Source organism: Cereibacter sp. Soil_C_27 (assembly GCF_057657095.1).
In genome coordinates this window covers 57,672-115,342 of sequence record NZ_JBDGJD010000003.1, presented here as the reverse complement: position 1 = coordinate 115,342, position 57,671 = coordinate 57,672, and the positions used below count along the sequence as shown (strand labels likewise).

Genomic DNA, 57,671 nt, shown 5'->3' with positions numbered 1-57,671 from the left:
GATCTTCTGCGCCACGCCCTGATAAAACTCGAGGTTCAGCGTCATCCGTTCCGCCGCGACCCAGAGCTCTGCCTCCTCGCCGCCCCAGCTGGCGAAGAGGATGCGCTTCCTCAGGTCCTTGCTGCGGAACTGCACGGCGCCAAGCGCGAGCGAGACCGACCCCGCTGGCTCCGGCTCGGCGGCGCCCAGCTGGAACAGGCCGCCGCCGGTGCTGGAGCCGTAGAGGTCGACAAGGGCGATGCGCCGGTCGCTGTCGGGCGCGCGCCCCAGTTCGGCAAGCAGCTTCTGCAGCGCCGCCAGCTTCGATCCCGCCACGAAGCTGGCGATGGCCTCCAGCGCGACGCTGTCGATCGAGACCGACAGCTTGTCGGACTGGTGCCGGCGGAACTGCGAGCCTTCGGTGATCCAGCCGGTGGCCCGCAGCGCCTGGGTATAGACGCCCCACCAGGCGATCCGGTCCGCCACCGGATCCGCCCGCGCATCCGCCGCCCGCTGCGCGAACTGCGTCGAATAGAGCACCGCCCGCCGCGCCTCATAGGTGAGCTCCGCCCCCAGACTGAGCAGGCTCGCGCCATTCACCGCCGCCTCTGCCGTCTCCAGATTGCCGGGCACCTCGGTGCCACTGCGCGCCCGGGGCAGATCGCGGATCGGGAAGGCGCGACTGGCCAGATCCTCCAGCGCGCTCTGCTCGAAGGTCGGAGTCAGCCCCGCCTTCGGCACCTTGTGGCCATTGCCGCCCCAGTCGGCATTGATCCCGCGGGTATCGACATGGGTGAAGCCGTCGTAGCGGCCGATGCCGCCCTGAAACAGCCCCTCGCCGCGCATCTCCACCAGCGTCTCCGCAACCAGCCGGGGCGGAATACCCTCCGCCGCAATGTCGAAGGCGATGAACTTCTTGTGCATCGAGTTCCGCTCGCCGCCGATGGCCCGATTGTAGGCGTCGTTGCGGTAGCCGCTCAAAATGCGGATCGGCGCGCCCAGACGGTCGCGCAGCGCGTCGAGCAGCCGTGCCGGGCGGATCACGTCGGTCCAGAGCTCTTCCGGCGGGAAGGAGTTGAGCCCGAAGCCGCCACTGCCCGGCGCATGGTGGCTGTTGCCGAGGAACAGAAGCTCGGCGGCGCTGAAATGCTTCAGGCCGAGCGGGCGGATCGCCTCCTCGAACCGCGCGATGGTCTCTGCACTGCTGCGGCTGCGGGGCGTGGTCGCCACGACCTCGCCGCTGCCCGCATCGTCCTCGTCGCCCTCGCCCAGCAGAAGCTGGGAGATCGGCCGGGTGTGCAGCGTGCCCGAGACAGCGGCCTGTCCGGGCGTGACAGGAGTGGGGGTCTTGCGGAGGCCCCCGACGAGGAAGGGCCGCTGCAGCGCGAAGCCCGGATCGACCGGTGGCAGCTTCAGGAGCCGTGGGGTCTGCCGCGACGGGCCCATCGCCTCGATGATGCGGCGCAGGAAGGCGCCGTGGTCGCCGTCGAACCTGCCGTCGTCCCAGGCGCGCAGCAGCGCCGCCGTGAAGGCGCCATGCTCCTCGCCGTCGAAGGCCACCTCCTCCACCTGACAGGCGGCAAGCTGGATCAGCGAGGCGCGCATCGTGCTCTGGATCGGCGACATGATCAGCCGCTCCTGCACATGGCGGAACTGGCCGGCCATGGTCTCGTAGGTCGCCCTGTTCTGCTCGAACACCTCGCGCGCCTTCTCCACGGGCATCGCCTTGGGCCGCGGCAGCGAGGCGCGCATCGACATCGCCTGCATCTCGGCCAGACTCGTCGCCTGCAGGAAGGTCGCGGAGGGCGGCGCAAGCCGGGCGAGACTGCCGGAATGGCAGCAATCCGCGACAAGGAAGAGGCGCACGCCCAATCTGAACCTGGTCCAGAGGTCGAACAGCTCGTCGTCGATGATCTGGCAGTCGTGCAGGCAAAGCGTGCTGTCGGGCTGCGGCACCCCCTCGAAGGCCGGCTCGTCGCTGTTCAGATCGGGCACCTGCCCGCCGTGGCTCGAGACAGTGAAGAGGAAATGATCCCCCGCCGACAGCTCGGCCGCAGCGCGCTTGATGCCCTCGACCACGGCCTCGCGGGTGGCCTGCGGGGTCAGCAGAAGCGTCGAGGCATAGCCCTGCGTCTCGGCCAGCGCCCGCATCGCCCTTGCATCATTCTCGCAACCCCTGAGCTCGCCGCTCCATCCGGCGTAATGCTGCGGATCGACCGCGTTCAGCCCGACATGCAGCGACATCGCCCGCGTCTCGGCCTTGACGACCGCGGGGCTTCCGAGATCCTCGCTTGGCGATACAGTGCGGCTGTCCGGCTGAGCCCCCGGCGTGGCGCTGCGGATGGCCGTGAGAATGCGGTTGGCGGCAGAGCGGTAGCCCGCATCCCGCGGGTGCAGCTCGTCATGCCAGCCGCCCGGGGCCACCGAACCGCGGCAATCGACATAGACCACCTTCGACAGCGATGCCGCCATCCGGCGCAGGGCCCGGTTGAACTGGTCCACCATCTCCGTGGCGATGGCGGTCTGGATCGCGGCATCGGTGATCCCGCGCTCCGCCATGGGCTTCCCCAGCCAGCGGCCCCGGTTCGGGATGGCATAGTCGTAGCCGTGACAGATGATCGTCACCTCGGGATGGTGCTGGCGCACGTCGCGGCAGATGCGCTCGTAATGGCCGATGGCATTGTCGATCAGCCCCTGATAGCTGCGACGCAGGTAGTCCGCAGGTTTCAGCCCCGGCGTGAACGCCTCCAGATGGGTGGCCAGCGCGCCTCCGGCGCAGAGGTCGTTGCCGCCAGCGGACAGCAGCAGCACCGAGGCCCCGCTTTCGCGGATTGCCATCAGATACTCGCGCTTGGCCGCCATATCCTCCAGAAGATCGCCCGCGGCGCTCGTGCAGAAGACCGGATAGTCCTCCGCCACCCAGTCGATGACGTCCTTCAGCAGCAGCGGATACTGAAACCAGCTGTCGCCCTCGGCGGCGATGCGCGGCCCGGTATAGCCCTCGCCGATCCGGCGGTAGAAGTTTGCCTTGCGCATGTTGCGGCTGTGGAAGTTGAGCGTGTTCAGCACCATCGCCGATCTGGTGCCGTCGTCGTCCATCTCGACGGTCTCGGGGTTGAAGCGGAGGACGGGGCTGAAGAGCCCCGAAGCCGCCTCGTCAACCATCAGGTAGCGCTGAGCCTCGTCAGAGGTCAGCTGCCCGGCTGCCAGCCGGTTCTGCAGTTCAAGAGCCGAAATCCTGGTCATGACGTCCGTCTCCACAGGGGTGAAAGAGCTTCGTGTCGGAAATCTTGCCTGCGCCGCGAGGAGGAGGGTCCGGATCGCGGCCTCCACCATGGGCGCCGCGTTCAACTGCGTAGGCTCGACGGCCCCTCCCGCAGGTATATCGGTCAGCAGGAACGGCGCTCCCGGCGCGTGCTCCTCAGCCGTCCGGGGCAGCGTCTGGGAGGCCAGCCCCATGACACCCGGCGCCGCCGCCATTCCCAGCATCACCGGCGGCAGGCCGTCTTCTTCCGGGTCGCTGAACGACTCCGAAATGAGATGCAGCATCGAGCGGCCATAGCCCTGCACCGAAAGCCGCGCCTCCAGCTCGGGCGTCGGCACGAGGATGGCGACGGAGCGCGCATCGGCCCCGAGCATGCGCGTAACAAGCGGCAGCAGGGTCTTCCTTGCCCGCAGGACAGAGAGCGCCGGGAAGGCCAGCGTGAGGCTCGCCAGCGACGGAAAGCCGGGACCGGCTTCGGCGGAATCCGCCCGTGCGACAAGAGCCTCGAGAACCAGCGCACCGGCCCCCTCGGTCACGATATGCAAGGGCTTGCCGGTTTCGGCACAGATCTTGGCGATGCGCGCGAAGACGGCCCAGAGGATGCCGCGGCTCGGGTCGGGCTTGCAGGCCGCCTGTTCCGCCGGACCGTCGCCTTCGGGGTCGCAGGGAAACACCGCGGCAAAGGCGTTGCGCTGGATCTCGCGCCAGAAAGCCCGCCCCGGCCCGCGGGCGGCCTCCTCGATCAACTGGTCGAAATGCTCCGCATCCGCGCCGCTCCGGCTGCGGCAGCGCTGCAGGATGTCGCGCAGGATGTCGCTCACCTCGGTGGCGAACTCCGCGCACCAGAAGCAGGTGAAGCCCAAGAGCCCCGCCGCCTCCAGCCGCCTCGTCTGGAGCACGGCCTGACCGAAGGCGGTTGCCAGCGGCTGCATGATCCCCGGCAACATCAGCACGACGCCACTGCAGGCAGGCTGCCGGATGCGGGCCTCGAGCTCGGCCAGCACCTCGGCCAGCGCGGCCTCGCTGCCGAAGGGCGTCGCGTAATTGCCCCGGTCCACGCAGCGCCCGTCCTCGAGGTTGAGGAACTGGCCGCGCAACTCGCGGTAGGGCACGGAATGCTTCGACCGGCCCCGGCTGAAGACCTCGGGTGGAAGTCCCCGCTCACCTGTATTGGCGGCAAAGGCGTCGCGCCCCGGCACCCCCAGCCGCAGCACCCAGGCGTCGCGGACGCCCTGCGCCCAGTCGGCATAGGTCCAGAGCGCGATGCCCGGCGCCGGCACCGCCGCCCCGTCCAGCGGCACCGGCAGACCGCCCCAGCCCTCGCCCCAGGAGTTCAGGACCAGAAAGCCCTGCCGGGTGTAGCCCAGCACGACGAAGGCATGCACGCCGTAGTCCTCCACCACCTCGGGCCGCTTGATCACGCCGGCCTCAGGCGCAAGCCAGCCCTGATGGATCTGCGCGGTGAGCAGCAGCGCGTGGGCCTCCTGCACCGCCGAGTGGTGATGGTTCAGCTGCGACGACAGCCGGTAATAGGCGCCGAGGGTGTATTCTTCGGCACGCTGCGCGAGCGCGGAGCTGGGCCAGAGCGGCTCCTTGAAATGCGCCTCGTCATCCGGCCAGAACGGGCCTTCGGGCCCGTCGGCGAGGCAGACCCCGTGATGGTAGAAGGCCTTCACCGCGGCCCGCAGCGTCCGGATCCCCTCTGCCTCGCCCCCGGGTGCTTGTCCGGTCACCTGCCCCGGCTTCCAGGCATCGTGATACCGCCCCATGTGGTAGAGCATATGCGCGCTCACCCGCACCGGCCGTTGCCCCGGCGGCGGTGGCGCCTGAAGACAGAGCTGGATGTCGATCACCGCCGCGAGCGCGTGGCCCACGCAGGTCGGGTTGCCCCCCTGATGCCGCACGCCGGTGATCAGCCGTCCCGGCTGCTCCCGGTCGAACAGCGCGGCATCCGGCCAGACCTCGGCCTTCAAAAGGCCCAGCGACGGAACATAGACCTGATCCCTCAGATCGACGAAATCCGGCCGCGCCCCGACCGGGGGCTTGCATTCGGCGGTATAGGGACTGTCGAATAAATTGGACAAAAGGACGTCCCCCCAAAGCAGGAAGTTCCTATCGGGCAAGAGCATTATGGATCTATGGGCGGGTGCCACGCGTGAAACCGGCGTGACCGCTGCGTTAAATCTGTCGGTTTCTGATCGGTTTCGGCTTCGGATAGGGAAGGATCATCACGCCAGAGCAATATCGCGGATGAGGCAGGTCCCGTCGCCGACGGCTTGAAATGAAGCAAGGGAGCCTGTGTTCAGAGCGTAGAATTTTAGGCGGACTTGGAAAGAGGTCAAGGACAAGAGAGGAGTGTCTCGCCTGGCAAGGCTACGCTTTTTGGCGGATGGCTTACGCCCATTGCCTTGCGGCTCCCGCTTCCCCGCGCCGAAGCCTCACTGAGGGCAGGCCTTTGGGACACATCCCTCTTAAAGTTCGTTTCATTGGAAGCCGCCCACCATCGAAGCGCAGGCTCCCAAAGCCCGCGATCATTGCCAACGGGAAAGAGGCCGCCCGCTCTCGCCGCACGCCAGCCTTCGACCGGAAATCGCCGGAAGAGACTTGCAAAGCGCGGCGCAAGCTGCCCTACAAAGCCGATTGAAATGCAGGCCTGGGCCGGAAGGCGAGCTGGGGACGGTCGATGGAACGGATGGACAGCGATCTCGAACGCGCGCGGGTGGCGTGGTATTACTTCGTCGGCGGGCTGACGCAGGGCGAGATCGCGACGCAGATGAATCTGACCCGGTTCAAGGTGAACCGGATCATCGGGCAGGTGCGTGACGAGGGGCTGGTGCAGATCAAGGTCTCGCTGCCGCTGATCGACTGCATCGCGCTGGCCGACGCGGTCCAGGCGCGATACGGGCTGGCCGATGCGGTCGTCGTCCCGGATGTCGCCGCCTATCTCGAGCAGAAGCGGGTCATCGGCGAGGCGGCTGGCGCGATGGCGGGCGCGCTGATCCATGACCGCGATCTGGGCATCGCCATCGCCTCGGGGCGGACCCTCAGCTTTGCCGCGCAGCGGCTGGAGGCAAGGCCCAAACCGGGCAGCTGGGTTGTCGGCCTGACCGGGGGCGTCACGCGGTCTTCGACCAACAACAGCTTCGAGGTCGCCACCAGCTTCGCGCGGATGCTGGATGTCGAGTGCCATTACCTTACCGCGCCGATCTATTGCGCCGGGCCGGAGAGCCGGGATGCGATCCTGCTCAATGACGAGCTGACCGACGTGCTGGCACGGACCGAGATCGCCGATTTCGGCATGGCCTCCTGCGGCGCGCTGACCGAGGACAGCGCGCTGACGCAGATCCGGGTGGTGAAGGATCATTTCGACGATGTGGTGCGGCAGGGCGCGGTGGGGGAGTTCATGGGCTGCTTTCTCGACGCGCAGGGCCGCCCGGTGGATCATTTCCTCAACGAGTCGATCATCGCCCTGCCGCCGGAAAAGCTGGCGCTGAAGCCGGTGTCGATCCTCGTGTCGGGCGGCACCGAGAAGATCCAGATCATCCGCGCGATCCTGCGCGCGGGTTACGTCAACCGGCTGGTGACCAACGAAGGCGTGGCCCGCGCGCTGCTGGCGGGGCCACGCTGATTTTCACGCGTGAAAATCCGGTCAAGTCTTTGTTTTAGTGCGACTTTCAGTTTCGCGTCAGGACAAACTTAACCATTGGGGGCCAGCGCCTTTTCCAGAGACGCCGCCATTGCCCGCAGCGTGACGAAGCTGGAGGCCGCGCCGGGGTCGATATGGCCGCGGGACCGCGCGCCGAGCTTGGCCGACCGTCCGCGCCGCGATTCAAGATCCGCCGTGGCCCGCATCCCGGCCTCGGCCCCGTCGCGCGCGGCCCGCAGCACGTCGAGCGTGCCCTGCCCGTCCGATGCCGCTTGCTGCGCCGCCTCGACGGCCGGAATCCACGCGTCAACCATGGTCTTGTCGCCCGGCTCCGCCCGCCCGCGATCACGGATGCCCTGCAAGGCCCCGGCAAGCCAGCGCGCCATCGCCGCGCCGTCGAGGTTCAGCCGGTCCCCGACCGCTGCCCCGGCCCGCAGGAAGGCGGTGGCATAGAGCGGCCCGGACGAGGCCCCCACCGCGTCGAGGAAGGATTTCGCCATGCGCTTGCAGGTGCCGTCGATGGTCTCCTCTGCCGGGGCGTCGGCGAGAGCGGCCTGCACGGCCCGCCAGCCGATCTCCATCGTCACGCCGTGGTCGCCGTCGCCGATCACCCCATCGAGCTCCGACAGCCAGTCCTTCTCGGCGATGATCTGTTCGCCGACATGCTGCATCATCTTGCGGAAGAGGACGGGCGTCACGTCGCCCGTCGCGATCAGCGGAGCGGCAGCCTCGCCCCGCGCCGCAGCCATCGGCGCCACCCGCGCCGTCTGGGCCGAGCGCACCCCCTGCGTCGACCCCGAAGGCATCGTGCCGACTGTCAGCGCGGCGGTGCGGCAGGGGTGATCCAGCAGCTTCGCCAGCTCGTCGTCCAGCTTCAGCAGCGTGACCGAGGCCCCCGCCATCTCCAGCGAGCTGGCGTATTCCCCGACCCATGAGGCGTGGATCGACACGCTCCGTTCGCCGAGAAGCTGCGCCACGCGGCGGAAGATGACGTAGAGCTCGATCAGCGAGGTGGCGCCCAGACCGTTCACCAGCACCGCGACGCGGTCGCCCTCGCCCAGTTCCATCTCGCCGAGGATCGTCTGCATCAGCTCTTCGGTGACGCTGTCGGCGCTGGCGAGCTTGTCGCGGCGGATGCCCGGCTCGCCATGCAGCCCCATGCCGATTTCCATCTCGTCGTCGCCGATCTCGAAATTCGGCTTGCCGGTCTGCGGCAGCGAGCAGGCGCCGAGCGCCACGCCCATCGACAGCGTGGCGGCATTCGCCTTCTGCGCCAGCGCCTCCACCCGGGCCAAGGGTTCGCCCAGATCGGCGGCGGCTCCGGCGATCTTGAAGACGAAGAAATCGCCCGCGATCCCGCGCCGTTCCGCCCGACGCTCCACCGGAGCCGAGGCCACGTCGTCGGCCACCTGAACCTGCCGGACCTGCACGCCGGTCGCGGCCAGCTCTTCGGCGGCCATGGTGAAGTTCATCACGTCGCCGGTGTAGTTGCCATAGAGGAACACCACGCCCGCGCCGCCGTTCGCCGCCCGCGCCGCATCCATGATCTGCTCGGGCGAGGGCGAGGCGAAGATGTTGCCCACCGCCGCCGCATCGGCGAGGCCGCGCCCGACATAGCCCGCGAAGGCGGGCTCATGCCCCGAGCCGCCGCCGACAACGATGCCGACCTTGCCGTCGCGCGGCCCGTCCACCGCCACGACCGCCCGGCCCGTGGCCCCCTCGACCCTGAGGAGGTCGGGATGGGCGGCGAGCATCCCCTCGATCAGCTCGCGGATGATGTCTTCGGGCGCGTTAATGAGTTTCTTGGTCTTGGTCATTCGATCGGTCCTTTGATCGGATCAGGCCGCATCGCGGCGGAAGTAGCGCCGCGACAGCGCGTCGAAGGAAATGGCGAGCACGACAATCACGCCCGAGACGACGCCTTGCCAATAGGGGGAAACGCCGAAGAGCACGATGATATTCTCGATGATGGCGATGATGCAGGCGCCGAAGATCGCCCCGAGCGGCGAGCCGACCCCGCCGGTGGTGGCGACGCCGCCGATCACGGCGGCGGCGATCGGTGCCAGCACCCATGTCTGACCGATGGAGGGCTGCGCCGTGCCGAGCCGGGCAACCATCAGGAGCCCCGCCAGCGCCGAAAGCATGCCGGCGAAGGTGAAGACCATGATGCGGATCCGGTCCACGCGGATGCCCAGCATCTTCGCCGCTGCCGGGTTGTTGCCGATGGCATACATGTAGCGGCCGATGGGGGTCTTGGCGGTGAGGAACAACGCGATGCCGAGGCAGACCAGCATGATGAGGAAGGGCACCGGCACGCCGAGCACGTCGCCGCGGCCGAGGAAGTGGATCTCGGCGGGAATGCCGGTGATCGCCACGCCTTTCGTCAGCACGAGGATCGCGCCGCCAAGGATGCCCGCCGTGCCGATGGTCAGCACGAGGGAATGCAGGCGCAGGGCCGTCACCAGAACGCCGTTCATGAAGCCGAGCGCCATGCCGAGCACGAGCGCCAGCAGGAGCGCCACCACCGGCGGCAACCCGGCCTGCACCATGAGCATGCCCGAGACCACGCCGCAGAGCCCGCCGATGGCGCCGAGCGAAAGGTCAAGCTCTCCCAGGATCATCAGCGAGGCCTGGGCGATGGTCACGAGACCGACGAAGGCGAGGCCGCGCGCGATGACCGACATGTTGTAGGCGGAGAGGAAATAGGGCGAGATCAGCGCCGAGATGACGAAGATCGCGATCAGCGCGACGAAGACGCCGGCAAGCGGGTTTCGCAACAGCAGGGTTGCAAAGCCCGGCGCAGTGGGGGCCGCCTTGGCGGGTCCATCGGTCATGGGGTGACCTCCGTTTGAGGTGTGGCCGCAGCTTGGGCCGGGGTGTCGGTTGCGAAGATGGCGCCGACCAGCGTCTCGCGGTCGGTGGTGGCGGCGTCGAAATCGCCGGTCACCCGCCCGCCGTGCATCGTGACGATGCGGCTGGCGCAGCGCCGCAGCTCTGTCATCTCGGAGGAGACCAGCAGGATGCCCACGCCGGTTTCGGCGAGGTCCTTCATGATGCGGTAGATCTCCGCCTTGGTGCCGATGTCGATGCCCTTGGTCGGCTCGTCGAAGATGAGGATGCGGGGCGTCGTGGCCATCGCGCGGCCGATGATGGCCTTTTGCTGGTTGCCGCCCGAGAGGTTCGAGATCCGCTGCTCCATCCCGGCAGCGCGGATGCCGTAGTCGCCGATGACGCGCTGGACGAGCGTGCGCTCCCTGCCCGCGTCGATCCCGAGGCTGCCGTTCGTCAGGGCGAGCACCGAGATGCCGATGTTCTCGCGCAGCGACAGGAGCGGCAGGATGCCGTGATGCTTGCGCTCTTCGGAGATGTAGATCATGCCGCCCTGCACCGAGGCGGCGGTGTCGTCGAGCCGCCAGGGCTTGCCCTCCACCGTCACGCGGCCGGCGCGGGCATTGCGGTAGCCGAAGATGGTCTGCATCACCTCCGACCGGCCGGCCCCGACGAGACCGGCGAAGCCCAGGATCTCGCCGCGACGCAGGGTGAAGGCCACGTCGGTGAAGCCGAAGCCGCTTAGGCCTTCCACGGTCATCAGGGTTTCGCCCGGCTCGATCTCGGGGCGGAAGTGGTCATCCACCGAGATGTCGCGCCCGGACATGGCGCGGATCAGCTGCGGCTCGTCGATCGCGTCGATCCGGCCCGCCTCCACCTTCTGCCCGCCGCGCAGCACGGTGTAGTCGTCGCCGATGTCGAAGACCTCCTCCATCTTGTGCGAGATGAAGACGATGGCGTGGTCGCGGTCGATGAAGCCGCGGATCACGCGGAACACCCGCTCCACCTCGCGCGCCGTCAGCGCCGAGGTCGGCTCGTCGAGGATCAGCACCTTCATCTCGGCATTGGTCGAGGCGCGGGCGATCTGCAGGAGCTGCTGGTCGGGCACGGAAATGTAGCGGACGAGATCGGACGGGCGGGCGTCGATGCCGAAGCGGTCGAGGTAGACCTGCGCCTCGCGCTGCATCTTCCGCCGGTCCACCAACCCGCCATGGCCCGTGCGCTCGAACGGCATGAACAGGTTTTCCGCCACCGTCATGTCCTGGAACAGCGACAGCTCCTGCGGGACATAGGCGATCTTGCGGTAGAGCTCGGGATGGGCGGCAGGGTCCTGCCCGTCGATCCGCACGCTGCCGCGACTGGGACGGTCGGCGCCGGTCAGGATCTTCACGAGGGTCGATTTCCCGGCCCCGTTCTCGCCCGCGAGGATATGCGTCCGCCCGAGTTCGATCGACAGATCGACATCGTTCAGCGCGGTCACGCCGGGAAAGTCGCGGCCGAGACCGCGGGCTTCAAGATAGGCCATGCGCCCTCCGGGAATGATGCGGCAACCGCCTGGGCGGGCCGGTGACGGCAATGCGGGTGCGGCGCGTGCCGCCGCACCCGTTCCGGTGGATCAGCCGTCCACGTTGTCCTTGGTCAGGAAGGCATTGCCCGTATCGAGGTAGCCCGGCACCGGCGCGCCGGTCGTTTGCGCCCAGAGCAGCATGACCGACCAGTAACCCTGCAGTTCCGGCTGCGAGGCCGAAGAGCTGTCGGCGACGCCATTGCGGATCATCTCGAGCATCTCGGGCAGGTTGTCGAGCCCGACCAGAGTGACCTCGCCTTCCTTGCCGGCCTCGACGATCGCCTGGCCGATGCCGATCGGCCCGGCCGCATCCGAAGCGACCCAGCCCTTGAGGTTGGGGTTCGCCTGCATGATCGCCGCGGCCTGCTGCTGGGCAATCTCGATGCTGTCATTGTCGATGCCTTCGGCCACGACCTTGATGCCGGGATGCTCGGCAAAGACCTCGCGGTGGCAATCGGCGCGGATCGAATGGTTCGGCGCGGTCGGCACGCCCATCATGATCGCCACTTCGCCTTCGCCGCCGAGAACCTCGACCAGACGACGCGAGGCGATCTTGGCCTGCTCGCAGAAGTCGGAGCCGATGTAGGGGATCGCCATGCCTTCGGGCGGCACGGAGTCGAAGATGACCAGCGGAATGTCCTGCCCCTGCGCGGCTTCGAGCGAGGCCCGGTTGCCCGAGGGGTCGAGCAGGTCGATGGCGATGCCGTCCGGGCGGGTGGAGATGGCGCTCTCCACGATCTGCACCTGCTGCACCACGTCCGCGGTCTGCGGCGCGGAATAGACGATCTCGATATCGGCGCCGGTCTGGGCTTCGAGCGCCGCAGCGGCCATCTGCGCGCCCTCGTTCACCTTGTCGAACCAGGGGTGCACGACCTTCGGCACGATGAGAAAGCGGTAGCTGTCCTTCTTGAGCGTTCCGGGCGCGTCCTGAGCGACGGCGCCGATCGGCAGCACAAAGAGGGCGCTGGCCAGCAATGCGGTGGTTGTCTTCATGTCGATCTCCTCCCCGAGATGGCGCGCCGGACTGGCGCGCAGGCCCGTCGCCCGGATTGACGAGGGACCCTGAGGAAGACGCTACAGTTGTAAATGCGTTTGCACAACAGTTGATATTGCATAGACCGCCCGGGACTCCCGCAGCGAGCGGACGCGGCGAAGGGCTTGGAATCGCGTGCTGATTTTCGGGCGGCGGCGAGGGGGCTGCCGTTTCGGCGCGAGGGATCGGGGCGCGGCGGTGGCAGCTCTTGCGTCGAATCGGTTCATCAAGAAGGGCCCCGGCGCGGTCTGAGCCAGCGCAGGCGCTGCGGTGTGCAGGCTTTGACCTGCGCGGAAGGCGGCGGTCGACATGGACGAAGAGGCAGGGCTGTCGCTGCAGGCCGAGCCCGGTGCAAATGCCCTTTCGAAAGACGCGTTTGCGCCTCCGCCGCCGGATTCGCCTCCTGATTGAACCCCAAACGCGGGTCCACGCGGAACACTTGGGCACGGCGACCGTTCTGCCCAGGTAATTTCTGAACAGGAGGTCCATAGCCATGATCACAAGGGAGGCGCCCGCCCTGGACTTCTCTGCATCCCCATCCGGGTATGTCAGGTTCGTTCACCCGCTCCACGCCGTGCTTCTGGCGTTCGTGTTTCCGCTGTTCCTCGGCACGCTGGTGGCCGACATCGCCTATTGGCGCAGCGCCGAGATCCAGTGGTCGAATTTCGCGCAATGGCTGAACGCCGGCGGGCTTCTGGTCGGGGGCTTTGCGCTGCTTGCCGCGCTGGTGAGTCTGGTGCGCCACCGCAAGTTCGCCATCCGCCGCCCTGCCGTGTATTTCGTGGTGCTTCTCGCCGCGTGGATCGTGGGCTTCGTCAACGCCCTCGTCCATTCGAAGGACGCATGGGCGATCATGCCCGAGGCTTTGTGGTGGTCCGGAGTGGCGGCCCTGCTCGCCCTCGTCGCCACATGGCTCGGCTATGCAGGATTTCCTGCCGAGGAGAAAAACTGATGAAAGCTTTGATCTTTGCCGGTGCCCTCGCGGCGCTGGTCCCCCCGATGGCCGAGGCTCAGTCGACCGGCGCCAGCCCGCAGCTTCCCGCGCCGAACCGTGGCCTGCTGCCCGACATGCAGATCCCGCGTCCCGCGCTCTGGGGTGATGCCCTGCCGACCGTGCCCGAGGGCTTCGAGATCACGGCCATCGCCACCGATCTGCAGATCCCGCGCCAGATGCTGATCCTGCCCAATGGCGACATCCTCGTGGCCGAAGGCAAGGGCGGCGGCGCTCCGGCGATGCGGCCGAAGGACATGATCGCCGGCGTCATCAAGAGCTGGGGCAAGAGCCCGGAGCCCGGCGGCAACCGGCTGACGCTGCTGCGGGACGCCGATGGCAATGGCGAATACGAGCTGCAGACGATCTTCGCCGAGAACCTGAACTCGCCCTACGGCCTCGCCTTCGTGAACGGGACGATCTACGTCGCCAATCAGGATGCGGTGGTCAGCTTCGCCTATGTCGACGGCCAGACCGAAGCCGCGGGCCCGCCCGAGGTGCTGACCCTGCTGCCCTCGGCGATCAACCACCACTGGACCAAGGCGATGACCGCCAGTGCGGATGGGCAGTTCCTCTATGTCGGCATCGGGTCGAACAGCAACATCACCGAGCGCGGCCTGAAGGTCGAGGAAAACCGGGCGATGATCTGGCAGATCGACGTGGCGACCGGCGCGCATCGCCCCTATGCCACCGGCATCCGCAACCCGACGGCGCTGACGATCCAGCCCGGCACGGACGCGCTCTGGGCCGTGGCGAACGAGCGGGACGAGATCGGCGCCGATCTGGTCCCCGACTATCTGACCTCGGTGCAGGATGGCGGCTTCTACGGCTGGCCCTACAGCTACTGGGGCCAGAACGTCGACGTCAGGGTGAAGCCGCAGGACCCCGACAAGGTCGCCTCGGCCATCGCGCCGGATTACGCGCTCGGCGCGCATGTCGCGGCGCTCGGGGTGGATTTCTCGACCGAAGCGATGGGGCCGCAGTTCACCGACGGCGCCTTCGTCGGCATGCACGGCAGCTGGAACCGGGACGAGCCGGTGGGCTACAAGGTGGTCTTCGTCCCCTTCGAGAACGGCGTCCCGGTGGGGGAGCCCATCGACTTCGTCACGGGCTTTCTGGTCGATGCCGACAACACGCGCGGCCGTCCCGTGGGGGTAACGGTCGATCCCGAGGGCGCGGTGATCGTCGCGGACGACCTGTCGAACACCATCTGGCGGATCGCCCCCAGCGGGCCGTGAGCGGTCTCGGCTTGGAGGTCGGCATGCGGCCTCGTTCCCGGTTCCAAGGGAGCCTCTGACGCCCCGGCGCCTGCAAACGCAGCAGGCGGCCGGGGTGGCTGGAACAGGGCGGCGGTCGGGACGGGATTTGCTTTCGGGCAGGATGTCCCTCTCGGATGCAACTGACCTCCAACGTTTCTTCTGCCAAATCGACGTTTGCGGACTGACAGCAGATCTGCGCCGGGATCGACACCCCGCCTGCCCGCGCAGGCGTGGTGAACCCTGCTCTTTAGAAGCAGCCGGGCGGCACGCGTGCATGTCGGTGGACTTGGCGGTCGCGCGTGATGCTCAACCTCCTCGGTCGAAGCCACCGAAAATTCGCGGGGTTCAAGCTCCCACAAGCTCAACCCTTTGTGACCTCGGGGGATTCTTCGTTCATTGCTGCATCCGTTCGTCTGCCTCAAGGTTCCTCAAGCATAAGGCCTGCGCAAGCCGATGCTCATCATGAGGAGAACCCCATGGATTCCAGCCAGGATGCATCCCGCCCTGCCCCATGTTCAGCCGCCGTGCCGCGGCTCGAGGGCTTGGGCGCGGCAGGGATCATGCTGACGCGCCGCCCTGCGCGACGCCTGCACGGTCGTCTTCCCGCCCTTGCCCTGATCGGTTGCATGGCGGCGACGCAGGCTGCGGCGCAGGCGGAGGCTCCTGTCGGCCCGGGCGGCACCGGGAGCGGTCTTCCGACTGCCGAGGAGATCTGGCGCCATCTGCCGGGCCGGGAAAGACAAGCTGATGATCCGCAACCCCACACCGACAGCGTCGCCACGCCGGATACAAGGCCTGCGGCGCCGGAGGCGAGGCCTGTGCCAACGGAATCGATGACGGCGCCCCAGACCGCGCTGTCACGGACCAGGGTCGTGATCCATCATGCCAGTTCCGAAGGCCCCGCAAGATCGCAGGAGCTTGCCCGCCGCCTCCGCGATGCCGGAGCTGGCGAGGTGGAGGTTCGCACTGTCGATTTCGGGATCGACAGGCAAAGCATCCGGTATTTCCACGAGGCGGATCGAGCTGTTTCGGAAGCTTTGGGAAAGGTGGTCCGTCGGGATCGCAGTGGCGGTGTAGATGATTTTACCCATTTCCGCCCCCTGCCGAGCAGAGGCACGGTCGAGATCTGGCTGCCCTGACCCGGTCACGGGAGGCTGGTGCATCCGCTGCAGACAAGGTTTCCCGGGCACTTGAACCGCATCTGCATGCGACGCCGGTCACTCCCGCGATACGGCTGCAAATCTGCCTGCAGGGGCGGTCTGACATCCGCTCGGTGGCTACAGCAGCAGCACCAGCACGAAGATGCTGGCGCAGATCAGCAGGATGCCAGCCCCCTCCTTGACGCTCAACCGTTCGCGGAACACCAGGAACGAGACCAGCACGGTGAAGACCATCTCGATCTGTCCGAGGGCGCGGACATAGGCGGCGTTCTGCAAGGCGAAGGCGAAGAACCAGAACAGCGAGCCCAGCATCCCGGTGACGCCGACCCAGATCGTCCGCCGCCAGGAGGCGAAGACGCGGGTCAGTTGCCCCGCCTCGAAAAGGCGCATCCAGAGGCCCATCGCGAGAGTCTGGGAGGTGGTGACGCAGGCCAGCGTGACGATGGCGCGCAGGAAGGCCGGGCCGTCGCCCAGCGTCAGCGTGGCGCCGCGGTAGCAGATCGCCGACAGTCCGAACAACCCTCCGGCCAGAAGACCGTAGACCGTGGCGCGCGACAGCAGTGGGCCGCCCTTGGCGCGGGTGGACATCATCAGCACGCCAAGAAAGCCGAGCGCGATGGCGAGCCACCCCTGCGGCGCGATCCGCTCGCCGAGCAGCACCACCGACCACAGCGCCACCTGCACGGTTTCGGTCTTGGTAAAGGCGATCCCCACGGCAAAGTTGCGCAGCGCCAGCAGCGCCACCGTCAGATGCGTGGCTACGATCTGCGCCAGCCCGCCGGCCAGGGCAAAAGCCCAGAACTCCACCCCGAGCTGCGGCATCCGCGCGCCGGTCACCGCCAGCACCCCCGCCGAGACGAGGATCGCCAGCGGCGCGCCGAAGACGAAGCGCGAGAAGGCGGCACCGCTGGTCGAGAGTCCCGCGGCCTTCAGCTGCTTCTGCAGCATGAACCGCAGGGTCTGCACCAGCGCAGCGGCAAGAGTGACGGGTATCCAGAGAGCCATGTCATCCGCAGTCAGAAAATCCGCCGCCTTGATGAGCCAGGACGCGGGGAGAGACAACAGCAAGACGACAGCGCGGGGCCTTCCCTTGCCACCGAAGGAACCCGGCCTGCCGCCTTGCATTTGCGGCTGGCCCAAAAGCGCAGGCTTCCGATAGGGCTGGGCGTCCTGGTGCGGTCTCGGAGATGCGGGCAGTCGCGGCGCGAAAGCGTTTGGCGAACCCGTTCGCCCTGGCCGGTCGCCCCTTGATCCTAGCGACCACCCCGCCGCCGTGCCACTGTGCTCCTGTTGCAGCACCGGCGTGGCGTCAGCGGAGGCGTTACGGTCGTGGGTTGCTCACTGCGGGGCCCGCAGCCAATCGGTGAAATCTTCGGCTTCCAGGGGACGTGCGAAGTGGTAGCCTTGTGCCTCCTCGCATCCCATGTCGCGCAGCAGGCGCGCGGTCGCTTCGGTCTCCACGCCTTCGGCGACGACGCTGTATCCCAGATCATGCGACAGGCCGATCATGGAGCGCACGAGCGTCCGGTCCCGCTCGCTCCGGTCCATGTCGATCACGAAGCTGCGGTCGATCTTCACGACATCGACCGGAAGCTTCTGGAGATAGGCGAGGCTGCTGTGGCCGGTGCCGAAATCGTCGATCGCCAGCCGGATACCCATGTCGGACAGCTCCTGCAGCCGGGTCAGAGCCTCGGCGGCGTTCTGCATGACGGCGCTCTCGGTCACCTCGAGCTCGAGCCGTCCGACCGGTATGTCGTGGCGCCTGAGTGCCTCCGCCACGGCGTCCACGAATCCGGGCTCCGTCAGGTTCGCCGCCGAGATGTTCACCGAGAGATGTGGCGCGAACCCCACGTGCTGCCAGAGGCGCAGCTGACCCAGGGCCAGACCCAGCACACGGGTCGTCAGCGCGGCCGCATGTATCGAGCGCTCGGCCATCGGGATGAAGTCATCGGGGGGGATGTTGCCGAACTCCGGGTGCTGCCATCTGAGCAGAGCCTCCGCGCCGAGGCATGCGCCGCTCCGCAGATCGATGCGGGGTTGGTAAACCAGCCGGAGTTGCCCCACGGCCTGCAGGGCGAGACCGAAGTCCTCCAGCAGATGATACCGGCGCCGGAAGATGGAGTCGGACTCGCGCGAGTAGAAGCCCATCAGCTCCGGCAGGTGTCGCGCATCCTGAGCCGCGCTGTGCATGGCCCGCAGCACATCGTGCGGCAGCATTCCGCGCCGCCCGATGCTGACGATCCCGACCGCGCAACTGCCCAGGGCAGCGTTCCTCGCGCTGGCGGCGTGGCGGCAGGCCTCGACCTCGGCGATGTGATCGTTCTGGTCGACCCCGGGTGCCGCGAGAAGGGCGAATTGCATGGGCCCGAGGTGGTAGATGAGACGATCCTGTCCAACGACCTGACGCAGGGCGAAAACCGCGACCCGCACGAGATCGTCGACATGGCCCGGCCCCATCACCCGGACATAGTCGCCGATCTGCTCCGCCGTGAGAAAATCGAGGAGCGCGGCGGTCTGCTCCGCCCCGCCTGGCTCGTTCGCAAGATCGGAAAGGTCTTCGAGGAACTGGTTCCGGTTCGGAAGGCCGCTCACCGGGTCCACGCGGCCGAAAGCGTGCTGCAGTTCGATCTGCGCCATCACCATCGCCGCCAGATCGGTCAGCGCAGTCACCTCGGCCTCGGTGACATCCCGTGGGTCGGGCCCGAGGACGCAGAGGGCGCCAAGGCCGAACCCTTCGCGGGTGACCAGCGGGGCGCCGGCGTAGAAGCGGGTTCCGTTGCGCCCCAGATGGCTGTCGGCATAATGCGCATCCTCCGCGAAGTCGCGGATCACAAGGAAATCCCTGGTCTCGGCCACCTGACCGCAGGGCGCCTTGTGCCGCGGGATCGACCGGTGATCGACCCCCACGCGGGACTTGAACCACTGCCGCTTGCTGTCGGTCAAAGAGATGGCCGCAATGGGCAACCCGAAGATCTGGGCGGCCATGCGCGCGATGCGATCGAAGCTCTCGCTTGATGGGGTGTCGAGGAGCCTGAGCTGGTGCAATGCAGCGAGGCGTAAGTCTTCCTGGTAGATCTCGACCATCGGCTCGCGACATCCTGCCTTCGTCATAAGTCTTGATATGCAGCGGCTTGCGGGGAATTCAACCGAAAGATGATACAGCCTTTGGCGGTGCTCCATCAACAGGACGTGTGAGCGGCCTGTTTCAACAGGTGCGGGGGGGTCATCCGGCGCGCAGAGGGCCACCGGCCATGATGCAGAGCCGGGCGCTGGCTGCTGGGCGATCTGAAGGAGCGGCTGGGGGCGTGACAGGAACGCTACCTTTAGGGCGGGTCTCGACCGCCACGCTTTGCGGGCGGTCGGACTTGCCGATGCTCGGGCGGCCCCGGGCCCGCCCGCAAGAGCGCCCGGCGGCGCGGTGGTCCGCCGCCGGGCGAAGTATCAGGCCGCTGCTTCGGCCTTCACCTTGGTGTCCTGCATCCGGTAGCGGAATTTCACATCGGTCAGGCCCGCCGCGTCGGACAGCTGCGCGGCGATCAGTTGCGGCGCGAGGATGTCCACGATGCCCTGCGCGATGAGATTGTCGCAGCGCGGCACCTGGATCACCGTCAGCAGCTCGCCATCCTGCACCGAGGCATCAGTGGTGACCAGCACGACCGGGCAGCCGATCCGCTCCACCTGCCTGGCCAGCTCGACCTCGCGCCCGTCGCCGATGATCAGGACTCCGGTCGTCGCGTCCATGGCTTCCAGCGGGCCGTGCAGGTAGTGCCGGGTGTCATACGCGGAGGCGGGCAGACGCGCCGCCTCGCGGATCAGGAGCGAGGCGCCGTCGGCCGTGCCGAGCGCCGCGCCCGCCCCGACGCAGTCGATAGCACGGCGGCTGGCAAAGAGGCTGCCGATGCGGTCCATCTTGCCGGCCGCACGGGTCAGCACATCGCTCACCACGGCGGGCAGATCGGCAAAGCTGTCGCCGCTGGCGCCCAAAAGGCGCTCGAAGAGCATTCCCATGCCCAGCAGGGTCGCGGTATAGCCGACGCTGGACGGGGTCGCGTCCTGCCCCTGCTGGATGGTCAGGTGGAAATCGGACACGCCGGCCAGCGGGCCGGAACCGTCCTTGCTGATGCCGATGCGGCGGGCCGAGGGCAGCTTTTCGAAGGCCATCACGGTCTCGATGCTGCGCCCGCCGGCGGAGAGGCCGACCAGCGTATCGGCAAGATCATGGCCCGCCGCAAGATCGCAGGCCCGGATCGCCACGCCGCGACGGCCCTTCGCCTGCAGCTCTGCCGCGCCGACGACGGCGGCGGCAAAGCTGGCTCCGATGCCGGTGACGCCGACCACCGACTGCAGCAGGCCCGACAGGTCAGCCGCGTCGAGCTGGCTGCGGACGGTGGCATGCGTGTCGGCCAGCGCCTCGGGCTGGCGGGCGATGGTGGATCTGTAACTCATGGCTGAGTTCCTTCTGCTTTCGGTTTGTCAGGAAAGGGCCGGCGTCACCAGATCGGCGGCGAGGCGGCAGGCCCCATCGACCGGATGGCCGTTGAAAAGATGCGGGGTGATCTGGCCCTCGCAGCGCCGGTCGACGGCGGCGACGAAGGCCTGCCACAGCGGCGGCTGCGACACGATCACGCTGCCCCCGGCCACGACATGCGATGCCGTGCTGCCCCGCACCTGCAGGTTCAGAACGAGGCCCGCCAGCGCCTCGGCCCCGGCGCGGATGACCGAGGCCGCCAGCGGCGAGCCCGCGCCACAGGCGGCGAAGACGGCGGGCGCATGCGCCCCGATGGCGGCCGCGGTGCCGAGGCCGGCCAGCGCGCTGCCGAGGCGCGGCACGTCGGGCTGGCCCAGCGAGGCATACATCAGCCGGATCAGCGGATCTTCGGTCGTGGCGCCGCCATCGAGCGCGAAGGCCACCGCGCGGGCCGCCTCGCGGACGAGGCCTGCGGCGCTGCCGTCGTCGCCGATCAGCCAGCCCCAGCCCCCGGCCGAGATCATGCGCCCCTCGGCATCGCGGCAGACGGCGATGGACCCGGTTCCCGCGACCAGCCCGATCTGGCCCACCCGGCCCATGGCCAGGGGCATCAGTTCGGCATCGTTCACCACCCGCAAGGGCAAGGAACTGCGCGCACGCAGGGCGGCGGCAAAGGCCTCGCATTCCGTGTCGTCGTCGCAGCCATGCGCGCCGATCCCGAGCGCTGCGACAGGGTCGTCCCCGACGAGCAGATGCACCTGCGCGAGAAGGCTCGCAGCATCCTCGGCCACATCCTTGCCGCGCCAGCTCTGGCTGGGCAGGACCGTCTCGCGCAGCTTGATCAGCCGGGATCCGTCCTGGCGTGCCAGACAGATCTCGGTCTTGGTGCCGCCGATATCGACGCCCACCACCGGGGCCCCTGCCCCGGAAGACGCTTGCAGCATCATTCCCGACCCCGCAGACGCGCACCGGCCTCGTCGAAGACAAGGACGCCGGCGGCGGGCGCGGCCACCCGGACCTCGTCCCCGAGATGGGCGGTGTGACGGCCCGTCCGCACCCCGATGCGGCTGTCGTCGGAGAGCTGCAGATGCAGGTAGGATTCCGCACCGAGATCCTCGATCAGCACGACACGGCCTGCAACCGCCACGGCATCTCCGGGCACTGCCTGCCCCGCCGCGACGACGGACAGCTGTTCGGGCCGGATGCCCAGGTCGATCCGGGCGCCAGGCACTGCACCGGCCGCGAGCGGCAAGGCGGCAGTGCCACCCGCGGCCAGATCGGCCTGCAGCCTGCCGGGCGCGGCGGCAGTGACGGTGGCCGACAGGAAGTTCATCTTCGGAGAGCCGACGAAGCCCGCCACGAACCTGTTGTCGGGATCGTCGTAGAGGTCGAGCGGGCGGCCGTATTGCTGGATCTTGCCGCCGCTCATCACCACCATCTTGTCGGCGAGGGTCATCGCCTCGACCTGGTCATGGGTGACATAGATCATCGTTGTGCCCAGCCGGTCGTGCAGCTCCAGGAGCTCGGCCCGCATCTGCACGCGCAGCTCCGCGTCGAGGTTGGACAGGGGCTCGTCGAACAGGAACACCCGCGGTTCGCGCACGATGGCACGGCCGATGGCCACCCGCTGCTTCTGCCCGCCGGAGAGCTGGCCCGGCTTGCGGTCCAGAAGCTTGTCCAGCCGCAGGATGGCGGCAGCCTTCTCCACCCGCTCCCTGATCAGCGCCTTGGGTTGATGCGCCATGCGCAGGCCGAAGGAGATGTTCTGGAACACCGACATATGCGGGTAGAGCGCATAGGACTGGAACACCATCGCCGTTCCGCGCTTTGCCGGATCGACGTCGTTGATCACCTCGTCCTCGATGGCGATGGTGCCCGACGTGGGCGTTTCCAGCCCCGTTATCATCCGCAGGAGCGTGGATTTCCCGCAGCCCGAAGGGCCGACGAAGACCACGAACTCCCCCTTCTCGATCGACAGGTCGATGTCCTTGAGGACCGGATAGGACTCGAAGCTCTTGCAGAGGGATTTGATTTCAAGAAAGGCCATGGGTTCGTCTAGCTCCGGGTCAGCCCTTGGTGCCCGACATCGCAATTCCCTCGACGATCTTCCGCTGGAAGATCAGGAAGAACAGCAGCGGCGGCACGGCGGCAAGAAGGTTGGCGGTCATCACGACATCGACCGTCTGGTGCGAGAGGGGGGCGTTGAACATGCCCACGACCTGCCCGACGGTGTACATCTCGGGCGAGGTGGTCACGATCAGCGGCCACATGTAATTGCCCCAGGTCTGCATGAAGGTCAGGATGGCCAGCGTCACGAGCGCGTTGCGGCACAGGGGCAGGGCGACATGCCAGTAGATCTGGAAATGCCCGGCCCCGTCGAGGCGCGCCGCCTCGATCATGTCCTTGGGGATGGCGCGCATGAACTGCACCAGCATGAACAGGCCGAAGGCCGAGGCAAGGCCGGGCACGACCAGCCCCTGAAGGGAGTTCAGCCAGCCCAGCTCCGATGTCAGCAGATAGGTGGGGATGATGGTCACCGCCGTGGGCACCATCAGCGACAGCATCACGATGCCGAAGATCGGGCCCTTGGCCGGAAAGTCGAACAGCGCGAATTCGAAGGCGGCCAGTGATCCGAAGAACAGCACGCCGAGGATCGTCAGCAGCGCATAGGCTAGAGAGATCCCATAGGCCCGCAGATAGCCGGTCTGGGTGAAGATCATCTCGATCTTGCCGAGGCCTGCCGACAGCGAGGTGGGCCAGAGCCGCGGGTTGATGGCGACGGGCTCACCCGGCAGGGAGAAGACGACATTGATCATCCACCAGATCGGAAAGATCGTGATGACCGCGATCATGATGGCGACGGTCCATTTCAGGATGGTCCAGACCGAAAGGCGCGCGGAGGGTGTGAAGGTCGTCATCGACGGCTGCTCCATTTGCGGACCGCGAAGAGGATGGCGGTGACGGTGATGATGGCGATGGTCAGCAGGAAGCCGTAGGCGGAGGCGAGGCCGAACTGCACGCCGCCGAAGGCGCGGCCCATCATGTCCATCACCGGAAAGAGCAGCGCGCCACGGCGCCCGCCGTATTCCGAGAAGGAGGATCCGGTCAGGAGCCAGGGCGTGTCGAAGACCTGCATGGCCGAGATGACCGCGTAGGTCAGCACGAAGAACAGCACCGGGGCCAGCATCGGAATGGTGATGTGGATCACCTGCTGCAGCTTGCTGGCACCGTCGAGCCGGGCGGCCTCGTAGAGATCGGCGGGAATGTTCTTCAGCCCGGCGAGGATGATGACCATGTTGAACCCGGCCGAAACCCAGATGTCCACGGCGATCAGCGCGTAGAGCATGGTGCCGGTGTCGTTCAGGAAGCTGACGGGTTCTGCCCCGACCCAGCCCAGCATCATGTTCAGCAGGCCGAAGTTCGGCGCATAGATCCAGCGCCAGATGGTCGCCGCCAGAAAGGCGGGCAGCACCACCGGCAGGAAATAGGCATTGCGGAAGAAGTTCGCCCAGCGGCCCGTGAAGCTGTCGACCAGAAGCGCCAGGCAGAAGGCGACGGTCAGCCCCAGCGGCACCGTGATCACGATATACTGGGCCAGGTTCCACATTGCCCGCGAGAAGTCTCGGGAGCCCAGCAGCCTGGTGTAGTTCTCAAGCCCGACATAGACCGGCTCGCGCACGCCGTTCCAGTCGTGGAAGCTGTAATAGAGGCCGCTGATGATGGGATAGAGAAAGAAGGTCCCGAACAGCAGCAGAAACGGCGCGATCATCAGAAAGTGGGGCAGGTAGTGGCGCAGGACTCGCATCGTTTCCCCATGAAGGTGCAGGCGCCCGGCGAAGGGCGGGCGGTCGGAAGGCCGGACCCCCCGCCGGCAATGCGGCGGGAGGCGGGGATGAGGGACATCAGCCGGCGATGCAGTCGTTCAGCTCGGCGATCATCTCGGCAGCGCCCTCCTCGGGCGTGAACTCGCCGTCGGCCGTTGCCGAGACATAATCGACCACCGTCGACTGGTAGCAGGCGGGCACCGGATGGATCAGGTAGGGCGGGCTCACATCCATGGTTGCCGCCACGGCGGCCACGGATTGCGCGATCAGCGGCAGCGCTGCCACATCCGCCTCGGCCATCGCGGCGTCGTTCGAGTTGTAGCGCGACAGCAGCTTTGCCCAGCGGGCCATCTGCTCCTTCGCCGTGATGTAGGTGGCGAACTCGAAGGCCAGATCGAAGTTCTCGCCCGGGGCGACGCCGACGATCTCAAAGTTCTTGATGCCGCCGTGCTTGTCGGCCGTTTCGCCGGGCATGAGCACGAAGTCGTATTTCAGCCCGGAATTGGCGGCGGCCTCGACATAGGTCGGGTTCACCCAGGGGCCGATGGTGTGGAAGGCCAGTTGGTTGGTCACGAACAGGTCCTTGGTGGCCTGATCGTTGCGGCTGGTGCCGGATGTCAGCGGCTGCATCGCCACGAATTTCTCGAGCACCGAAGCCATCACCTCCGGATCGATCCGGGTGGCTTTGGCCTCCCAGTCGATACCCCAGGTCGAGACATCGCCGGCGACGCCATACATTTCGGCGATCGAGTTGAAGACCAGCGCCTGATCGGGGACAGCGAACTTGCCCGCGGCCTTCACCTTCTCCATCTGCGCCAGCCACGCGTTCCAGTCTGCCGGCGGGGTCGCGGTATCGATCCCGGCCTCTTCCAGCACGGTCAGGTTGCGGAACAGCAAGGTGCCGTAGCCGGTATAGGGGATGCAATACATCTCCTCGGGGCGGGGCGAGCAGTTCTCGATCGCGCCTGCGTTGAATTGGGCGCGGAAGTCCTCGGGCATTGCCATCCATTTCTCATGGATGTTCGCCAGCGCGCCGACATCGGCAAGCTGGGCGCCGACGCCGATGCCGTTCATGAACACGTCCGGCAGGTTGCCGCTGGCCGCGCCTGCGATCTGCCCGGCGGTCAGATCGTCATCTCCCTTGCCGACAATGTTCACGGTCACGCCGGGATGGGTTTCCTGGAATTCCGTGATGAACTCCTGCTGCAGCGCCAGTGCATCGCCCTGCGCGAAATCGGAATAGACCCAGTATTCGAGGGTCTGCGCGCCAGCGGCGGTGCCCCCAGCGGCCAAGGCCAAGGCAAGCAGGCTGGAAGCGGTGTTCCTGACGGTCATTGATCTCTCCTGTCGTCATCCCGTCGACGCGTTCATCGGTCGACCTCAATTATTAGGCAGCTTAACAAACAAAGTCGGTCGAGCAAGTATTTTTTGCGCGGCAGGGATCAAAGTTTTCAGGAGGTGCCGAGAAGGCTGGACAGGGCGCGTTCGACGGCAAGACGCTCTGCCCCGAGAACGGTGGCCTCGGCGGCAAGCGTGCTGGTGGTGATCTCGGCCGGAAAGGCAAGGCGGTGGACGACCTCTTCCACCTTCGGCCGCAACAGCGGCGAGGCGCCATATCCCCCGCCCAGCACGACGAGCCCGGGGTCGATCACGCTGACGCAGATCGCGATCACGGCGCCGATCTCCGCGGCATGGCCCTCGACATGCCGCAGCGCGACCGGATCGCCCTCGCCCGCGCGGGCCAGCAGCTCGTAGGTATCCGCAGGCGGGGAACCCGACGTGGCGGGCCAGTCGGCCCGAACGCGGGACATGAAGGCCTCGGTTCCGATGTAGCGCTCCACCTCGCCGGGCACCGGCGTGAGCCCCGGCGCGAAAGGAAAGGTGATATGGCCGATCTCGCCCGCCGCGCCATTGACGCCGGGCAGGATCTGGCCGTTCAGCATCAGCCCAAGGCCGATCTTCACCCCCACCTGCAGGAAGGCGAAGGTCTGCCGCCCCTTGGCCGCGCCATAATGGTATTCCGCCACCGCCGCACAGTTGACGTTGTTCACCAGCGTGCAGTCGACCTCCGGCGGCGGCGTGAAATTGGTGTAGATCACCTCCTGATCGGTGGCGGCCGTGTCGCCCTCCGGCCCGACGACCCGGGTGGGGATCGCGATCGCCATGGCCCGCAGCGGGCCCCAGGCGGCCTCGGTCTTCTGCAGGGCCTCGGCCACGGCGGCGGCCACCACACTGCTGATCTGGGGCGTCAGCGAATACTGGCTTTGTGGCAGCGGGTGCAGGCTGGAATGCAGCAGCCGCCGGTCCAGCGTGGACAGCCGGAGACGGATATGCGTGGAGCCCGCATCGACCGCGATCACATGCCCCGCATGGGTGGCCACGCGATATTCCACCGCCCGGCGGCCCATCCCGCCCTGCACCGAGCCGATAGGTTCGACCACGCCCGCTGCCATGAGCTCGGACATGGCCGCCGACATGGTGGGCCTCGACAGGCCGAGATCCTGCCCCAGCTGCGGGCGCGTCGACGGCCCCCGCTCGACAAGAGCATGCAGGACGGCAAGCGCGCTGCCGGTGAGGGTCAAGGGTTTCCGTAGCAAGCGGCCTCACAGCGATCAGAACCAGCGAAAGCCCGCTTCTAGACCTATTCCGGCAGCGGAACCAGTCATCACCACAGCCGGCAGACGACATCTGCCGTCTGGTTTGCACCGACCGGTAGACCATGCGGCGGATGGGCTGCCGTGAGATGGACATCCTTTCGCGTCTCGACCGGTGATGGAGCTGTCGGCCAGCGGCGTCGGTCCAGCCGAAGGGCGGCGCCATCGCGAGCGCCGCCCTTGTCAGACATCCATGTGGCGGTTCAGCGGGAGATCTCGATCCGCTGGCCATCGTCCAGCCGCGCCGTCTCGTCGAACTGGAACGCCCCGGCGTCCTCGATTTCGTCCGCGGTCATGGTGCTCAGCCGGAGGTCGTCCTGCCGAACAGCCTCGTAGCGCAGGGTCCGGGGCCTATCCGGCCCATGCCTCCTGTGTCAGGGCGTTGGTCAGGGCCATCAGCTCATCGCGCAGGCGATCGCGGCGGATCGGGCCGCCGAGGCAGACGCGGAGCGACTCGGTCGGCCGTCCCAGCACGGTGAAGGCGTCGGAGGGCATCAGGCCGATGCCGCGCCCCGACATGCGCCCCATCACATCGGCGCGGGCAAGCCCTGCCGGCAGGTGCAGCCAGACGCTGAAGGCCTGCGGATCGCTGTCGAAGTCGGAGCCGTGCAGGACATCGGCAGCGATGGCCTGCCGCGCCGTGCTCTCGCTTCGGACGAAGGCGCAGATCCGGTCGGCGGTGCCCGCCTCGATCCATCGGGTGACCAGCGCGGTGGAGAGCGGGGACGCCATGACGCTCGTCGTGCGCAGCGTCTGCGCCAGAAGCGAGGCCGAACGGCTGTCGGGCGCCACGGTGAAAGCGAGCCGCAGCCCCGCGCCAATGCATTTCGACAGCCCGGCTATATGCCAGACGAGGCCGGGCAGCAGCTCGGCAAAGCCCGGAACCGCGGGCTGCCGCAGGAAGCCATAGGCGTCGTCCTCGATCAGGGCGAGCCGGCGGTGCGCCAGCACCTCGGCGATCTGCCGCCGTCGTCCGGGCGGAAGGCTGCGGGTGGTCGGGTTGTGCAGGGTCGGGTTCAGATAGAGGGCCTTGGGCGCATGCCGGTGGATCGCCTCGTCGAGCGCCTCGGGCAGGATGCCCTCCGCATCCTCCGCCACGCCGATCAGGACCAACCCCAGCCGGGCGCAGAGCGAGCGGATGCCGGGATAGGTGACGGCCTCGCACAGGATCCTGTCGCCGGGGCTGGCGATGTTGGACAGGATCGCCAGCATCGTGGCATGCGCGCCGGGCGTGATGGCAAGCTGGTCCAGCCCGGCGGCGATGCCGCGGCGCGCGAGCCACCCCCGGGCGACCTCGCGGTCGTGCGGGCTGCCGGTCGTGGCCTGATAGCGCAGCAGGCCGACGAGATCGGGGCCGAGGGCGGCAAGCCCCGCGGCCATTTCGGCGGTCAGTGCGGGATCATCCGGTTCGGGGGGCAGGTTCATCGAAAGGTCCTGCTCGACCGGGCGGCTGAGGTGTACGGCGGGGCCGGGCTCGACGCGGGTGGGAGCGGGAGCTGCCGTGCGGACAAAGGTGCCGCGACCGACATGGCTTTCCACCAGACCGCGCCGCGCCGCCTCGGCATAGGCGCGGCTGATGGTGGTGAAGTCCAGCCCCAGCTGCTCGGCCAGCTTCCGCTGCGGCGGCAGGCGATCGCCGGACGTGAAGACCCCGCGCCGGATATCCTGCGCGATGACGTCAGCGATCTCGATGTATCGCGGCTTGCCGCTCGCGGTGAGGGTCGGCATCCAGTTGGTCATGAGGGTTCTCCGCCGCGCCTAATTGATGGCATTGTATGTATTGCGGATGGCAGGATCAAGCGCTGTGACATCCGGCGCGCGGCCGAAGATGCTTCATTTGCCTCGCCTCCGCCTATGCGGTCGCTCTGTCGCCGCACAATCAATCGATGATTGATGGCATTGGCGACCGGATGTATGATGCATGCAACATAGGAGCATCCGATGGATCTGACGATTCGAGAGTTGAAGCCTGCCCTGAAGCGCGGCCTGCGCAATCGCTGCCCGAACTGCGGCGAAGGCAGGATCCTGTCCGGCTATCTCAAGGTCGCCCCGGAGTGCGCGGTCTGCGGTCAGAGCTTCACGGCGCAGCGGGCGGATGACGGGCCTGCCTATCTTACCGTGCTGATCGGCTGCCATGTCGGCGGTTTCCTGCTGCACGGCCTCTTCGTGCACACCGACCTGTCGCCGCTGCAGAACGCGACGATCACCGGCAGTGTGGTGACCCTCGTCAGCCTTGCGCTGCTGCCGCGCTTCAAGGGAGCGATGATCGCCTGGCAATGGGCCTCGCGCCTGCATGGGTTCTGACGGTCAGGCGACCGTTCGCCGCTCCCTTTTTTGCACAGAGGTGCGACCAGACAAGAGAGAGTTGGAACCCGATAGGGGATCAGATTGGGGAGGCCAACCGGACCGCCCGTGTCCGACGGCTGGCTGTCTTGGGCCGCGTGCCCGGCACCCTGACAAAGCGACGCGAAAATTACGATCCTACCTGGCATCGCAATCAGCAACGCCCCGATCAGCCCGCGCAAACCGACGGCGGTGAAAGGGCGAGATGAGCGAGCACGGTCTTCTGCGGAATGTTTCCCAAGCCCCAGCAGGCTGCGGCAAGGATCAACATCAGATTTGCTTGCAGCCGGGTCATGGTTTCACTTCAGGCAGGGGACCGGATCGCGGCGGCCGCCGCGCCGGGGGCACCCGCTTCCGGTCATCCCGCACGGCGCTCGCCCCGGAACAGCAGCGCGAGCGCGAGGAGCAGGAGAAGGGTCCCGGCCCAGTCCCAAGGCCCAAGACGCTCGCCGAGGAGGAGGAAGGCCAAGGCGACGGCGCAGGCCGGTTCCAGGAGCATTGTCGTGACTCCCGCCGCGGTCGTTCGCACCAGGCCCATGCCCCGGGTGTAGAGGAGGTAGGCCATCGCCGAGGGCACGATGCCGAGGTAGAGGATGGCGGGCCAGGCCTGCCAACTCGCGGCCACCCGTGCGACGTCTCCGATGGCCAAGGGCAGGAGAAGCGCGCCGCCGATGGCGAAGCCTACGGCGGTGACCACCATCGGCGGCGCGGAGCGCTGCACCAGGAGACGACCGAGCACGGTCACGAGTGCCCAGGCCATGCCTCCCGCGAGGCCTGCTCCGGCCCCGACCGGGTCCAGCGTGCTCAGGTTCCAGGGGTCGGCAAGCACGCCCGTCAGACAGGCCACACCGGCAATGGCTGCCACCGAGGCCAGCAGGACTCCCGCGGGCGGGTGCTCCTGCAGGACCAGTCGCGCGATGGCGGCAGCGAACAAGGGGCTGGTGCCCACCGGGATCAGGGTGCCGACAGCGACGCCCAGATGCTGCACCGCTGTGAAGAAGGCGATCTGGTAGCAGGCAATCATCGCCCCGAAAAGCACCGCCAGCGGCGCGTGGCGCCGCTCCAACCGGCTGCCCCTTCTGCCCAGGAGCAGAAGCGCGGAGCAGAACAGAAGCGGCGCCCCGATGGTCAGGCGGAAGAAGCCGAGCGTGTGCGCCGGGATTGGCAGGTCCGAGGGGACGAAGCGCGACGCGATGCCGGTCGTGCCCCAGAGCACGGACGCCAGCACGACGAGGGCCAGACCGCTGTGCGGACGATGCGCGCGGGGGCGCGATGATTGGCTGGCACCCATGTCGGTGCCGTCTTTGACGGCCGCGGGAGCCGGCAGTCCCGCCCCTGCGTCAAGGTGCTGCGCTTGCGCGCACGGCTTGGCGGATGTGGATGAACGGGCCACGTCCTTCTGACTTCCGCGGCGCGGGGCCGTGGGGCCGAAGCGCCCCGTCCTGCCGGTCGCTTCAGGAAGGGCGGCCGGTGGCTCTGTCTGGATGCCGGTCACGTGCTGCGGCCCGGGCGCTGCTGCGCGCAGGTCCAGTGCTTGATCATCCAGATCGGATGCTCCTGCTGCCAGCGGGCAAGCTCGGGTTGCGCGGCCATCATGCAGGTCATCAAGGACAGGTTCGCAAACTGCAACGTCCTGTCTTCGCAGGTCGCGGGCTCTCCGCGGAGGCATGCCACGAATAGGAGTTCGATCATGATGCGGGCTCCGTCATGGTTTTGGTGAAGACGGGTTGGGCCCCTCGTCGAAGGCCGCCTGTCCGCCCGATGCGGCATCCATCAGGCCGAGGTCGATCAGCAGATGGCGTGGCACATGGCTTGTCTGTTCCCCGGCCCGATCCGTCGAGGCGTCGCGCAAGCGGCTCTGCAGCGGCGACAAGGGGGGTGGGTCCAGCAGTCGTCTGGCAAGGCCCGTCAGCAGACGAGCCGAGCTCAAAAGCATCGGAAGCATCTCGCAACCTCCCGTGTCCCGGGCCGGCGTCCCGTGACGCGGTCCCTGGCCCATTTCAGCGCAGCGGTCTGGAAACGCATCCATCAGATGATGGACGGCCCTGCATCGGGTCAGATCGGCGGGAGTTTTCTTGTTGTCGGCCCCTGATCCTCGGCCATGCGGCACAGCAGGGCGAGCACGTCGTCCCAGCAGGTGTAGAGGACAAGCTGGCCCGCCTCCTCGACTCCGAGAAAACGCCAGCCGGGATAGCTCTCGGCCATGGCCCGGGCGGTGTCATAGGGGTTGTTGCCGTCCTGCCTGCCGTGCAGCAAGGTCACCGGACAGGTGACATCGCCGAGGTCGCGAGGCCAGTCATGGTGGAAGCGGCGGAGCTCGGCGCAGAGCGCTCCCTCGGACTCGCGCCCGGGGCCGTAGAGGTAGGTGAAGCCGGCCATCCAGGCGTCGAAGATCGCGGGGTCGTCCAGAGCCGCCAGATCGGCGGGCGAGCGCATGTTCGACCGGGCGTGGTTGCCGAGCCCGGAGCGGATCATCCGGGCGCGGAGCAGCCGGATCAGGAAGGGCAGAAGCTGCGGCGCGTGGCGGGCGCAGGCGCGGAAGAAGCGCCCGACGGGGTGAAGCTGGCGGTAATGCTCGGGCTGGGTGATCGGGAAGCCCGTGCTGATGCCAAGCACATGGGCGACCCGGCCCGCTTCCTGCCGCGCCAGTGCCAGCGCGATCCAGATGTCGTCCACCGGCGCCACTACTGGCGCGCGTTCGAGTCCCAAAGCCTGCATGACGGCGATCAGATCGTCCACCGCCACCTGCAGAACGTCGCGACCGGGAGGGGCCGGATCGCTTGGCCCGTAGCCGGCGCGGATCGGCACGATGAGCCGGATGCCCAGCCGCCGCAGATCCGCCTCGCCGGCGCGGGTTGGCGTGAAGAAGCCGAGCTGCGACTGGAGCCAGAGGATGGTCCGCCCCTGCGGGTCGCCGAAGCGCAGGATGGTCAGGCCGCGACCGTCGGGCAGCCGCACCTGGCGGCTTGGAGCGGCGACGAGGGCAGAGGGAGGCGGGCGGGCGCTGCGCTCGGCCTCCAGCGCCAGCGAGGCTTGCAGCAGCCCGGCCAAACGCAGCACTTCGGCCTGGGTCTGGGTGCCGGTCTTGCCGAGGATGGTGTGGATCTGGCTGCGGATGGTCGACTCGCGCCGGTCGGTGTCGCAAGCGATCTCGGCGACGGTGTCGCCCGCGAGAAGACGGCGCACCACGGCGATTTCGGCCTCGGTCAGGCCGAAGGCCCGGTCCAGTGCCGATCCCAGCGCTTCGGTCCATGGAAGCTCGCTCGACACCATCAGGACATGGCGCAGGCTCCTGCCGCCCTCGATGGGGCGGAGATGCACATGGAAGTCGCGCCGACCTTCGAGCGGACGGCAGCGCAGGATTTCGCCTTGCCCCATGGATCGAGACGCAACCCGCTCCAGCGCATCGGCCAGCGCATGGAGGTCTTCCTGCTCGAGGTTGATGCTGCGGACGGAGCCGCCGGGATAGAGCGCATAGGCCGTCCGGGCGGCCGGATTTGACGCCACCACGGCGCCGCTGGGAGCGAAGACGATGGCGGGACTCGGCACGGCGGCCAGATGGCTGTCGAGCTCCTGAAACTCGAAGGCATTGAGGCCGTCGAGGATGTCGATGGCCCTCTCGACATGGCGCAGGAAAGGCTCGCTCCGCATGTCGGCCAGGCGGAGGTCGAGATCATCCCCGGTTTCCGCGAGGCGGGCATCCCATTGCGTGATCAGCGCATCGAAGCGCTCCGGCCGGACCGTGGCCTCGTAGAGGTGACTGACGAAATCGTCTTCACTCCGCAACGAGACCTCCAGCTCTGCCGGATCGCCGCCCGGCCCAACGGGTTCCGCGAGAAGAGAGGCTTTCGCGTTCGACCATCTCGGCATGGCCCGCGAATGCAGCTGCGTTTCGGTCGAAGCTGCACGAGTGCCAGTCTAGCAAACGAGCGGCCCGCTCGCAACGCGGGGACAGTGCCGCGCCATCGCTTTCCATCGCGGCGCCGCCGGGTCGGGCTCGATCCGGCCCTCGCGTCAGAAGACGAAGAACACCACCGTCATCACAGCACCGACAGCGACGATCCCGGCGCGCAGCAGGTCGGTCCGCTTGATGCGCCGGGCGAAATGCGCGCCGACGAAGCCGCCGATGGTGGTGGCGATGGCCAGCACGATGGCCGAGTCCCAGGCGATCAGCCCGGCGCTGGCATAGGTCGCGACCGAGACCACCGACAGCACCGCCGAGAGCAGGTTCTTCAGCCCGTTCATGCCATGCAGGTCGGTGAACCCGATCAGGCCGAAGACCGCCAGCAGCATGATCCCCAGCCCGCCGTTGAAGTAGCCTCCGTAGACCGAGACGAGAAACACCGCCGCTGCCGAGGCCCAGGGTCCGACCGTGGCATGGCCACGCGCCCGCACCGCGGCCAGAAGGCGCGGTCCGGCGGCGAAGAGGCAGGTCGCCACCAGGAGGAGCCAGGGCACCACGCCGGTAAAGGCATCCCCCGGGGTCAGGAGGAGCAATCCTGCCCCGGCCAGCCCACCGACCATTGCTATGAGGATGATGCTGCGCAGGCTGAGCGACCCCTCCGCCCAGACGTCGCGGCGGTAGGCCCAGGCGCTGCCGGCATAGCCGGGCATCGCGGTGAGCGTCGCTGTGGCATTGGCCATGATCGGCGGCACCCCCAGCCAGACCAGCGCCGGGAACGACAGGAATGTGCCGCCACCGGCGATGGCATTGAGCCCGCCCGCCAGCAGACCCGCGATGATGAGAACCGTGAGAGAGAGCATGATCGGCTCCAAAATGGGCAGTTGCCCATCTCATGTGCTGCGCGATTGTGCAAGTGGCAGAGGATACGCGATCGCTTCGACCCCGGAGCCCGTGCCTCAGGATAAGAGCCGGGGGAGGCGCCGGGTTAGCGTGCGGGGTTCCTCTCCGCCCACGTGTCCTGCAAGGTCGTAAGGCAGGTCATCGCCTTGTCGGCTGAGGCGGCGGGGACAAAGACATGGTCGTGATGGAAGGCCGCGATCATGTTGCAGGCGATGCCCGCCTCCGCGAGCGCCGTTGCAACGGCTGCGGTAAGGCCGACGCCTTCCAGCGAGGACTGAACCTCGAGCGTGATGCACCGCATCGTCTGGTCGGCCGGGATGTGGTTCGCCACCGCGAACGCCTCGGGCAGGACAATCGACAGGCCCTCCTTCTCTGCGAAGGTGGCGAGCGCTGCCTGCCGGAGCGTGGCGATCCGATCTGGCGCGTCATGCGAAACGGTGCAGAAGACGAAGCCACCCGGCAGCAGCTGGGGCGCCATGCCGGCGATCATGGCGTCAAGGTTGGAAACGGGGCGTGCCGGAGGGACCTTCTTCATCACGGCCTCTTCGCCCGACGTCTCACCCGGCCCGCACGTCATGCCGCCCTGCGCGTCGGTCCGGGCCGCCTCGCCGCGGGAGCAAGCGTCACGCGCAGCCCGTCGGTGGGGCGCGGGATCGGCAGGCGGCGCCATTGCGCCGGGCCGCGCGCCTCGATCCGGAAGCGCGGCAGGAAGGCGGCGAAGAACGCCTTCGCCTCCATCATGGCGAAATGCATGCCGAGGCACTTGTGCGCGCCCCCGCCGAAAGGCGCCCAGGCGAAAGCGTGGCGACGGTCCTCGAAACGCGGCGCGGCGAAGCGGTCGGGATCGAAGCGATGCGGCTCGGTCCAGAGCGCCGGGTCGATCATCACAAGGCCGGGGCAAACGGTGACGGTGCTGCCGGCGGGAATTGCAACGCCGCCGATCTCGCAGGCTGCCGTGACCCCGCGCGGCAGGAAGGGCACCGGCGCCACCAGCCGCAGCGCCTCCTTCAGCACCCGTTCGGTCGCATCGAGGGCGTCCAGCGCCTCGAAGGACAGCTCGCCCTTCAGGGCGGCAACCTCGTCGGCCATCACCTCCTGCCAATCCGGGTGCAGCGCGAGGTGTTCGGCCATGGCGGTGACGCTGGTCGTCGCGGTGTCGAAGGCGGCGAACAGCAGGAAGTTGAAATGGTCGGTCAGAGTGGCCGCGTCGAGCCATGCGCCGTCGTCGGTCTTCAGCCGACAGAGTTCCGAGAAGATGTCGGTGCCGGCCCCCTGCCGACGCGCCTCGATCAATGCCGTGAAGTGATCGGTCAAGATGGCGCGCGCCCGCACCCCCCGCGCCATCTTGGTGAAAGGCAGGGGCACCCGCACCGGGGCGGCCGTGGCGTCGAGCTCCGCGAGGAACGCGTCGCCGAGCCGGTCGCTCTGCTTCCTGTCATCGATCCCCATGAAGACCTCGGCGGCCACCGACCGCGTCAGCCGCCGGATCGCCCAGAACAGCGGGAACGGGCGGTGCAGCGGCCAGTCCGCGATCTCGGCGGTGATCCGTGCGGACATGACGTGCAGCGCCCTGCGCAGAACCTCGGCGCGGAAGGCGGGCTGCAGCATGCGTCGGTGCGCGCGATGCTCCGGCCCGTCCCGCAGGAGCAGGCCGCCGCTGAACAGGCGCGCGATCATCTCCCAGCCGCTCGCATTCGAGAACTGCCCGTCGCGGTCGAGAAGCACCGTCTCCACCGCGTCGGCCCCTTGGGCGCAGACGATCTCGCGGCCGAGGAAGTGGAACCTGTAGACCGGGCCGAGGCGGTCGCGCGTGGCGGAGTGCCAGGCATAGGGATCGTGCAGGATCTGCAGCGTGTTGCCGATCAGGGGCAACCGCGAGGGGGTCGGAATGTGGGACAGGTCCGGAGCAGGAGCGGGCATGACGAGCCTCTGCGGCAGGGACGATGCCCGAACCTTATCACAAGAAGCACGCCTCGTCGACGATACGCCGCAGGGCGTGACGCCGCTGCGGATCAGCCGGTGCCACCCCCGGGATCACTGGACCCCGGGAGCGAGACAGGACGTTGCGGACAGCTCAGGAACCCACTCATCAGAGGAAGAAATCCTGCGCGGACAGGTTGATCTGCCCGGCCAGTTGCAGGGTGAAGTCGACCTTCCTGTCCCCGTTGAGATCGGCGAACACGATCGTCGTGTTCTTCACCTGGTCACTGCGCAATTCTCCGGCAGCGCCCGAGAAGTCATCGTCGCCGATGAAGGAGAAGGCCTGATTGCCCCCCTTCTTCGCATTGGCGTCGATCGACTTCAGGTCGATGTGATCGCCCTGCCCCCGCTTGAAGTCGGTGATGACGTCGCGGGTCTTGGCGGAGGCTCCAGTGTCGAGCTTGGTCGAGAAAACGAAGCTGTCCGCTCCCGTGCCGCCGGTCAGCCAGTCCTTGCCCTGCCCACCCTCGAGCCGGTCAGCCCCCGAGCCTCCCGACAGGCGGTCTTTCCCGACATTGCCAAGCAGGGTGTCCTTGCCGGAGCCGCCACTCAGCGTATCATTCCCGAGCCCCCCATCCAGCCGATTGTTGCCGCCATTTCCGGAGATGAAATTGGCAAGGCTGTTGCCCGTGCCGGTGAGGGCCGCCGCGCCGGTCAATGTCAGGTTCTCGACATTCGAAGCCAGCGTCAGGCTGACAGAGGATTGCACCCGATCGATGCCGGCGCCGGCCGCCTCGCTGATCGTGTCGGCATCGCTCAGGATGTAGATATCGTTGCCAAAGCCGCCGGCCAGCGTGTCCTTGCCCGCGCCGCCGTTCAGCGTGTTTGCCGCAGCGTTGCCGATGATCCTGTTGGCCAGCCCATTGCCGAAACCGTTGACCGCTGCAGACCCGACCAGGGTGAGGTTTTCCAAATTCGTCCCGAGTGTGAGGCTGACGAAGGATTGCACCGTGTCGGTTCCGGCACCGGAGGCTTCGCTGATCGTGTCGCCACTGGCGAAAATGAAGGTGTCGTCGCCGTATCCGCCCAGCAGGGTGTCATTGCCGGCACCGCCATCCAGGGTGTCGTTGCCAGAGCCGCCGTTCAGCACGTTTGCCGCGGCGTTCCCCGTGATGCGGTTGGCACCGGCATTGCCGGTCGCGTTGACAGCGGCGGAGCCGGTCAGGACCAGATTTTCGAGATTGGCCGCGAGCGTCAGGCTCACCGAGGTCTGCACAAGATCGGTGCCGGCATTCGCAGCCTCGATGATCGTGTCGCTGCCATCGGCGACGTAGACGTCGTTATCTGCACCGCCCAGCAGGGTGTCGTTGCCGGTTCCGCCGGTCAGCGTGTCGTTGCCCGCGCTGCCGGACAGGATATCGTTGCCGCCGAGACCGGACATACGGTCATTGCCGGCGAAGCCCTCGATCCGTTCCGCCCGCTCGGTGCCTTGCAGGATATCGCCAGCCGAAGTCCCCCGCAGCGTCCCGTCGAGGATCGTCGCCGTCGCAAACGCTGCCTGATTGCCGGCAGAGATCTGGGACGGGAATGGCGGCGCGACACGCAGGCTGAAGCTTTCCGGCCCCTCCAGCGTCAGGTCATCGCGGATCGGGATCCTGATTTCGGCGTGGGTCTGTCCGGCTCGGAAGGTGACGGTCCCGGAGGCGGCCGTGAAGTCGCTGCCCGCTACCGCGCTCCCCGACACGGTCGAATAGGTGAGCGAGATCGGCGTGGAGACCGGAGTGGAGAGTTCGACGAGGAAGACGGCCGCACGCCCATCCGGGCCTTCCCGCACCTCGGCACCGGAGACGGCCACGCTGCGGTTGAGCGACACGCCATCCCCGTCAAGCACCCAACCGATCGTGGAAAGCGAGGTATTGCCCGCCCCGAAGGTCACGCCCACCGGATTGCGCAATTCGAGAAAGAAGCTCTCGTCCAGTTCGTCGAGATTGTCGTTGACCGCGAGCACCCTGAGGGTCCGGACGGTCTCGCCCGCCGCGAAGGTCACCGTGCCGGTGGTCGCCGCGTCGCCGTAGCTGCGGTAGAGATCCGACTCCACCAGCACCGTTCCCCCCAGCGAGGCGAAATCCACCGTCACCGCGTCGGTCGCGGCCTCGGACAGGCGCAGGGTGAAGGTGAGATAGTCGCCTTCCACCGCGCGATCGCCCTCGATCGAGAGCACCGGGACCGAACCATCGCCATCGAGAATTTTCGCCTTGCCCGTGGCACCGGTCAGACCATGCGCCCCCGTGATCGACAGGCCGAAACTCTCGCCGCCCTCGGCAAGGCTGTCGTTGGCGAGCGATACCGCGACCGTGGCTTCGGTCTGCCCGGCGAGAAAGGTCACGCTGCCCGTGCGGGCAACGTAGTCGCTGCCGGACAGTGCCGAGCCGTTGAAGGTGGAGAAGCTGAAGGTGCGGTCGCTGGAAAAAGCTTCCGAAAGGCTGACGGTGAACAGCGCCTGGCCGCCGCCCGCTTCGGTCACCACCGGGTTGGACACCGAGATCGCCCGGTTGGCGCTCACCCCGTCTCCGTCCAGAACCCAACCGGTGGCGGCGAGACTATGGACGTTCGCCCCGAAGGTCACGCCCTCCGGATTGCGCAATTCGAGAAAGAAGCTCTCGTCCAGTTCGTCGAGATTGTCGTTGACCGTGAGCACCCTGAGGGTCCGGACGGTCTCGCCCGCCGCGAAGGTCACCGTGCCGGTGGTCGCCGCGTCGCCGTAGCTGCGGTAGAGATCCGACTCCACCAGCACCGTTCCCCCCAGCGAGGCGAAATCCACCGTCACCGCGTCGGTCGCGGCCTCGGACAGGCGCAGGGTGAAGGTGAGATAGTCCCCTTCCACCGCGCGATCGCCCTCGATCGAGAGCACCGGGACCGAGCCATCGCCATCGAGAATTTTCGCCGTGCCCGTGGCACCGGTCAGGCCATGCGCCCCCGTGATCGACAGGCCGAAACTCTCGCCGCCCTCGGCAAGGCTGTCGTTGGCGAGCGATACCGCGACCGTGGCTTCGGTCTGCCCGGCGAGAAAGGTCACGCTGCCCGTGCGGGCGATGTAGTCGCTGCCGGACAGTGCCGAGCCGTTGAAGGTGGAGAAGCTGAAGGTGCGGTCGCTGGAAAAAGCTTCCGAAAGGCTGACGGTGAACAGCGCCTGGCCGCCGCCCGCTTCGGTCACGACCGGGTTGGACACCGAGATCGCCCGGTTGGCGCTCACCCCGTCTCCGTCCAGAACCCAACCGGTGGCGGCGAGACTATGGACGTTCGCCCCGAAGGTCACGCCCACCGGGTTGCGCAATTCGAGAAAGAAGCTCTCGTCCAGTTCGTCGAGACTGTCGTTGACCGTGAGCACCCTGAGGGTCCGCACGGTCTCGCCCGCCGCGAAGGTCACCGTGCCGGTGGTCGCCGCGTCGCCGTAGCTGCGGTAGAGATCCGACTCCACCAGCACCGTTCCCCCCAGCGAGGCGAAATCCACCGTCACCGCGTCGGTCGGAGCCTCGGACAGGCGCAGGGTGAAGGTGAGATAGTCCCCTTCAGCGCTGGCCGCGCGTGAAATCGAGAGGGTAGGAATATCTTCTTCCATGGAACAAATCCCATTCTTTTAGATGCTCAAAGTCTACCTTGGCGAACACGATGCCCGGCAAAATCGGACGCGCCTAGAAAAATCAATCTGACAAATGAAGTTGCATCGCTTGCGTGCGCGACCCCTCGCATCAATCAACTTGCGGGTTGGACGGCGAGCCCTCTGTCCAAGCCGTAGGGGCTACCTGAGTGCGCCTTTTGAATGTGGCAGGCGGAGGCGATCGATAGCTGTCCCCCTACTCCTTAGTCGGAGGCCAGGTCAGTCACGGCGCGCCGCGCATGGCGAATCCCTGTTCGCAGATCGGGCTGCCGGGCCAGGAGCCCGGCAGCCGGAAGGGTCAGTTGCCCACGGACCCTCGGGCAGCCGCGTCGATCACGTCGGCCACGGCCTGCGGCTGGGTCACGAAGGGCACATGGCTTGCCGGAACCTCGACAACCGTCGCGCCGATCTTTACGGCGGTCTGGCGCAACAGCTCCGGGTCGATCGCCTTGTCGCTGGTCGCGACCACGGCCCAGGTCGGCTTTTCTTTCCAGGCGGCCTGCGTGACGGGCTCGCTGAAGATCGCCATGTTGATCGGAACCTGGGAATCGCGCAGGAAGGCCGCATCGGCATCGGAGGTGTCGCCCGCAAACCCGATCTTGAATTTCTCGAGACTCACGAAGCCGAACCCGTCTTCGCCGGTTTCGATCACGAACTCGGGCGGCGGCGGGATTTCCGCGAATTGGTCGCCGGTGGTCTCGCCCACATCGGGTGCGAGGGCCGAGACATAGACGAGACCCGCCACCTTGGGGTTCGCCCCCGCCTCGGTGATCACCGTGCCACCATAGGAGTGGCCGACCAGGATCGTCGGCCCATCCTGCCGGTCGAGGATGCGACGGGTGGCGGCGACGTCATCGGCAAGGCTGGTCAGCGGGTTCTGCACGATGCTGACGCGGTAGCCGCGTGCGGTGAGGATGTCATAGACCCCCCGCCAGCCCGAGCCGTCGGCAAAGGCCCCGTGAACGAGAACGACATTCTGGACGAGTTGATCGGAGGGAATGGCATCCTGCGCGCGGGCACCGGCCGCGATACTGGCTGCCGCTGCGGCGGCTGCCAGGATCGTTCTGATCTTGCGGGACATTTTGGTTCTCCTGCGTCTGAGGGAAAGGGTCAGAGGGGGTCTTCAGGAGTGGGCAATACATCCGGCCCTCCGGCGACCAAATCAAACCAAGGTATGACGGGGTCGCCCGTGCTCTGTTGCCTGCGGAGCTCGGATGGGAAACTTGGCTGCAAACATCCGACCCTGGGTCGCCTGAACAGGGGCCCGCAGCGATCGGAACGGCCATACCTTGGTATGCTGTCACGGCTTGATCGGAACGGTATAGGCTCGACGGCAGACAGAAGGAACGCCGAAGGGTAGGATCAACTTGTGAGACAAGACGTCTCCGCGCTCGATTTCTTGAACCGGGTAGTGACAGTGCAGTCAAGGAAACAGCCATCTGACCCACCCGTCATCGCTGTCGTCGATGATGACGAGTCGGTCCGTGCGGGCCTGCGCAATCTGTTGCGGTCGGTTGGCTACCACGTTTGCGACTACGGTTCAGCGCGGGAGTTTCTGGTTTCCGCGGAACGTCACCGTATCAACTGCCTGATACTCGACGTCCGCATGCCTGTGGCGGGTGGCTTCGACCTGCAGCTGGAACTGGCCAGTTCCCACGTCAAGGTTCCGATCATCTTCATGACGGGACACGCCGACGTCCCCATGAGCGTCCGGGCCATGAAGGGCGGAGCGCAGGATTTCCTCGCCAAACCTTTCCGGGAGCAGGACATGCTCGAGGCTGTCAACGCAGCGGTCAGGGCGGATCTGGTTCGACGGGAAAGCGTCGCGGCGACAGCAGAGAATGCGCAGCGTTTTGCGGGTCTGACGGCGCGCGAACGCGAGGTGATGCTGATGGCGACTGCCGGCAAGATGAACAAGCAGATCGCCTTCGATCTGGGACTCAGCGAAGTCACGGTGAAGATCCATCGTGGCAAGGTGATGCGCAAGATGCAGGCCCGGACTTTCGCGGACCTCGTCCGTCTCGCCGATGAACTCGGGCTGCATAATCCTCGGTAAATGGTTGGTTCTTACAAACGATCCGGCGCCCCGAGGGTCCTGCGGAGGCTTCTGGCTCGCTGTCAAAGTGGAAAGGCCCGGGATGGCCGCTGAGCCCTATCTTGTCGCCATCGTGGACGATGACCGTTCGGTCAGGACGGCACTTGGCAGTCTGCTGCGGTCTCTGGGTTACCGGGCCATGTTGTTCGCCTCCGCCGAAGAATTTCTGGCGGCGAAGATCGAAAGCCTCGACTGCCTCCTGTGCGACATCAACATGCCCGGCATGACCGGCTGGGAGCTTCTTGCACGGCTGAAGGCCGAGGGACAGGCGGTGCCCGCGATCCTGATCACAGCATTCGATGAGGGCAGCCCGAGCGGGATTTCGACGCATGGGGTGCGGGTTTTCAAAAAACCCTTCAGTGTCGAGCTGCTGACCGATGCCATCGAGGCAGCAATCGCCGGGCGCGGCTGACGGTCAGGCTTGCTGTTGTTGCAATGGCGGGATGCAAGCCTCTGGTGCGCTGTCCAGCAGGGCGAATTCGATCTCGAAGAGGCAGCCGCCCTCAGCGTTCTGGATCACCCGGATTTCACCGTCCTGCGCCTTGACGATCGAGCGGCTGATGGCAAGCCCCATGCCCATGCCGGTTGGCTTTGTCGAATAGAAGGCCTCGAAGACTTTCCCAGCCTCTTCCGCGCCCAGGCCGGGGCCCGTATCCATGACGCCAATGAGGATCCGGCCGCGATCGGTGCGGCTGGAAACTGTCAGGATGCGCTCGCCCGATCCAACGGTCGCCATCGCTTCCAGAGCGTTGCGGATCAGATTGAGCAGGACCTGCTGGATCTGGACCCGGTCGCCGAGAATGTGCGGGGCGTTTTCGGCCAGATCCAGTCGTGTCACGACATTCGTTCGTGCGATTTCGGCACGGGCAATCGCAACGGCCTCGTTGATCATTTCATTGACATCGACCGCCCGCTTCTCGGTGTCGGTCCGGCGCACCAGCGCAACGATCCGGTCGATGATCTCCGCCGCCCTGCGACCGTCCGCGATGATCCTGTCGATCGAATAGAGGCCTTCGGGCAGATTTGGGGGCGCCGCGGTCAGCCATCTTCGGCCAGCCTCGCCATTGGTGACGATTCCGGTCAAGGGCTGATTGATCTCGTGGGCGATCGACGCCGTCAATTCGCCGACCGTGGCAACCCGCAAGGCATGCGCCAGATCGGTTTCTGCGCGCCGCAGGGCCAGCTCGGTGGCCTTTCGCTGTGTCACGTCGCGCGCGATGACGAGGATCGGGCTGTCGGACCGCGACTGTGCGCCCGGCCTTTCGGGAACGATGCGCGTTTCCAGATCACAGGGGCTGCTCTGCAGGCATAGACGATATTCTTCTGTGATGCCGAGCCGCGTGTCACGCACCCTGCGCACGTCACTCAGTCTGACCGGAAGCCGCCGCTCGATAGCTTTCAGGTCAGACGCAGGGCGCCCGATCGCTGCCGATGCTTCTGGTCCGATGAAGGCCCTCGCCGCCGAATTGGCATAGAACAGGCGCAGATCGCGGTCGAAGCGCAGAACCATGTCGGGGGCATTCTCGGCCAGTTTGCGAAACTCCTGTTCGCGCTGTTCCACCTGCGCCGTGCGCATTCGCAAGGCGGCGGCAATCAAGCCGGCGACACCGAGACCGCAGATGGTCCTGAACCACCAGCTTTGCCACCAGGGCGGGCGGATGACGATGGGCAGGGCGATGCCGAGGGTGCTCCAGGCGTTCCCGGCCGCGGCGGCCTCGGCCCGGAACAGATACTCCCCTGCAGGCAACGTGGTGTAGTTTGCCCGCCGCTGCGTGGCATCAACCTCGCGCCAGTCCACCTCAAGTCCTTCGAGCATGTAGCGGTAACGGCTGGAGGCAGGATTGACGAAACTTGGCGCGGCGAAGGTCAGGGACAGGCTGTTCGCCTGGTAGTCCAGCAGGAGTTCAGTGGCGCCCCCGATCGGCACATCGCCTTTGTACCGCGCCATGTCCTCCGCCTTCAGAAAGGGGAACTCGAGTTCCGTCAGCAGGATGGGGGTCGTTGGCCGGATCTCTGAAAGCTGGTCGGGAAAGAACGCGACGCCGCCCGAGAACCCGCCGAGGAACATCTCTCCGCTGGCGCTTCGAAATCCGGTGGCCCAACCGGTGAAGTCGTTGCCGCTGAGCCCGGCAATGTTCTGGTAGTCGGCGAAGCTGCCGGTCGCCGGGTCGAAACGCGCCACGCCCTTGTTCGTGCCGATCCAGAGCTTTCCAGCCTTATCTTGCAGGATGTGGCTGATGGTCCGGTCGGTCTGCATCGCCCCTTCATGGATCGGTGTGAACGTGCCGGATGAAGGATCGAACCTGTCGAGCCCGCTTTGGGTGCCGACCCAGATGATGCCATCCGCGCCAATACGCACATTGGGCACCATGTTGTCGCGGAGGGTGCCCTCTGCGGAGGGGTCGGCAGAGAAGACACGAATCTCGCCTGTTCCAGGGTCGAACCGATGCAGGCCGGAATAATGCGTGCCGAGCCAGAGGATACCGTCGGCATCTTCAGCCCCCGCAACATAGGTCTGTGCATTGCTGTCGGACCAGTCGACCTTGAAGGTGGTGAAGCGACCGGCTGCCGCGTCGAACCGCGAAAGGCCGTCAGCAGTCCCCGCCCACAGCGTTCCGTCGCGCGACAGGATCAGGCGATGCACCTGATTGCTGGCGATGCTGAAGGGGTCGGCGGGATCGTGGATGAACCGTTCGAACCGCCCCGTCGTGTCGTCGAGCCGCGCCATCCCGTTGCCGTAGGTGCCCACCCAGATCGCCCCCGCCCGGTCCTGGGCAATCGTGATGACCATCGGCTTGCTGCCAAGCCCTTCGTGGAACCGGGTATAGCGTCCGGTTTCCCGGTCGACCCGGGTCAGCCCGAAATCATTGCCGATCCACAGGCGGCCAAGGTCGTCTTCAAACATCGCGTTGATGAAGTCGGTCTGCAGACTGTCGGGGCGTCCGTAGCCCTGCCGGAACGTCTCGAACAGGCGCCGCTGCGGGTTGAACAGGCTGGGCGGAACCGAGTGGTGCCCGGCCCAGATGTTGCCCTCGCGATCCTTGAACAGGCCGATCACCTTGTCCTCGGGGATGCTGCCCGGGTCTGATCGGGAAGCGCCAAAATGGACCGCCTGTCGGCTGTCGGGATCAAGACGCAGCAGCCCGAGACCGGGTGAGCCGATCCAGAGAGCGCCCTTGTCGTCCTCCACCATCCCCATGACGCCGGTCAGATCGTTTGGCCCCGGGGGCGTTTCATGGAAGCTGTAACGGGTGACCCTGTTCGTCGACCGGTCAAGTCTGGCCAATCCTGTTCCCGTCGCCCCGATGATCCAGAAATTGCCCTTCCGATCCTCGTAGAACGACACCTGCACTGAATCGGGAAGCGGCACGTGCAGCGTTACCCTTCCGGTCGCCGGATCCAGCCGGTCCAGTCCCGCCGTTGTGCCGACCCACAGATCGCCCGCACGATCCTCGCCGGAGAAGCGGATGCTGTTGGACGACAGGCTGTCGGGACTTTCGGGATCGCTGCGATACAGGCGCGTGTCCCCGGTCACGGGATCGCGGCGGAACAGCCCGGCCCCGGTTGCCAGCCAGATGGCGCCGCCGCTGTCCTGCGAGATATGTCTCACCGTAGGCATCTCGCCGACGCCTTCGGAAGACAGCGTCAGGTGCTCGGCCGTTTCCGTGACCGGATCGAACCTGTCCAGCGTACCGGCCCCGCCGACCCAGAGCTTGTTGTCGCGATCCGCGTACAGCGCCGTGACAAAGACCGCCCCGATGCTGCGTGGATTGCGCTTGTCATGGACAAAGGTCTTGAAATCATAGCCGTCATACCGGTTCAGCCCATACTGGGTGCCGAACCACATGTAGCCCTGCTTGTCCTGGACCATCTGCGCGACCCGGGTCTGCGAGAGGCCGTCCATCGTGGAAAGGCGCGTGAACCGCTGACGCTGCCCTTCCTCGACGGTCAACATCACGACATCGGGCTCAAGCGTCGCCACAACCCTGCCGGCCTGCCCGAACGCAGGGAGCGTCAGCAGAAGAACGGTCAGAAAGACCGCGATGAAGGAGCTTGATCTTGGCATCCGGTATCCCGAATCCGGCAGTTCACGAGAGTTCCCCACACTTCATCTCACCTGTCCAGTGCGGCGCTCCCCAAGGCAATCCCGTTCGGGCTGCATGGTTCGGTCGCGAGCCCTGAGATCCGCCTTGTCTCGCCGTCAGCCGACGGGCAACCGCCTGCAGCTTCTACCGAAATCCCACGATGAACAGCGCCCGACTCCTCCCGTAAGACTGAACCGCTTCTCGAACATCACGCCGCCCCGGTCCCCGGTGCGGGCGGCTCGCTCGCGCGTTCTTGATGGGCAAATATGATATAACTGATAATAAATGTTGAATTTGATACGTCACGCGGCTACGCGGGGCTTCGTTGCAGACCCTCGGGACAAACCAATGGAACAGTTTGTACAGACGATGACCCGCACACCCGCCGGGCAAGATCCCCAAGACTTCGATTTCATCGTTTGCGGCGCAGGCTCCAGCGGATCAGTCGTTGCAGCACGTTTGGCCGAAGACGGCAGTGCCCGTGTGCTGCTGCTGGAGGCCGGCGGCGATGACATCGACGACAGGGTTTCCGACCCCGCGCAATGGCCTCTCAATCTCGGGAGCGAACGCGACTGGGGCTTCCTCAGCGAGCCTGCGTCGGGGCTCGCCGGGCGGCGCCTTCCCCTGAGCATGGGCAAGGGGCTGGGCGGCGGATCCAGCATCAATGTCATGGTGTGGGCGCGGGGCCACAAGGAGGATTGGAACCACTTCGCGGCCGAGTCGGGTGACGCGCGGTGGGGCTACGAGTCGGTGCTCGGCTATTACCGGCGGATCGAAGACTGGCGTGGGGCGCCGGACCCTCTCCGCAGGGGAAGCGGAGGGCCGGTCCATGTCGCCCAGCCGGATGCGCCCCAGCCGATTGCACAGGCGCTCGTCGATGCGGCGGGTCTCGTGGGGGTTCCGGTGTTCGACAGCCCGAACGGCGAGATGATGGAAAGCGACGGCGGGGCCTCCATCGCCGAATTGCGCATCAGGGCCGGCAAGCGGGAGTCGGTGTTCCGCTCCTATGTCGCACCGATGCTGACGCATCCGAACCTGACGGTTCTGACCGATGCGCTGGTGACGCGGTTGGTGTTCTCCGGCAAGAAAGTGGTCGGGGTTGACGCCTTGGTGCGAGGAGAGCCGCGGCGGTTCCGCGCGCGCTGCGAAACCGTCCTGTCGCTCGGCGCCGTGCATACGCCCAAGGTTCTGATGCAATCCGGCATCGGCCCCACGAACGACCTGCTTTCCCACGGGATCTCTGTCGTTCAGCATCTGCCCGGCGTGGGTCGCAACCATCAGGATCACATCGCCTTCGGCTGCACCTGGGCCTATCACGCGCCGCAAGGGGTGGGAGGCGGCGGCTGCGAAGCGGCGCTGTATTGGAAGAGCGACTCCCGTCTGAGCCACCCGGACATCCTGCAGTGCCAACTCGAGTTCCCGGTGCCCGCACCGGCGGAAGCGGAGATTGCCACGCCCGAGCATGGCTGGACGATGTTTGCCGGTCTTGCCCAGCCGAAGAGTCGCGGGCGGCTGCGCCTCAGCGGACCGGAGGCACGCGATCCGATCCTGATCGAGCCGAATTGCCTGAGCGAACCCGAAGATGTCGCTGCGGCTTTGGCCGCTGTGGATCTGTGCCGCGAAGTCGGCAACAGCGCGGCGTTCGCGCCGCTGGTTCGTGGCGAAGCTGCGCCCGGCCCGCGGGATCGGTCGGGCATGATCGACTTCATCCGCAAGTCGGCGGTCACCTACTGGCACCAATCCTGCACGGCCAAGATGGGGCGTGACAGCATGTCGGTCGTCGACAACGAGCTGCGGGTTTACGGCGTCGACGGTCTGCGCATCGCGGACGCTTCCATCATGCCGCGGATCCCCGTCGGAAACACGATGGCGCCCTGTGTCGTCATTGGCGAGCGGGCGGCAGATCTGATCCGCCTGGCGCACGGCCTGTCGCACGCGAAGTGCGCCGAAGATCCGGGGCGCGGCTGACGATCCGATCTGGCTGATCCGAACGTGGCGACCGCTACCGCCACGGTGATTCCCCCCGACAGCCCGCGGTCGCACCCCGATTGCGTGGCAATTGCAGAAGGAAAACAGAAATGCTGACGAAAGATCGCGTCGTGCCGGTTATTGCCGCGGCAGACATCGAAAGGGATGCACACGCCGCCTTCCGGCGATACCGCACGTCCCACCCCTTCGCCATCCTCGAGACCGGTGGATATGTCGTGCTGCGGCACGAAGATGTCAGCCGTCTGTCGCGAGACCCGCGATTGCAGGCGACCGAAACCGCCATTCCGGCCCAGGCGGGTGTGACCACCGGGGCGCTGTTCGACATATTCCAGCACGGGATGCTGACCTCGAACGGCCAGGTTCACGGGCGTCGCCGGTCGGCCATGTCAGGCGCGCTAGCAATGCAGGCGATCGACGATTTCCGCTCCGCCGTCCGTGTGGCGGCAGGGTCGCTCATCGAGGGGTGCCGTTGCGACGGCAGGATGGAACTGGGGAGCGCCTTTGCCGCCAAGCTGCCGGTCCTGGCGCTTGCCGGGATGTTCGGGATCCCGGAGCGCGACGTTCCGGAGTTCACCCGGGATATCGACGAGATGAACGAGTTCTTCCGCCCCAACGCCACCCCCCTGGCGATAGCGGACGCCGCACTGGCTGCGACCAAGGTTCAATCTTACCTCAAGACGCTGATCGCCCGGAAATGGGCCGGCCAAGCGGATGATTTCCTGTCGCAATATCTCTTGCGTGCCGAGGATGATCAGCAGCTTTCGAGCATGGAGCTGTTGATCCAGATCGTTCAGCTCATCATTGGCGGCACGGAATCCGTGCGCACGGCCCTCGTGGCGCAGACGGCCAATCTGCTTTCGAACCGGTCGCAATGGAACGCCGTCTGCGACGACCCGTCTCTGGTGCCGGCGGCAGTTTCTGAATCGCTGCGCTTCGAGCCCGGGATCGCAGGAATCGTCAGGGTGTCCACCGAAGACATCGCGCTGGACGGCTGGACGCTGCCCGCCGGGCAGTTGGTGATCCTGTCTTCGCTGTCCGCCTTGCGGGACGAGCGCGTTTTCAAGCGGGCGGGCAGCTTCAACATCTCCCGGACAGAGCTTGCCGCCTCAAATCTCGTCTTCGGTGGCGGCGCGCACAGATGTGTCGCCGAGGCGTTCGGACGGGCGGAGCTGGAGGAGGGACTGGATGTGCTGACAGATCGGCTTCCGGGTCTGACGCTTGAAACCCGGCCCGTCTTCTCGGGGCATGTCTTCGTTCGCAGGACAACGGAGTGCTGGGTCAGCTGGCAAAGCTGATCACCGGCCAATGCCGCACGCACTTCATCGCGAAGGGCGCCTCCCGGTGTGTGCGGCTTCATTGGCGGCAGCGCCGACAGGTTTTCGAAACGCATGAACTGATGCGGATACTTGTCGTCGATGCGGGCATCGCAGGGCGGGCGCTTTCGCAGCACGGATTTTGCTTCGGACCGCACCCGGCCAAGAACCCGCGTTTTGTTGCAAATCTAGCATCTTTGCCTATGTATCCCCCTGCAAGGGTGGACCATGACGTGAAAGATGTTCTGACGACGACGAACGCTGCGGAGCTGTTGGGTGTGTCGACCCGCACGGCGCAGCTCTGGGTGGAGAGTGGCCGGCTTCCATCCTGGAAGACACCCGGCGGCCATCGTCGGATACCCCGTCAGGCGGTCCTCGACTTGATGGAGACTCCCCCCCACGAGGATCCGCTTGTCCGGGCCCATTCGATCATCTTCTCGGGTGAAGGTCGGTCGGATCAATGGCGCCGCGCCGGTCTTCCCGGATTGGGTTTGCTGGTCGATGTGTCGGAAGATATCGACACGATCCGAGCGTGGCTCGCGTGCACCCCGCCGATGCTCGTGATCATCGAGAACGCAGAGGATGAAGAGCGCAAAAAGCTGGTCTCGGCTCTCGAGAGGGATGTTCGATATGGCAGGACGACCATCGTCAGTCTGGGCCCGCGCAATGCAGCTCATCCCGTCGCCGTCGGCACGCACCGCGTTCGGACCAGGATGCTGCCTGACGTCGTCGCGAGCGCCGCAAAGATCGTCGAGTTCCTTCAGTCGAGCGACGAGGACGTTCCGAGATCTCTCGGCTTCCGCAAGCCCTGGAACGAAACCGCCCGGCTGGAGGCCGTCGCGCGATCCGGCCTCGTCGGGTCTGCGCCGGATGTCGCATTCGACCGCCTCGTTCGGCTGGCCGCGCATGCCACGCAAGCGCCGATGGCCATGTTCACGCTGATCACGCAGACCGAGCAGTGGTTCAAGTCCCGGATCGGTTTCGACGGCGAGGCAACCGGGCGGGACTGGGCCTTCTGCAACGAGACGCTGATGGCCAACGAGTTCACCGTCCTCGAAGACCTTACGAAACTCGCGAGCCAGGCGCAGAATCCGACGCTGTCCGAACCCTATGGCTTCCGGTTCTACGCCGGTGCCCCCGTCCGCGACCCGCTGGGTTTTGCCCTGGGGTCGATCTGCGTCATCGACGTGATGCCGAGAACCCTCAACGGATCCGAACGTGAAGCCATGATCACCATCGCTGACGCAGCGTCCAGCTTGATCCGCACAAGGGTTCTGGAACAGGACCTGCAAGATCTGCGTCGGATCGGGCACTAAAGGCGAACAAGGCGGGCGCGGCGGGGTTACCTCATGACGCCCCGGCCTGGAAGCAAGTGGGCCTTCCAGGATCATTCCCTTCGAACCGAGCCCACCCAAGGCTGCCTTGCCCCGATCAGCTTCTCATTGCGCCCCTGCCGCAATTCTTTAGAAATGGACTGTCGCTCTGTTTGGATATGATCTCGACGTGCAAAACGACCCGAAACAGGAGCCGCCGCAGGGCTCGGCCTCTGAGGCGCGCCGTTCCCGGGTGCTTCACAGCTACAACGTCCTCGACACCCCGAGGGAATCCGAATTTGACGATCTTGCGCGCATCGCGGCCGAGGTCTGCAAGGCGCCCATCGCCGTAGTCAACCTCGTCGATACGCACAGACAGTTCTTCAAGGCGGAGGTCGGCCTCGGCGTTCGGGAGACACCGCTGGAAACCTCGTTCTGCCGCCACGCCATTCTTGCCGAGGACTTGATGATCGTCCCGGATGCCACACGGGACCCGCGGTTCGCCAACAACGCGCTTGTCACGGGCGAACCGGGCGTCCGCTTCTATGCGGGCGCGCTTCTCAAGACCGCGGAGGGGGTGCCGATCGGCACCATGTGCGTGCTGGACTATGTCGTGCGTGAATTGGACGATGCGCAGCGCCGCACTCTGACCCTGCTCGCCCGGCAAGCCATGATCCAGCTCGAGCAGCGGCGGGCGATCGCCGAGCGTGATGTGGTTGCCGAACAGCTGGAGACGGCGCTGGCCGCCTCCGGTGTGATCGGCCTGTGGAACTGGATGGTCGACACGGACCGCCTGCATGGGGACGCGCATTTCGCCCGGCTCTACGGCCTCGATGTCGAGCGGACTGCCGCCGGCCTGTCGATGGAGGAGTATCAGGAATTCGTGGCCGCGGAGGATCTGGCAAATCTCCGTGCCAAGATCCGCGCCACGTTCGACGATGGCGCCGACTTCCTCGTCGACTATCGCCTCTGCATCCCCGGCGAACCGATCCGCTGGGTCGAGTGCAAGGGAAGGCTGATCCATGACAGGGACGGAAAGCCGCTCCGCTTCGCAGGCTCGGCGATCGACATCACCGCGCGCAAGGAGGCGGAGGCCAGAACACGCCGCCTGGCTGCCATCGTGGAGCAGTCGGGCGATTTCATCGCGGTGGCCCAGCTGGATGGATCCGTGGTGAGTGTCAACGAGGCGGGGCGCCGGCTCGTCGGTCTCGCGGATCCCGCCGAGATTGCCCGCACCGGATTGCAGGACTACTTCGACCCGCAAGAGTGGCCCAAGATCGCCGAGACGGTCTTCCCTGCCGTCGACAGGGACGGCCATTGGCGTGGGGAGCTCCATTTCCGCCACTTCGAGACAGGCGAGCTGATTCCCGTGATCTACGACGTGATCGCCCTGCGGGATGATGACGGCAAAGTCTCCGCCTATGCCACCGTGACCCGTGACATCCGGGATCAGAAGGCGGCGGAGAGCCGACAGCGGGTTCTGAACGAGGAGCTGTCGCATCGCATGAAGAACACGCTGGCGATGGTGCAGGCCATCGACACGCAGACGCTGCGCGGCGTGACGGAGAAGGAGGCAGTGGCGGCGTTCCGGAGGCGGCTCCATGCCATCGCTTCCGCACACAATGTGCTGCTTCAGCAGAAGTGGTCCGCAGCGCCCATCGGCGCCGTGGTCGAGGCAGTGCTCGGGACCTTCGAGATGAACGACCGGTTCGATGTGTCCGGCCTGGAGGTGGTGCTCGGCCCGCGCGCGACCCTCTCCCTGTCGCTGCTGCTGCACGAGCTGGCGACGAACGCTCTCAAGTATGGCGCCCTGTCATCGGAAATGGGCCGGGTCGCGGTCACCTGGCGCATTGATCAGTCGGAGCAGGAAGAGCTCGTCCTGGCCTGGGAGGAGCGCGGTGGCCCCGTGCCGGTGGAGCCCGAACGCAAGGGCTTCGGTTCACGGCTTATTGAGATGGGCCTGACGGGAACGGGGGGAACGACGGTGCGTTATCTTGCTTCTGGATTGGAGGCCGTCTTCCGGGCGTCGCTTCCGGATATCGGGCAGTCATGAGGACAGTCAGGTGAGCTACGCCAGCCAGTATCGAAAGCCTGTCGTTCTCGTTGTCGAGGATGAGCCGCTCCTGCGCATGGCGGCCGTCGACATGATCGAGGAGGCAGGCTTCGATGTCGTCGAGGCCGCCGACGCGACCGAGGCCGTCGAGATCCTGGAAAGACGTCTGGATATCCGCATCGTCTTCAGCGACATCGACATGCCCCGGGGAATGGACGGCATGAAGCTCGCGGCGCTGATCCGCGAGCGGTGGCCGCCGATCCAGATCATCCTTACCTCGGGCTATGCGACCGTGGACACCGTGCAGATGCCGCCGAACAGCGTGTTTTTCCCCAAGCCCTATGTCGAAGAAAAGGTGGTCGAGACGCTGCACGGCATGGCTGCTTGAGGGGGTGCAGCTGACTGCTGGAGCCCGCGGAAGTGCTGCCCGACCCTGACCTGCGCCCGTGCGGCGCCTTGGAAAATCGCATGTCGCTTGATGGAGAGGGCGGAAACAGACAGGTTGGATTGCCGAACCCGGCTGACCGGGATCACAGGCTCGAACTCTGACGACGCCCGGTATCGCGAGGCCTGGGGAAAGGACACCTCGGACCTCGGCGAGTATGACTATGCCATGCGCGGCTCCGATGTCTACATCAACGCCGAGAGCAAGGCGGTGAACGACCGCGGCGGCCGGATCGGCGGGAGGGGCTGCAGAAATACCCCAACTCGGCGCTCTTGAAGGTCAAGCTTGGATGGTACCACTGGACCGCGGCCTGGCAGTTCTGGAGTGACGACATGACCGCCGACTTCGACGAAGCGGGTCGACTGGTTCGAGAGGCGCTCGCGACTGACAACCTGTCGCCTGAGGTCAGGAGGTCGGCGTCCTGGCTCAATGCCTATGTCCTCATGCGGCAAGGCGACTTTTTCGGCGCTGTCGAACAAGCCGAGGCGACAGTGGCGCTGGCGCCCTAAGATGCCCGGGTGCGCGGCAGCCTTCCCGACGTCCTGCTCGCCGCCGGCGAGTACCAGACGGCGCTGGACTGGCTCGACATCGCCGAGAAGCGCAATCCGGCGCGGGTCGGCAATATCCAGGCAAGTCGTGCCAACATCTTCCGCCTCATGGGGCGATACGATGAGGCGATTGCGGCGTTCGGTAGTCTCGGCGACCTGCAACCCTACATGCGGCTCAGCGCGGCAATTGCCCATGTCCGCCTTGGCCAGATCGCGGAGGCCAAGGAGCGCGTGCGCGAGGCCCTGGAGATCGATCCTCGGTTCACCCGGACGCTTTGGCGTGAGGGCTCTTTCTACAGCGATCCCGCCATCCTCGACGCCGAAATCGCCGACCTCGCCGCTGCAGGACTGCCGGAGTAGTGGGGCCTCGCTTACCGACTCGCCGGTTCATCTCGGCGGCATAAGCTGGCGCTACTATGGTTCGCTGTAGCCACGCCAAACAGGCAATGAAATTCGGACTATCTTGTTGTTGTTCGAGGCAGGGCGTCTTGGCTAACATGGCTGCGCGGCAGGCCGATGACCCTGGCAATGGCGCAGTGAGGATCTGGCTGAACGACGCTTCCGGCACCGACGATGGGTCTGACCGAGGGGGGTCGGCAGCCCTCATCCAGCGGGTCCGAAGGTTTCGAGGTGGATGCGCTCGGCTGCAATGCCGCCCGCTGTCAACCCGCTGCAGATATCGGCCAGAAAGGCGGCCGGGCCGCAGAGCAGGTAGTCGGCATCTTGGGCGGCTGGCAGTGCCAGCAAGTCGGCGGCCTCAATCCGGCCCGTCCGGTCTAAGGTTCGGAGATCGTCCCCGTCTTCGGGTGCGCTGTAATGGATCTGGCGTGTCACTTGCCTGCCCCTGCTGACAAGCTCGTCCAACTCTGCGGCGAAGGCGTGATTGCGGCCGTTCCGCGCGGCGTGAACGAAGGTGACCTGGCGCTGCGGCTGATCCGCGACCAGGGCGTGCAGCATCGACAGCATCGGCGTGATCCCGGCGCCGGCGCTGACCAGCACCAGGGGGCTGTCTCCGGGCGGCAGGGTGAAGTCGCCCTGCGGCCGGTGCGCCCTGATCACATCGCCGACCCGAACCGCGTTGTGCAGGAAGCGCGAAGCGATACCCCGATCCTCGCGCTTGACGCTGATCCGCCAGGTCGGAGCAGCCGGGTCGCCGGACAGCGAGTAGCTGCGTTCGACCTGTCCCGGCTGTCCGGGGATCTCCAGGCTGACCGGCAGGTGCTGTCCGGGCTGGAAGCCGTCAAGTGCGCCGCCATCGCCCGATGCCAGGTGGAAAGAGGTGATCTCTGCGCTTTCCACGACCCTGTCGATGACCTGCAGGGTCAGGCCCTTGTCGGAAGGTCGCCGCCAGCGCAGGGACAATGCCACGGGGCGCTCCACGACCACATCGATCCCGACATGGATCACGCGGCGCACAGCGGGATCCTGACTGTCCCCGGGGTGCCAGTCGATCCGGGCCCGTCCCGCGATGTGGATCAGGCTGCCCCTGTCGAAGTCGATGAACAGCAGCCCGACCCGGGGGTCACAGATCAGATTGCCGATCGTGTTGAAGAAGTTGTTGCCGGGATAATCCGGGATCTGCAGCGATCTGTCGTCGGTGACGCGCACGAAACCGGCAGCCCCGCCCCGGTGAGAGACGTCATAACCGTTCGCCGCTCCGTCCCCCTTCGAAACATGGCCGGACCCGATGAAGAGCGTGTCGGCGGCGGCGATCCGCGCGGCCTGCGCTGCGTCCAGCCGATCGGTGATCCGGGGGGCTTCGGCGCATCGCCCGTCCGCGCGGCGCCACTCTCGCGCGTGGATGTATTGCGGGCAGTTGCCGAAGCTCTGGTTGACCGCCAGCGCGTAGCCCTGCGGCGTCGCGGTCAAACTCCCGTTCAGCCGGTTGCGGCGTCGGGTCGTCAGATCGATCCCCAGAAGGCCGACCGGTCCACCCCCGGCAAGGCTGGCGGCCAGCGGGTCGCCCTGCGCCAGCGTCGCGCCGATCATCAGATGGCGCGGGTCCGGGGAGGTGGCGAACCCTTCGGGACCGTCCAGGACCGATACCCAGGTCCGCCCGTCGTCGCCGCCGCCCGCGACGACCAGAAAGGGCAGCGCCGCGAAAAAGCGGCGGTGCTCATCGGGCATGGCGTCGCGGATGAAGGCGCTCCCCGCCGCTGCGGCGTCGGTTGCGCCCGCCAGTCGCTGTGCCGTCCGCTCGCCCGGATGAAACGGAGATGACCTCGTCATCACGCGCCCTCCGTCAGGCCAGCGCCGGTGAGCGTGCCATGCCGACAAAGCCCTCCAGCCCCTCGACGCGGCCCAGCCACGCCCGGACGGCGGGATAGGGGGCGAGGCTGACCCCACCCTCGGGCGCGTGGGCGATGTAGCTGTAGCCTGCAATATCGGCCAGCGTCACCCGGTCCGCTGCCAGCCACGCGCGGGTCTGCAGATGCGTCTCCATCACCGCGAAGAGGGCATGCGCACGGGCCACGGCCGCGGCGTGATCCAGCTCCGCCCCGAACACCGTCACCAACCGCGCCGCGCAGGGGCCGGAAGCGATCTCGCCCGCGGCGATGGACAGCCAGCGTTGGATCTCCGCCGCCTCGACGGGATCGTCGCCCCGCCAGGCGGGCGCGTCGCCATGGCGCATGACCAGATAGGTGAGGATCGCGTTCGAATCCGCCAGTCTCACGCCGTTGTCGTCGATCGCCGGCACCTGGCCGAGCGGGCTGATGGCCAGATGGTCCGGCGCCTTATGCGCGCCCGCCGCCAGGTCCAGATCGACCGTCTCATAAGGCAGGCCCAGAAGGGACAGCATCAGCTCCACCCGGTGGCAATGGCCGGATTTGGGGTGGCGATAAAGGATCACTGGGGCTTCAGTGCGGCTCTCGACGGACATTGGGAAGGCTCCTGCAGGTTGCACTTGTGTCTGGGCTGCAAGATACCAATGATCGGATAAGACAATAATGAGCGCAAAGTGCAGAACACCATTTCACATTGCGAAGGAATTCGGTGACATGGACCAGCTGCAGTCCCTCCAGGTCTTCGTCGCGGTGGCTGATGCCGAAAGCTTTGCCGGGGGTGCCCGCGCCATGGGCCTCAGCGCGCCCTCGGCCACACGGGGGATTGGTGAGCTGGAGGCCAGGCTCGGCATGCGGCTCTTCACCCGGACGACGCGGCAGGTGCGCCTGACCGAAGCGGGCCGCGCCTATCTCGAGGAGGTTCGGGATGTTCTCGCTCGCCTGCGGGCGGCCGGTGACGCGGCCTCGGGCGCAGCCGGGACACCGGTCGGCACGCTGCGCATCACCTGCCCGCAGGAATTCGGGCGGCTGCATGTGGCCCCCCTCGTGACCGAGTTCTTGGATGCGCATGCCGGGGTCAGCGCGGAAATCATCATGGTCGACCGGGTCGTGAACCTGGTCGAGGAAGGGTTCGACCTGGCCGTTCGGATCGGCCCCCTGCCATCTTCCGACCTGACGGCGGTGAAGGTGGGCGAGGTCAGGCGCGTCGTCTGCGGCGCGCCCGGCTATTTCGCGGCGCATGGCAGCGCCGAGGTCCCGTCCGACCTCGTGCATCATCGGTTGATCGCGACGGCCCCCGGACCGTGGCGTTTCGGGGCCGACGAGGCCTGCATCGTCAAGATCAAGCCGCGCCTGATCGTGAGCAGCGTCGCAGCCTCACTCGACATCGCGCGCATTGGCTGGGGTCTGTCGCGCCCGCTGTCCTATCAGATCGCGGGGGATGTCGGGGAAGGCGCGCTGCGGATCGTGCTGGAACGGCATGAGCCTGCCCCGATCCCCATCCATCTGGTTCACGTGGAAGGGCGTCGCGCCGCCGCCAAGGTCCGGTCCTTCCTTGACTTCGCCATTCCACGGCTGCGCCAAGCGTCGATCTCCGGCTAGCGAAGGTTGTAAGAGATCGTGAAGGATGCAGCGGGTCAGCGTTCGCTGGGGCCGGTGTTTGAGCCAAGCGCCGTGAGATTTGTCGTGGGCCTCTAGAGGTTCGCGATTTCAACCGTTGCCGGCAGCTCGGGCCCCAATCCTCGGGCGACCTGCAGTCTGCCACCCTTGGCAATGCCCTTCAGGCATAATCCGCGAACCGTGGCGGTTCGCCGGATTGATCAGCCATCCAGCTCAGCTTGGCCTGCAGGAAAGCCAGCATTCCGTCTATCTCGCGCCGCTGTTGTTCCAGCCGGGTAATGTGGTCCTTCAGCAGCGCCTCGGTTCGGGCCTGATTTTCCGGTTCGGCAGCGTAGTCTGCGATCATCGCACCGATCTCGGTCAGTGAACTGCCAAGGGCCTGATGCACGCGGATGATCCGTGCAAGCTCGACCTCTTTCGGGCTGAAGATCTGATAGGGTCGGGAGCCGCCCTTCCGGCCCTGTTCGGGATGCAGGAGCCCGCGCCGGATATAGAACCGCACCGTCTCGCGCGGCAGGCCGGTTGCGC

Annotated in this window: 45 protein-coding genes (2 of these 45 cut by a window edge); 16 read left to right on the top strand and 29 right to left on the bottom strand. The window is 66.6% G+C overall.

Annotated features, from left to right (window positions below):
* A protein-coding gene (locus AC3A5Z_RS12640; protein WP_487519702.1) for a D-Ala-D-Ala carboxypeptidase family metallohydrolase crosses the window boundary here: on the bottom strand, positions 1–5,328 show its 5' portion. The gene continues 75 nt to the left of window position 1, outside the view; the window shows 5,328 of its 5,403 coding nt (coding positions 1–5,328); the start codon lies at positions 5,326–5,328; the stop codon falls past the left edge of the window.
* A gap of 599 nt (positions 5,329–5,927) precedes the next feature.
* On the opposite strand from AC3A5Z_RS12640, the gene AC3A5Z_RS12635 reads away from it, so the two are divergent.
* Positions 5,928–6,872 (top strand): sugar-binding transcriptional regulator, encoded by a 945-nt coding sequence (locus AC3A5Z_RS12635; RefSeq protein WP_487519701.1) that lies wholly within the window; start codon positions 5,928–5,930, stop codon positions 6,870–6,872.
* Positions 6,873–6,940: 68 nt separating this feature from the next.
* On the opposite strand, the gene dhaL is transcribed toward AC3A5Z_RS12635, so the two are convergent.
* The 4 genes from dhaL to AC3A5Z_RS12615 form a co-directional block, all read right to left on the bottom strand.
* Entirely contained in the window at positions 6,941–8,707 is a 1,767-nt protein-coding gene (dhaL, locus tag AC3A5Z_RS12630) for a dihydroxyacetone kinase subunit DhaL (RefSeq protein WP_487519700.1), read from the bottom strand.
* A gap of 21 nt (positions 8,708–8,728) precedes the next feature.
* Complete coding sequence (locus tag AC3A5Z_RS12625; RefSeq protein ID WP_487519699.1) at positions 8,729–9,724, bottom strand: ABC transporter permease; 996 nt, start codon at positions 9,722–9,724, stop codon at positions 8,729–8,731.
* A complete protein-coding gene (locus AC3A5Z_RS12620) occupies positions 9,721–11,244 on the bottom strand; it encodes a sugar ABC transporter ATP-binding protein (protein WP_487519698.1) in 1,524 nt (507 codons plus the stop codon). The genes AC3A5Z_RS12625 and AC3A5Z_RS12620 overlap by 4 nt, the downstream gene beginning before the upstream one ends.
* A 90-nt stretch (positions 11,245–11,334) precedes the next feature.
* A complete protein-coding gene (locus tag AC3A5Z_RS12615) occupies positions 11,335–12,279 on the bottom strand; it encodes a substrate-binding domain-containing protein (RefSeq protein ID WP_487519697.1) in 945 nt (314 codons plus the stop codon).
* A 533-nt stretch (positions 12,280–12,812) separates the two neighbouring features.
* Here AC3A5Z_RS12615 and AC3A5Z_RS12610 point away from each other — a divergent pair.
* The 3 genes from AC3A5Z_RS12610 to AC3A5Z_RS12600 all read left to right on the top strand — a co-directional run bounded on the left by AC3A5Z_RS12610 (position 12,813) and on the right by AC3A5Z_RS12600 (position 15,708).
* Positions 12,813–13,271 carry a DUF2231 domain-containing protein gene (locus tag AC3A5Z_RS12610; RefSeq protein WP_487519696.1) on the top strand — a complete coding sequence of 153 codons (459 nt, stop codon included), beginning with the start codon at positions 12,813–12,815 and terminating at the stop codon, positions 13,269–13,271.
* Positions 13,271–14,548: a PQQ-dependent sugar dehydrogenase gene (locus AC3A5Z_RS12605; RefSeq protein WP_487519695.1), complete on the top strand. Its 1,278-nt coding sequence runs from the start codon at positions 13,271–13,273 to the stop codon at positions 14,546–14,548. Before AC3A5Z_RS12610 ends, AC3A5Z_RS12605 begins: the two co-directional genes overlap by 1 nt.
* 497 nt (positions 14,549–15,045) lie before the next feature.
* On the top strand, positions 15,046–15,708 hold the full coding sequence (locus AC3A5Z_RS12600) for a hypothetical protein (RefSeq protein WP_487519694.1): 663 nt from the start codon (positions 15,046–15,048) through the stop codon (positions 15,706–15,708).
* A gap of 138 nt (positions 15,709–15,846) precedes the next feature.
* Here AC3A5Z_RS12600 and AC3A5Z_RS12595 read toward each other — a convergent pair whose 3' ends face one another.
* From AC3A5Z_RS12595 to AC3A5Z_RS12550, 10 genes are all read right to left on the bottom strand, one after another.
* On the bottom strand, positions 15,847–16,734 hold the full coding sequence (locus AC3A5Z_RS12595; protein ID WP_487519693.1) for an EamA family transporter: 888 nt from the start codon (positions 16,732–16,734) through the stop codon (positions 15,847–15,849).
* 333 nt (positions 16,735–17,067) lie between these two features.
* Positions 17,068–18,813, bottom strand: coding sequence for a putative bifunctional diguanylate cyclase/phosphodiesterase (locus tag AC3A5Z_RS12590; protein WP_487519692.1), 1,746 nt, complete (start codon positions 18,811–18,813; stop codon positions 17,068–17,070).
* 357 nt (positions 18,814–19,170) lie between these two features.
* Positions 19,171–20,175: an SIS domain-containing protein gene (locus AC3A5Z_RS12585; RefSeq protein ID WP_487519691.1), complete on the bottom strand. Its 1,005-nt coding sequence runs from the start codon at positions 20,173–20,175 to the stop codon at positions 19,171–19,173.
* A 27-nt stretch (positions 20,176–20,202) separates the two neighbouring features.
* The gene (locus tag AC3A5Z_RS12580; RefSeq protein WP_487519690.1) at positions 20,203–21,144 is read right to left on the bottom strand and encodes an N-acetylglucosamine kinase; all 942 of its coding nucleotides are present in this window, start codon (positions 21,142–21,144) and stop codon (positions 20,203–20,205) included.
* Positions 21,141–22,244, bottom strand: coding sequence for an ABC transporter ATP-binding protein (locus AC3A5Z_RS12575; RefSeq protein WP_487519689.1), 1,104 nt, complete (start codon positions 22,242–22,244; stop codon positions 21,141–21,143). Before AC3A5Z_RS12575 ends, AC3A5Z_RS12580 begins: the two co-directional genes overlap by 4 nt.
* A gap of 19 nt (positions 22,245–22,263) precedes the next feature.
* Positions 22,264–23,115 (bottom strand): carbohydrate ABC transporter permease, encoded by an 852-nt coding sequence (locus AC3A5Z_RS12570; protein WP_487519688.1) that lies wholly within the window; start codon positions 23,113–23,115, stop codon positions 22,264–22,266.
* Positions 23,112–24,002: a carbohydrate ABC transporter permease gene (locus AC3A5Z_RS12565; protein ID WP_487519687.1), complete on the bottom strand. Its 891-nt coding sequence runs from the start codon at positions 24,000–24,002 to the stop codon at positions 23,112–23,114. Before AC3A5Z_RS12565 ends, AC3A5Z_RS12570 begins: the two co-directional genes overlap by 4 nt.
* Before the next feature lie 97 nt (positions 24,003–24,099).
* The gene (locus tag AC3A5Z_RS12560) at positions 24,100–25,356 is read right to left on the bottom strand and encodes an ABC transporter substrate-binding protein (RefSeq protein WP_487519686.1); all 1,257 of its coding nucleotides are present in this window, start codon (positions 25,354–25,356) and stop codon (positions 24,100–24,102) included.
* A 116-nt stretch (positions 25,357–25,472) separates the two neighbouring features.
* The gene (locus AC3A5Z_RS12555) at positions 25,473–26,603 is read right to left on the bottom strand and encodes an ROK family protein (RefSeq protein ID WP_487519685.1); all 1,131 of its coding nucleotides are present in this window, start codon (positions 26,601–26,603) and stop codon (positions 25,473–25,475) included.
* Between the two features lie 423 nt (positions 26,604–27,026).
* Entirely contained in the window at positions 27,027–28,415 is a 1,389-nt protein-coding gene (locus AC3A5Z_RS12550; RefSeq protein WP_487519684.1) for an aminotransferase-like domain-containing protein, read from the bottom strand.
* 201 nt (positions 28,416–28,616) lie between these two features.
* Here AC3A5Z_RS12550 and AC3A5Z_RS12545 point away from each other — a divergent pair, with 201 nt between their 5' ends.
* Positions 28,617–28,979: a DUF983 domain-containing protein gene (locus tag AC3A5Z_RS12545; RefSeq protein WP_487519683.1), complete on the top strand. Its 363-nt coding sequence runs from the start codon at positions 28,617–28,619 to the stop codon at positions 28,977–28,979.
* A 208-nt stretch (positions 28,980–29,187) separates the two neighbouring features.
* Here the strand turns inward: AC3A5Z_RS12545 and AC3A5Z_RS12540 are convergent, their stop codons facing one another.
* From AC3A5Z_RS12540 to AC3A5Z_RS12495, 10 genes are all read right to left on the bottom strand, one after another.
* Positions 29,188–29,313 carry a hypothetical protein gene (locus AC3A5Z_RS12540; RefSeq protein ID WP_487519682.1) on the bottom strand — a complete coding sequence of 42 codons (126 nt, stop codon included), beginning with the start codon at positions 29,311–29,313 and terminating at the stop codon, positions 29,188–29,190.
* A gap of 63 nt (positions 29,314–29,376) precedes the next feature.
* Complete coding sequence (locus tag AC3A5Z_RS12535) at positions 29,377–30,309, bottom strand: DMT family transporter (protein ID WP_487519681.1); 933 nt, start codon at positions 30,307–30,309, stop codon at positions 29,377–29,379.
* 200 nt (positions 30,310–30,509) lie between these two features.
* A complete protein-coding gene (locus AC3A5Z_RS12530; protein ID WP_487519680.1) occupies positions 30,510–30,710 on the bottom strand; it encodes a hypothetical protein in 201 nt (66 codons plus the stop codon).
* Positions 30,711–30,723: 13 nt separating this feature from the next.
* Positions 30,724–30,963 (bottom strand): hypothetical protein, encoded by a 240-nt coding sequence (locus tag AC3A5Z_RS12525; RefSeq protein ID WP_487519679.1) that lies wholly within the window; start codon positions 30,961–30,963, stop codon positions 30,724–30,726.
* Positions 30,964–31,073: 110 nt separating this feature from the next.
* Positions 31,074–32,804, bottom strand: a complete 1,731-nt coding sequence (locus AC3A5Z_RS12520; RefSeq protein WP_487519678.1) for a bifunctional helix-turn-helix transcriptional regulator/alpha/beta hydrolase — start codon at positions 32,802–32,804, stop codon at positions 31,074–31,076.
* A 228-nt stretch (positions 32,805–33,032) separates the two neighbouring features.
* Positions 33,033–33,782: a sulfite exporter TauE/SafE family protein gene (locus AC3A5Z_RS12515; protein WP_487519677.1), complete on the bottom strand. Its 750-nt coding sequence runs from the start codon at positions 33,780–33,782 to the stop codon at positions 33,033–33,035.
* Between the two features lie 125 nt (positions 33,783–33,907).
* Positions 33,908–34,357, bottom strand: a complete 450-nt coding sequence (locus tag AC3A5Z_RS12510) for an ACT domain-containing protein (RefSeq protein ID WP_487519676.1) — start codon at positions 34,355–34,357, stop codon at positions 33,908–33,910.
* A 38-nt stretch (positions 34,358–34,395) separates the two neighbouring features.
* Complete coding sequence (locus tag AC3A5Z_RS12505; protein ID WP_487519675.1) at positions 34,396–35,742, bottom strand: cytochrome P450; 1,347 nt, start codon at positions 35,740–35,742, stop codon at positions 34,396–34,398.
* Positions 35,743–35,911: 169 nt separating this feature from the next.
* On the bottom strand, positions 35,912–39,361 hold the full coding sequence (locus tag AC3A5Z_RS12500) for a Calx-beta domain-containing protein (protein WP_487519674.1): 3,450 nt from the start codon (positions 39,359–39,361) through the stop codon (positions 35,912–35,914).
* Between the two features lie 337 nt (positions 39,362–39,698).
* Positions 39,699–40,481, bottom strand: coding sequence for an alpha/beta fold hydrolase (locus AC3A5Z_RS12495; RefSeq protein WP_487519673.1), 783 nt, complete (start codon positions 40,479–40,481; stop codon positions 39,699–39,701).
* Positions 40,482–40,769: 288 nt separating this feature from the next.
* Here AC3A5Z_RS12495 and AC3A5Z_RS12490 point away from each other — a divergent pair, with 288 nt between their 5' ends.
* Positions 40,770–41,456 carry a response regulator transcription factor gene (locus AC3A5Z_RS12490; RefSeq protein WP_487519672.1) on the top strand — a complete coding sequence of 229 codons (687 nt, stop codon included), beginning with the start codon at positions 40,770–40,772 and terminating at the stop codon, positions 41,454–41,456.
* Between the two features lie 82 nt (positions 41,457–41,538).
* A complete protein-coding gene (locus AC3A5Z_RS12485; RefSeq protein WP_487519671.1) occupies positions 41,539–41,907 on the top strand; it encodes a response regulator transcription factor in 369 nt (122 codons plus the stop codon).
* Positions 41,908–41,910: 3 nt separating this feature from the next.
* Here the strand turns inward: AC3A5Z_RS12485 and AC3A5Z_RS12480 are convergent, their stop codons facing one another.
* Positions 41,911–45,561 carry a two-component regulator propeller domain-containing protein gene (locus tag AC3A5Z_RS12480; protein WP_487519670.1) on the bottom strand — a complete coding sequence of 1,217 codons (3,651 nt, stop codon included), beginning with the start codon at positions 45,559–45,561 and terminating at the stop codon, positions 41,911–41,913.
* A gap of 367 nt (positions 45,562–45,928) precedes the next feature.
* Between AC3A5Z_RS12480 and AC3A5Z_RS12475 the strand changes: the two genes are divergently transcribed.
* The 8 genes from AC3A5Z_RS12475 to AC3A5Z_RS12440 all read left to right on the top strand — a co-directional run bounded on the left by AC3A5Z_RS12475 (position 45,929) and on the right by AC3A5Z_RS12440 (position 53,601).
* Positions 45,929–47,548, top strand: a complete 1,620-nt coding sequence (locus AC3A5Z_RS12475; RefSeq protein ID WP_487519669.1) for a GMC family oxidoreductase — start codon at positions 45,929–45,931, stop codon at positions 47,546–47,548.
* Between the two features lie 110 nt (positions 47,549–47,658).
* A complete protein-coding gene (locus AC3A5Z_RS12470) occupies positions 47,659–48,864 on the top strand; it encodes a cytochrome P450 (protein ID WP_487519668.1) in 1,206 nt (401 codons plus the stop codon).
* Positions 48,840–50,198, top strand: coding sequence for an excisionase family DNA-binding protein (locus AC3A5Z_RS12465; RefSeq protein ID WP_487519667.1), 1,359 nt, complete (start codon positions 48,840–48,842; stop codon positions 50,196–50,198). The genes AC3A5Z_RS12470 and AC3A5Z_RS12465 overlap by 25 nt, the downstream gene beginning before the upstream one ends.
* A 187-nt stretch (positions 50,199–50,385) precedes the next feature.
* A complete protein-coding gene (locus AC3A5Z_RS12460) occupies positions 50,386–52,248 on the top strand; it encodes an HWE histidine kinase domain-containing protein (RefSeq protein WP_487519666.1) in 1,863 nt (620 codons plus the stop codon).
* A gap of 10 nt (positions 52,249–52,258) precedes the next feature.
* A complete protein-coding gene (locus tag AC3A5Z_RS12455) occupies positions 52,259–52,636 on the top strand; it encodes a response regulator (RefSeq protein ID WP_487519665.1) in 378 nt (125 codons plus the stop codon).
* A 114-nt stretch (positions 52,637–52,750) separates the two neighbouring features.
* Positions 52,751–52,969 carry a hypothetical protein gene (locus tag AC3A5Z_RS12450; RefSeq protein WP_487519664.1) on the top strand — a complete coding sequence of 73 codons (219 nt, stop codon included), beginning with the start codon at positions 52,751–52,753 and terminating at the stop codon, positions 52,967–52,969.
* Positions 52,970–53,025: 56 nt separating this feature from the next.
* A complete protein-coding gene (locus AC3A5Z_RS12445; RefSeq protein WP_487519663.1) occupies positions 53,026–53,202 on the top strand; it encodes a hypothetical protein in 177 nt (58 codons plus the stop codon).
* Positions 53,203–53,211: 9 nt separating this feature from the next.
* The gene (locus tag AC3A5Z_RS12440; RefSeq protein ID WP_487519662.1) at positions 53,212–53,601 is read left to right on the top strand and encodes a hypothetical protein; all 390 of its coding nucleotides are present in this window, start codon (positions 53,212–53,214) and stop codon (positions 53,599–53,601) included.
* A 243-nt stretch (positions 53,602–53,844) separates the two neighbouring features.
* Here the strand turns inward: AC3A5Z_RS12440 and AC3A5Z_RS12435 are convergent, their stop codons facing one another.
* Entirely contained in the window at positions 53,845–55,470 is a 1,626-nt protein-coding gene (locus AC3A5Z_RS12435) for an FAD-binding oxidoreductase (protein WP_487519661.1), read from the bottom strand.
* A 13-nt stretch (positions 55,471–55,483) separates the two neighbouring features.
* Complete coding sequence (locus AC3A5Z_RS12430; protein WP_487519660.1) at positions 55,484–56,122, bottom strand: glutathione S-transferase family protein; 639 nt, start codon at positions 56,120–56,122, stop codon at positions 55,484–55,486.
* 118 nt (positions 56,123–56,240) lie between these two features.
* On the opposite strand from AC3A5Z_RS12430, the gene AC3A5Z_RS12425 reads away from it, so the two are divergent.
* Positions 56,241–57,125, top strand: a complete 885-nt coding sequence (locus AC3A5Z_RS12425; protein WP_487519659.1) for a LysR family transcriptional regulator — start codon at positions 56,241–56,243, stop codon at positions 57,123–57,125.
* Positions 57,126–57,303: 178 nt separating this feature from the next.
* Here AC3A5Z_RS12425 and AC3A5Z_RS12420 read toward each other — a convergent pair whose 3' ends face one another.
* Positions 57,304–57,671, bottom strand: the 3' portion of a protein-coding gene (locus AC3A5Z_RS12420; RefSeq protein ID WP_487519658.1) for a helix-turn-helix domain-containing protein. Its footprint extends 22 nt past the window's final position; only the last 368 of its 390 coding nucleotides appear in the window; the start codon falls outside the window, past its right edge; it ends in the stop codon at positions 57,304–57,306.

Excerpts from the sequence above, each read along its gene's own strand:
- AC3A5Z_RS12525 (WP_487519679.1), bottom strand. The coding sequence starts at position 30,963 with ATGCTTCCGATGCTTTTGAGCTCGGCTCGTCTGCTGACGGGCCTTGCC.
- AC3A5Z_RS12550 (WP_487519684.1), bottom strand. The coding sequence starts at position 28,415 with ATGACCAACTGGATGCCGACCCTCACCGCGAGCGGCAAGCCGCGATAC.
- AC3A5Z_RS12590 (WP_487519692.1), bottom strand. The coding sequence starts at position 18,813 with ATGGTCGAGATCTACCAGGAAGACTTACGCCTCGCTGCATTGCACCAG.
- AC3A5Z_RS12475 (WP_487519669.1), top strand. The coding sequence starts at position 45,929 with ATGGAACAGTTTGTACAGACGATGACCCGCACACCCGCCGGGCAAGAT.
- AC3A5Z_RS12505 (WP_487519675.1), bottom strand. The coding sequence starts at position 35,742 with ATGCCCGCTCCTGCTCCGGACCTGTCCCACATTCCGACCCCCTCGCGG.
- AC3A5Z_RS12545 (WP_487519683.1), top strand. The coding sequence starts at position 28,617 with ATGGATCTGACGATTCGAGAGTTGAAGCCTGCCCTGAAGCGCGGCCTG.
- AC3A5Z_RS12585 (WP_487519691.1), bottom strand. The coding sequence starts at position 20,175 with ATGAGTTACAGATCCACCATCGCCCGCCAGCCCGAGGCGCTGGCCGAC.
- AC3A5Z_RS12615 (WP_487519697.1), bottom strand. The coding sequence starts at position 12,279 with ATGAAGACAACCACCGCATTGCTGGCCAGCGCCCTCTTTGTGCTGCCG.
- AC3A5Z_RS12510 (WP_487519676.1), bottom strand. The coding sequence starts at position 34,357 with ATGAAGAAGGTCCCTCCGGCACGCCCCGTTTCCAACCTTGACGCCATG.
- AC3A5Z_RS12445 (WP_487519663.1), top strand. The coding sequence starts at position 53,026 with ATGACCGCCGACTTCGACGAAGCGGGTCGACTGGTTCGAGAGGCGCTC.
- AC3A5Z_RS12580 (WP_487519690.1), bottom strand. The coding sequence starts at position 21,144 with ATGATGCTGCAAGCGTCTTCCGGGGCAGGGGCCCCGGTGGTGGGCGTC.
- AC3A5Z_RS12425 (WP_487519659.1), top strand. The coding sequence starts at position 56,241 with ATGGACCAGCTGCAGTCCCTCCAGGTCTTCGTCGCGGTGGCTGATGCC.
- AC3A5Z_RS12595 (WP_487519693.1), bottom strand. The coding sequence starts at position 16,734 with ATGGCTCTCTGGATACCCGTCACTCTTGCCGCTGCGCTGGTGCAGACC.
- AC3A5Z_RS12635 (WP_487519701.1), top strand. The coding sequence starts at position 5,928 with ATGGAACGGATGGACAGCGATCTCGAACGCGCGCGGGTGGCGTGGTAT.
- AC3A5Z_RS12500 (WP_487519674.1), bottom strand. The coding sequence starts at position 39,361 with ATGGAAGAAGATATTCCTACCCTCTCGATTTCACGCGCGGCCAGCGCT.
- AC3A5Z_RS12535 (WP_487519681.1), bottom strand. The coding sequence starts at position 30,309 with ATGGGTGCCAGCCAATCATCGCGCCCCCGCGCGCATCGTCCGCACAGC.
- AC3A5Z_RS12540 (WP_487519682.1), bottom strand. The coding sequence starts at position 29,313 with ATGACCCGGCTGCAAGCAAATCTGATGTTGATCCTTGCCGCAGCCTGC.
- AC3A5Z_RS12570 (WP_487519688.1), bottom strand. The coding sequence starts at position 23,115 with ATGACGACCTTCACACCCTCCGCGCGCCTTTCGGTCTGGACCATCCTG.
- AC3A5Z_RS12620 (WP_487519698.1), bottom strand. The coding sequence starts at position 11,244 with ATGGCCTATCTTGAAGCCCGCGGTCTCGGCCGCGACTTTCCCGGCGTG.
- AC3A5Z_RS12575 (WP_487519689.1), bottom strand. The coding sequence starts at position 22,244 with ATGGCCTTTCTTGAAATCAAATCCCTCTGCAAGAGCTTCGAGTCCTAT.
- AC3A5Z_RS12485 (WP_487519671.1), top strand. The coding sequence starts at position 41,539 with ATGGCCGCTGAGCCCTATCTTGTCGCCATCGTGGACGATGACCGTTCG.
- AC3A5Z_RS12470 (WP_487519668.1), top strand. The coding sequence starts at position 47,659 with ATGCTGACGAAAGATCGCGTCGTGCCGGTTATTGCCGCGGCAGACATC.
- AC3A5Z_RS12495 (WP_487519673.1), bottom strand. The coding sequence starts at position 40,481 with ATGTCCCGCAAGATCAGAACGATCCTGGCAGCCGCCGCAGCGGCAGCC.
- AC3A5Z_RS12605 (WP_487519695.1), top strand. The coding sequence starts at position 13,271 with ATGAAAGCTTTGATCTTTGCCGGTGCCCTCGCGGCGCTGGTCCCCCCG.
- AC3A5Z_RS12515 (WP_487519677.1), bottom strand. The coding sequence starts at position 33,782 with ATGCTCTCTCTCACGGTTCTCATCATCGCGGGTCTGCTGGCGGGCGGG.
- AC3A5Z_RS12480 (WP_487519670.1), bottom strand. The coding sequence starts at position 45,561 with ATGCCAAGATCAAGCTCCTTCATCGCGGTCTTTCTGACCGTTCTTCTG.
- AC3A5Z_RS12610 (WP_487519696.1), top strand. The coding sequence starts at position 12,813 with ATGATCACAAGGGAGGCGCCCGCCCTGGACTTCTCTGCATCCCCATCC.
- AC3A5Z_RS12600 (WP_487519694.1), top strand. The coding sequence starts at position 15,046 with ATGGATTCCAGCCAGGATGCATCCCGCCCTGCCCCATGTTCAGCCGCC.
- AC3A5Z_RS12435 (WP_487519661.1), bottom strand. The coding sequence starts at position 55,470 with ATGACGAGGTCATCTCCGTTTCATCCGGGCGAGCGGACGGCACAGCGA.
- AC3A5Z_RS12625 (WP_487519699.1), bottom strand. The coding sequence starts at position 9,724 with ATGACCGATGGACCCGCCAAGGCGGCCCCCACTGCGCCGGGCTTTGCA.
- AC3A5Z_RS12560 (WP_487519686.1), bottom strand. The coding sequence starts at position 25,356 with ATGACCGTCAGGAACACCGCTTCCAGCCTGCTTGCCTTGGCCTTGGCC.
- dhaL (WP_487519700.1), bottom strand. The coding sequence starts at position 8,707 with ATGACCAAGACCAAGAAACTCATTAACGCGCCCGAAGACATCATCCGC.
- AC3A5Z_RS12530 (WP_487519680.1), bottom strand. The coding sequence starts at position 30,710 with ATGATCGAACTCCTATTCGTGGCATGCCTCCGCGGAGAGCCCGCGACC.
- AC3A5Z_RS12430 (WP_487519660.1), bottom strand. The coding sequence starts at position 56,122 with ATGTCCGTCGAGAGCCGCACTGAAGCCCCAGTGATCCTTTATCGCCAC.
- AC3A5Z_RS12565 (WP_487519687.1), bottom strand. The coding sequence starts at position 24,002 with ATGCGAGTCCTGCGCCACTACCTGCCCCACTTTCTGATGATCGCGCCG.